Annotated in this window: 50 protein-coding genes (2 of these 50 cut by a window edge); 21 read left to right on the forward strand and 29 right to left on the reverse strand. The window is 35.0% G+C overall.

From position 1 onward, the window contains the following. Nucleotides 1-1,925, forward strand: the 3' portion of a protein-coding gene (locus RM542_RS06875) for a zinc-dependent metalloprotease (protein ID WP_311384994.1). It extends 481 nt beyond the left edge of the window; 1,925 of the gene's 2,406 nt are visible here — the last part of the coding sequence; its start codon lies off the left edge, out of view; it ends in the stop codon at nt 1,923-1,925. A 22-nt stretch (nt 1,926-1,947) separates the two neighbouring features. Next, nucleotides 1,948-2,970, forward strand: coding sequence for a GntG family PLP-dependent aldolase (locus RM542_RS06880; RefSeq protein ID WP_311384995.1), 1,023 nt, complete (start codon nt 1,948-1,950; stop codon nt 2,968-2,970). On the opposite strand, the gene RM542_RS06885 is transcribed toward RM542_RS06880, so the two are convergent. Beyond that, on the reverse strand, nt 2,963-3,271 hold the full coding sequence (locus RM542_RS06885; protein WP_311384996.1) for a YegP family protein: 309 nt from the start codon (nt 3,269-3,271) through the stop codon (nt 2,963-2,965). The two genes, RM542_RS06880 and RM542_RS06885, sit on opposite strands and share 8 nt — an antisense overlap. 86 nt (nt 3,272-3,357) lie before the next feature. On the opposite strand from RM542_RS06885, the gene RM542_RS06890 reads away from it, so the two are divergent. Next, nucleotides 3,358-4,458, forward strand: a complete 1,101-nt coding sequence (locus tag RM542_RS06890; protein ID WP_311384997.1) for an OmpA family protein — start codon at nt 3,358-3,360, stop codon at nt 4,456-4,458. Nucleotides 4,459-4,511: 53 nt separating this feature from the next. On the opposite strand, the gene RM542_RS06895 is transcribed toward RM542_RS06890, so the two are convergent. Together RM542_RS06895 and RM542_RS06900 are read right to left on the reverse strand one after the other, a co-directional pair. Beyond that, a complete protein-coding gene (locus RM542_RS06895) occupies nt 4,512-4,964 on the reverse strand; it encodes a thioredoxin family protein (protein WP_311384998.1) in 453 nt (150 codons plus the stop codon). A gap of 31 nt (nt 4,965-4,995) precedes the next feature. Next, nucleotides 4,996-5,322 (reverse strand): YbaB/EbfC family nucleoid-associated protein, encoded by a 327-nt coding sequence (locus RM542_RS06900; RefSeq protein WP_311384999.1) that lies wholly within the window; start codon nt 5,320-5,322, stop codon nt 4,996-4,998. 140 nt (nt 5,323-5,462) lie between these two features. Here RM542_RS06900 and RM542_RS06905 point away from each other — a divergent pair, with 140 nt between their 5' ends. The 3 genes from RM542_RS06905 (at nt 5,463) to RM542_RS06915 (ending at nt 10,008) form a co-directional block, all read left to right on the forward strand. Then, nucleotides 5,463-7,517, forward strand: a complete 2,055-nt coding sequence (locus RM542_RS06905) for a S9 family peptidase (protein WP_311385000.1) — start codon at nt 5,463-5,465, stop codon at nt 7,515-7,517. A 70-nt stretch (nt 7,518-7,587) separates the two neighbouring features. Then, the gene (locus RM542_RS06910) at nt 7,588-8,628 is read left to right on the forward strand and encodes a cysteine synthase family protein (protein WP_311385001.1); all 1,041 of its coding nucleotides are present in this window, start codon (nt 7,588-7,590) and stop codon (nt 8,626-8,628) included. A 120-nt stretch (nt 8,629-8,748) separates the two neighbouring features. Next, entirely contained in the window at nt 8,749-10,008 is a 1,260-nt protein-coding gene (locus RM542_RS06915) for an aminotransferase class I/II-fold pyridoxal phosphate-dependent enzyme (protein WP_311385002.1), read from the forward strand. A gap of 66 nt (nt 10,009-10,074) precedes the next feature. Here RM542_RS06915 and RM542_RS06920 read toward each other — a convergent pair whose 3' ends face one another. The 4 genes from RM542_RS06920 to RM542_RS06935 form a co-directional block, all read right to left on the reverse strand. Beyond that, nucleotides 10,075-11,352: an erythromycin esterase family protein gene (locus RM542_RS06920; protein WP_311385003.1), complete on the reverse strand. Its 1,278-nt coding sequence runs from the start codon at nt 11,350-11,352 to the stop codon at nt 10,075-10,077. A 35-nt stretch (nt 11,353-11,387) separates the two neighbouring features. Beyond that, nucleotides 11,388-11,822 carry an EthD family reductase gene (locus RM542_RS06925; RefSeq protein WP_311385004.1) on the reverse strand — a complete coding sequence of 145 codons (435 nt, stop codon included), beginning with the start codon at nt 11,820-11,822 and terminating at the stop codon, nt 11,388-11,390. A gap of 190 nt (nt 11,823-12,012) precedes the next feature. Further along, nucleotides 12,013-13,131: a GTP cyclohydrolase gene (locus tag RM542_RS06930; RefSeq protein ID WP_311385005.1), complete on the reverse strand. Its 1,119-nt coding sequence runs from the start codon at nt 13,129-13,131 to the stop codon at nt 12,013-12,015. 52 nt (nt 13,132-13,183) lie between these two features. Next, nucleotides 13,184-14,170: a transporter gene (locus RM542_RS06935; protein ID WP_311385006.1), complete on the reverse strand. Its 987-nt coding sequence runs from the start codon at nt 14,168-14,170 to the stop codon at nt 13,184-13,186. 85 nt (nt 14,171-14,255) lie between these two features. Between RM542_RS06935 and RM542_RS06940 the strand changes: the two genes are divergently transcribed. From RM542_RS06940 to RM542_RS06955, 4 genes are read left to right on the forward strand one after another with little or no spacing between them, the layout of a single operon-like run. Then, nucleotides 14,256-14,516 (forward strand): DUF4834 family protein, encoded by a 261-nt coding sequence (locus tag RM542_RS06940; protein ID WP_311385007.1) that lies wholly within the window; start codon nt 14,256-14,258, stop codon nt 14,514-14,516. A 24-nt stretch (nt 14,517-14,540) separates the two neighbouring features. After that, nucleotides 14,541-16,967, forward strand: a complete 2,427-nt coding sequence (locus RM542_RS06945; protein WP_311385008.1) for a YfhO family protein — start codon at nt 14,541-14,543, stop codon at nt 16,965-16,967. Then, nucleotides 16,967-18,253, forward strand: a complete 1,287-nt coding sequence (locus RM542_RS06950; protein ID WP_311385009.1) for a glycosyltransferase family 4 protein — start codon at nt 16,967-16,969, stop codon at nt 18,251-18,253. The genes RM542_RS06945 and RM542_RS06950 overlap by 1 nt, the downstream gene beginning before the upstream one ends. Then, on the forward strand, nt 18,238-19,695 hold the full coding sequence (locus RM542_RS06955) for an oligosaccharide flippase family protein (protein ID WP_311385010.1): 1,458 nt from the start codon (nt 18,238-18,240) through the stop codon (nt 19,693-19,695). The genes RM542_RS06950 and RM542_RS06955 overlap by 16 nt, the downstream gene beginning before the upstream one ends. A gap of 135 nt (nt 19,696-19,830) precedes the next feature. Here RM542_RS06955 and RM542_RS06960 read toward each other — a convergent pair whose 3' ends face one another. Together RM542_RS06960 and uvrA are read right to left on the reverse strand one after the other, a co-directional pair. Next, a complete protein-coding gene (locus RM542_RS06960) occupies nt 19,831-20,982 on the reverse strand; it encodes a hypothetical protein (RefSeq protein ID WP_311385011.1) in 1,152 nt (383 codons plus the stop codon). Nucleotides 20,983-21,204: 222 nt separating this feature from the next. Next, nucleotides 21,205-23,985 carry an excinuclease ABC subunit UvrA gene (uvrA, locus tag RM542_RS06965; RefSeq protein ID WP_311385012.1) on the reverse strand — a complete coding sequence of 927 codons (2,781 nt, stop codon included), beginning with the start codon at nt 23,983-23,985 and terminating at the stop codon, nt 21,205-21,207. A gap of 248 nt (nt 23,986-24,233) precedes the next feature. Between uvrA and RM542_RS06970 the strand changes: the two genes are divergently transcribed. After that, nucleotides 24,234-24,815, forward strand: coding sequence for a sigma-70 family RNA polymerase sigma factor (locus RM542_RS06970; protein ID WP_311385013.1), 582 nt, complete (start codon nt 24,234-24,236; stop codon nt 24,813-24,815). 245 nt (nt 24,816-25,060) lie between these two features. Here RM542_RS06970 and nth read toward each other — a convergent pair whose 3' ends face one another. Then, entirely contained in the window at nt 25,061-25,726 is a 666-nt protein-coding gene (gene nth / locus RM542_RS06975; protein ID WP_311385014.1) for an endonuclease III, read from the reverse strand. Nucleotides 25,727-25,772: 46 nt separating this feature from the next. Here nth and bcp point away from each other — a divergent pair, with 46 nt between their 5' ends. Then, entirely contained in the window at nt 25,773-26,225 is a 453-nt protein-coding gene (gene bcp / locus RM542_RS06980) for a thioredoxin-dependent thiol peroxidase (RefSeq protein ID WP_311385015.1), read from the forward strand. Nucleotides 26,226-26,278: 53 nt separating this feature from the next. Here the strand turns inward: bcp and RM542_RS06985 are convergent, their stop codons facing one another. Continuing rightward, nucleotides 26,279-27,742: a TonB-dependent receptor gene (locus tag RM542_RS06985; protein WP_311385016.1), complete on the reverse strand. Its 1,464-nt coding sequence runs from the start codon at nt 27,740-27,742 to the stop codon at nt 26,279-26,281. Nucleotides 27,743-27,818: 76 nt separating this feature from the next. Between RM542_RS06985 and RM542_RS06990 the strand changes: the two genes are divergently transcribed. Next, complete coding sequence (locus RM542_RS06990; protein ID WP_311385017.1) at nt 27,819-28,595, forward strand: MBL fold metallo-hydrolase; 777 nt, start codon at nt 27,819-27,821, stop codon at nt 28,593-28,595. Continuing rightward, nucleotides 28,596-29,090, forward strand: a complete 495-nt coding sequence (locus RM542_RS06995) for a hydrolase (protein WP_311385018.1) — start codon at nt 28,596-28,598, stop codon at nt 29,088-29,090. 9 nt (nt 29,091-29,099) lie between these two features. Here RM542_RS06995 and RM542_RS07000 read toward each other — a convergent pair whose 3' ends face one another. The 10 genes from RM542_RS07000 to RM542_RS07045 form a co-directional block, all read right to left on the reverse strand. Beyond that, complete coding sequence (locus RM542_RS07000) at nt 29,100-30,557, reverse strand: Gfo/Idh/MocA family oxidoreductase (RefSeq protein ID WP_311385019.1); 1,458 nt, start codon at nt 30,555-30,557, stop codon at nt 29,100-29,102. 18 nt (nt 30,558-30,575) lie between these two features. Further along, nucleotides 30,576-31,364 (reverse strand): DUF1080 domain-containing protein, encoded by a 789-nt coding sequence (locus RM542_RS07005; RefSeq protein ID WP_311385020.1) that lies wholly within the window; start codon nt 31,362-31,364, stop codon nt 30,576-30,578. A 75-nt stretch (nt 31,365-31,439) separates the two neighbouring features. Then, nucleotides 31,440-32,108, reverse strand: coding sequence for an alpha/beta hydrolase-fold protein (locus tag RM542_RS07010; protein WP_311385021.1), 669 nt, complete (start codon nt 32,106-32,108; stop codon nt 31,440-31,442). 17 nt (nt 32,109-32,125) lie between these two features. Then, nucleotides 32,126-32,455: a hypothetical protein gene (locus RM542_RS07015; protein ID WP_311385022.1), complete on the reverse strand. Its 330-nt coding sequence runs from the start codon at nt 32,453-32,455 to the stop codon at nt 32,126-32,128. Next, nucleotides 32,448-33,707: a dihydroorotase gene (locus RM542_RS07020; protein ID WP_311385023.1), complete on the reverse strand. Its 1,260-nt coding sequence runs from the start codon at nt 33,705-33,707 to the stop codon at nt 32,448-32,450. Before RM542_RS07020 ends, RM542_RS07015 begins: the two co-directional genes overlap by 8 nt. After that, entirely contained in the window at nt 33,704-35,626 is a 1,923-nt protein-coding gene (locus RM542_RS07025; RefSeq protein WP_311385024.1) for a BatA domain-containing protein, read from the reverse strand. The genes RM542_RS07020 and RM542_RS07025 overlap by 4 nt, the downstream gene beginning before the upstream one ends. 95 nt (nt 35,627-35,721) lie before the next feature. Next, the gene (locus RM542_RS07030; protein ID WP_311385025.1) at nt 35,722-36,717 is read right to left on the reverse strand and encodes a glycosyltransferase family 2 protein; all 996 of its coding nucleotides are present in this window, start codon (nt 36,715-36,717) and stop codon (nt 35,722-35,724) included. Nucleotides 36,718-36,730: 13 nt separating this feature from the next. Next, a complete protein-coding gene (locus RM542_RS07035) occupies nt 36,731-37,408 on the reverse strand; it encodes an SGNH/GDSL hydrolase family protein (protein WP_311385026.1) in 678 nt (225 codons plus the stop codon). Nucleotides 37,409-37,537: 129 nt separating this feature from the next. Continuing rightward, nucleotides 37,538-38,113, reverse strand: a complete 576-nt coding sequence (locus RM542_RS07040; RefSeq protein ID WP_311385027.1) for a hypothetical protein — start codon at nt 38,111-38,113, stop codon at nt 37,538-37,540. Nucleotides 38,114-38,124: 11 nt separating this feature from the next. After that, nucleotides 38,125-39,609 (reverse strand): S10 family serine carboxypeptidase-like protein, encoded by a 1,485-nt coding sequence (locus RM542_RS07045; RefSeq protein WP_311385028.1) that lies wholly within the window; start codon nt 39,607-39,609, stop codon nt 38,125-38,127. A gap of 117 nt (nt 39,610-39,726) precedes the next feature. Between RM542_RS07045 and RM542_RS07050 the strand changes: the two genes are divergently transcribed. Next, a complete protein-coding gene (locus tag RM542_RS07050) occupies nt 39,727-40,857 on the forward strand; it encodes a Gfo/Idh/MocA family oxidoreductase (RefSeq protein ID WP_311385029.1) in 1,131 nt (376 codons plus the stop codon). A 23-nt stretch (nt 40,858-40,880) separates the two neighbouring features. Here the strand turns inward: RM542_RS07050 and RM542_RS07055 are convergent, their stop codons facing one another. Next, the gene (locus tag RM542_RS07055) at nt 40,881-44,114 is read right to left on the reverse strand and encodes an FG-GAP-like repeat-containing protein (protein WP_311385030.1); all 3,234 of its coding nucleotides are present in this window, start codon (nt 44,112-44,114) and stop codon (nt 40,881-40,883) included. Nucleotides 44,115-44,591: 477 nt separating this feature from the next. On the opposite strand from RM542_RS07055, the gene RM542_RS07060 reads away from it, so the two are divergent. The 3 genes from RM542_RS07060 to RM542_RS07070 all read left to right on the forward strand — a co-directional run bounded on the left by RM542_RS07060 (nt 44,592) and on the right by RM542_RS07070 (nt 50,244). Further along, nucleotides 44,592-46,142 (forward strand): phosphatase, encoded by a 1,551-nt coding sequence (locus RM542_RS07060; RefSeq protein ID WP_311385031.1) that lies wholly within the window; start codon nt 44,592-44,594, stop codon nt 46,140-46,142. A 116-nt stretch (nt 46,143-46,258) separates the two neighbouring features. Continuing rightward, the gene (locus tag RM542_RS07065; RefSeq protein ID WP_311385032.1) at nt 46,259-48,064 is read left to right on the forward strand and encodes a cytochrome c peroxidase; all 1,806 of its coding nucleotides are present in this window, start codon (nt 46,259-46,261) and stop codon (nt 48,062-48,064) included. Nucleotides 48,065-48,174: 110 nt separating this feature from the next. Next, nucleotides 48,175-50,244, forward strand: a complete 2,070-nt coding sequence (locus tag RM542_RS07070; RefSeq protein WP_311385033.1) for a fasciclin domain-containing protein — start codon at nt 48,175-48,177, stop codon at nt 50,242-50,244. Here RM542_RS07070 and RM542_RS07075 read toward each other — a convergent pair whose 3' ends face one another. Genes RM542_RS07075 through RM542_RS07085 form a run of 3 tightly spaced genes read right to left on the reverse strand, consistent with a single transcriptional unit; the run spans nt 50,245 to nt 52,224 of the window. Further along, nucleotides 50,245-51,009: a TIGR02757 family protein gene (locus RM542_RS07075; RefSeq protein ID WP_311385034.1), complete on the reverse strand. Its 765-nt coding sequence runs from the start codon at nt 51,007-51,009 to the stop codon at nt 50,245-50,247. Next, nucleotides 51,006-51,560, reverse strand: a complete 555-nt coding sequence (locus RM542_RS07080) for a CPBP family intramembrane glutamic endopeptidase (RefSeq protein ID WP_311385035.1) — start codon at nt 51,558-51,560, stop codon at nt 51,006-51,008. The genes RM542_RS07075 and RM542_RS07080 overlap by 4 nt, the downstream gene beginning before the upstream one ends. A gap of 1 nt (nt 51,561) precedes the next feature. Beyond that, on the reverse strand, nt 51,562-52,224 hold the full coding sequence (locus RM542_RS07085) for an ABC transporter ATP-binding protein (RefSeq protein WP_311385036.1): 663 nt from the start codon (nt 52,222-52,224) through the stop codon (nt 51,562-51,564). A 152-nt stretch (nt 52,225-52,376) separates the two neighbouring features. Between RM542_RS07085 and msrA the strand changes: the two genes are divergently transcribed. From msrA to RM542_RS07100, 3 genes are read left to right on the forward strand one after another with little or no spacing between them, the layout of a single operon-like run. After that, a complete protein-coding gene (gene msrA / locus RM542_RS07090; protein ID WP_311385037.1) occupies nt 52,377-52,940 on the forward strand; it encodes a peptide-methionine (S)-S-oxide reductase MsrA in 564 nt (187 codons plus the stop codon). A 2-nt stretch (nt 52,941-52,942) separates the two neighbouring features. Next, entirely contained in the window at nt 52,943-53,542 is a 600-nt protein-coding gene (gene folE / locus RM542_RS07095) for a GTP cyclohydrolase I FolE (RefSeq protein ID WP_311385038.1), read from the forward strand. Nucleotides 53,543-53,596: 54 nt separating this feature from the next. Further along, nucleotides 53,597-53,896: a hypothetical protein gene (locus RM542_RS07100; protein ID WP_311385039.1), complete on the forward strand. Its 300-nt coding sequence runs from the start codon at nt 53,597-53,599 to the stop codon at nt 53,894-53,896. A 47-nt stretch (nt 53,897-53,943) separates the two neighbouring features. Here RM542_RS07100 and argE read toward each other — a convergent pair whose 3' ends face one another. From argE to RM542_RS07120, 4 genes are all read right to left on the reverse strand, one after another. After that, entirely contained in the window at nt 53,944-55,110 is a 1,167-nt protein-coding gene (gene argE / locus RM542_RS07105; protein WP_311385040.1) for an acetylornithine deacetylase, read from the reverse strand. 5 nt (nt 55,111-55,115) lie between these two features. Beyond that, nucleotides 55,116-56,519 carry an AbgT family transporter gene (locus RM542_RS07110; protein WP_311385041.1) on the reverse strand — a complete coding sequence of 468 codons (1,404 nt, stop codon included), beginning with the start codon at nt 56,517-56,519 and terminating at the stop codon, nt 55,116-55,118. A 217-nt stretch (nt 56,520-56,736) separates the two neighbouring features. Next, the gene (locus RM542_RS07115) at nt 56,737-57,291 is read right to left on the reverse strand and encodes a type 1 periplasmic binding fold superfamily protein (RefSeq protein WP_311385042.1); all 555 of its coding nucleotides are present in this window, start codon (nt 57,289-57,291) and stop codon (nt 56,737-56,739) included. Nucleotides 57,292-57,314: 23 nt separating this feature from the next. Continuing rightward, a protein-coding gene (locus tag RM542_RS07120) for a TonB-dependent receptor domain-containing protein (RefSeq protein WP_311385043.1) crosses the window boundary here: on the reverse strand, nt 57,315-57,671 show its final stretch. Its footprint extends 2,040 nt past the window's final position; only the last 357 of its 2,397 coding nucleotides appear in the window; its start codon lies off the right edge, out of view; the stop codon is at nt 57,315-57,317.

The raw sequence follows: 57,671 nt of genomic DNA on the forward strand, positions 1-57,671 counted from the left end.
CGCAACAAGGTTCATACAGTTTAGATAAATCAAAAAGCGCTTTTGCTTTTGAAAGAACAAAGGCCTTTCCTAAAAATATAGAGTTTGATGTAACGCTTACGTTTAAAGGCGAACCTAAGGGTAGCTATATTCGTTCGGTAGCTCCAAACGCTAGCTTAGTTACTGTTGCACAGCACCATTCCCTAATTGAACTGCCAGATGACAACTTTAAAAAAAGAGTCTTTGATTCGCGTAGCGGTTCTAACCCTTTTAGTTATTACGATTATTCTACCCCAGTTCAAGAGCCAATTTTAAAACGTTATGTTACTAGGCACCGTTTGGAAAAGAAGAATCCTGGGGCAGAAATTAGTGAAGCGGTAGAACCAATTGTTTATTATTTAGATAATGGTACACCGGAGCCTGTTCGTTCGGCTCTTTTAGATGGTGGAAGATGGTGGAATCAAGCTTTTGAAGCTGCTGGTTATAAAGATGCCTTTCAGTTAAAAATGTTGCCCGATGATGCGGACCCTTTAGATGCACGCTATAATGTTATTCAATGGGTGCATCGCTCTACGAGGGGTTGGAGTTATGGAAGCAGTATCAAAGATCCTCGAACAGGCGAAATTATTAAAGGTCATGTAAGTTTAGGAAGTCTCAGAATTCGCCAAGATTTTTTAATTGCACAGGCTTTAATGAACAAGCCCTTTGCAGAACGTGATGATAATTATCAGCCAATGCTTGATTTGGCTTTGGCTAGAATTCGTCAGCTATCTGCTCATGAAATAGGACATACTTTAGGATTTGCGCACAATTTTGCCGCAAGTACTAACGGTAGAGCATCAGTGATGGATTATCCCCATCCGCAATTTGAACTTAAAAATGGTGAAATTGACTTTTCGAATGCTTATGATACAGGTATAGGGGAATGGGATAATGTTACGGTGGCGTATTCCTATGCTGAATTTTCAAAAGGTGCTAATGAAAAAGAAGAACTCAATAAAATTTTGGAGGAAGCCCAGAAGAAAGGATTGCGTTATATTTCTGACAGAGATGCTAGACCCTTGGGCGGTGCACATGCTTTAGCGCATTTATGGGACAATGGTAAAAGTATTAGCCAAGAACTTGAAGACATGTTGAAAATCAGAAAAATAGCGATAGCCAATTTTTCACCTGATAATATACGTTCTGATGAAGCATATTCGGTTTTAGAGGACGTTTTTGCACCTCTTTATTTCTTTCACCGTTATCAAACCGAAGGGGTATCTAAAGTTATTGGAGGTTTGGACTATAATTATAAATTGAAGAATGACGGTCAGCTATCTGTTGTTTCAGTTTCAAAAGAGACCCAAGAACAGGCATTAAACTCACTTTTGAAAACAATTACTCCTGAGGTTTTGGCTATTCCGAAAGAAAAACTAGTGCTTTTTCCACCAAGGGCGAAAGGCTATCCAAGAACCCGTGAGTCATTTAAAGGAAAAACTGGAGTTGCTTTTGACCCATTCAGTGCTGCGGAAACAGCTAGTAAAACTAGCTTAAGTTTATTGTTACATCATCAACGTGCTAATAGATTAGTACAGCAAAAAGCATTGGATGATAATCAATTAGGACTCTCAGATGTTGTGACTACATTACTTGATAAAACAGTTAAAGCGAAACAATCAAAAGGCTATTATGGAGAAATTCAGAAAATAGTCAATTGGCAAGTACTTCAAGAATTAATGCATTTAGCGAGTCATGATGATAGTTTTCCTCAAGTAACTGAGACTATTCTATTTGAAATGATGCGACTGAAAACCCATTTAGGAATAAAAGCAACGGATCCTAATTCTATTTTAATGAAGAAAGAGGTAGAAGGCTTTATTGGCAATCCAAAAGGATATAAAAAGAAAATTGACGCCCCGAAAATTCCTGATGGTTCACCAATTGGAATGGCTTGTTTTGATTAAGTTTTGCTTATAGCTACTATACATGGAGATAAATTTAATAAGTGATACCGTTACCAGACCTTCTGCTGGAATGTTAGATGCTATGATGACCGCAAAAGTTGGTGATGACGTATTCAAAAACGACCCGACGATAAATGCTTTAGAGGCAAAAGTTGCCGAATTTTTTGGGATGGAGGCCGCATTATTCTTTCCAAGCGGAAGTATGACCAACCAAACGGCTATCAAATTACATACCCAACCAGGTGAGCAAATAATATGCGATAAGTATGCTCACGTATATAACTATGAAGGAGGTGGAGTTAGTTTTAATAGTGGTGTTTCATGTAAGCTTGTTGACGGAAATAGAGGAATGATGAAAGCTCATCAAGTAGAATCTGCTATAAACCCTCCAGATTTTTACCATAGCCCGCTCACAAGTTTAGTTTGTATAGAAAACACAACCAATAAAGGCGGTGGGGCTTGTTGGGACTTTGATGAATTAAAAAAGATAAAAACCGTTTGTTCAAATCATAACTTAAAATACCATTTAGATGGGGCCCGATTATGGAATGCACTTGTTGCTAAAAGCGAAAACCCGAAAGATTATGGTGATTTGTTTGACTCCATAAGTGTTTGCCTGAGCAAAGGATTAGGATGCCCAGTAGGTTCTGTCTTAGTTGGTGACGCCCAATTAATTCATAATGCTATTCGAGTTCGTAAAGTATTAGGAGGCGGTATGCGTCAAGCAGGTTTTTTGGCAGCTGCTGGTATTTATGCGTTAGACCATAATATTGAAAGGTTAGCACAGGATCATCAAAAAGCCAAAGAGCTCGGAGAAGTTTTAGAAAGTCTTGACTTTATAAAAAAAGTGGAACCTTTAGAAACGAACATTGTCATTTTTGAAATTGATGAATCTAAATTAAATACGGATGATTTTATGGCTAAACTCAATGCACATAAAATTTCAATAATAGGAATGGGGCAAGGCAAGCTAAGAATGGTAACACATTTAGATTATACTGATGAGATGCATGAATCAACTTTAGTAATTCTTAAATCTATTTAGAGTTGTAAATACTCTTATTTAGATTTTTAATTCCATTTTCCATTCCAGCTTCGGAAGAATAGGGTTCACTAAAACCGATGAGGTTATTAGTGCTATTTTTTAAAAGAAATTGAAACTGTCCATTATGATTAGTAGTTCTCTCAATTGCAATGTTATTATCAATGTTTTCAACCATTTGGGCTACGATGTGGTCTAGCTCATTTTCTGAGTTATACCACTTACTTCTCATTAAAATTCCACCATCAGCAGACTTCACTACAAACTGATATTCGTTGTTATTTCCTTTAGTTTTTTGAATCACTTGAATAATTTTTTGTGACTTTTTTAAGAAATGAGTTTCATAATACTGTTAACCATTAATATTCAATTAACAAACACTAACAAATTATGAAAAAAGTTTTATTTATTGTTGCTTTATTTACAACGGCATTTATGAGTGCCCAAGATCTACCTGCAAACCCTGAGCCAGGTAAGTGTTACGTGCGTTGTACGACGCCAGATGTTTATACTAATGAAACTACATCGGTAGTGGTAAAACCAGCGTATAAGGTTTTAAAAACGGTACCTGCAACTTACAAAACAGTTACAGAACGTGTATTAGTAAAAGAGGAAGGTAAAAAGCTTTCCGTAGTACCTGCAAAGTGGGGAACAGAAACTGTTACTTATGTTTCTAAAGAAGGAGCAAATTCTTTAAAAATTGTTCCAGCAAGTTTTAGACCATCATCTGAAACAATTGAAATTAAACCTGCATATGCGCAATGGGAGCTAGGTTCACCTGCACCAGATTGTGCTTCAGGTAACCCAGATGATTGTCGTTATTGGTGTTATAAAGGATACCCTGCGGAATATACTACTGTAAGTACGCAATTGGTAGCTAATGACGCTTCAACGCAAAAAACTGCTATCGCAGCTAAGAATGCTAGTTACACTAAGAGAGTAATGTTGGAGCCAGCAAGAGTTGTTGAAGAGATTATTCCTGCTGTTTACGAAACCATTACAAGAACGGTATTAGATAAAGATGCTTATACAGTTGAAGAGACTATTCCTGCAGTAACTGAAACCATCACTAAAGAAGTATTGCAAACAAAAGGTGGACTTACAACTTGGAAAGAAGTTGAGTGTTCTTTAGTAGAATACCAGGCACTACCAATAAGCTGGAACTTAGGAAGCTCTACTTTAACTTCTGAAGCTAAGCGTATTATTGATTCTAGATTAATGCCAGTATTACAACAAAACCCTGGCACTAAATTAGAAATTGCTTCGCATACCGATGCCAGAGGTGGTGCATCTCCAAACCAAGATTTATCTGAAAAAAGAGCAAAAGCAGTTGCGGATTACCTAATCTCCAAAGGCGTTAACTCTAGTCTTTTAGTAGCAAACGGTTACGGAGAAAGAAAATTAAAAAACAGATGTGCTGATGGTGTTTCTTGTACTGAAAGAGAGCATGCAGCAAACAGAAGAACAGAATTTAGACTTATCAATAACTAGACACTATTTTATTAGCTATTGCAAAGAAGGGCCTCTGTTTTTAGAGGCTTTTCTTATTTATTCCGTTTTATGAATTCAAGATGATAACCAACTTCCCCATTCATACTATAACCTGAATAATCGTCCAAAATCACGCCGTTTGGGCTCAAAGCAACGAGTAGTGGAAAGACTCCTTTTTTATTGTACTTGGGCAGTAAAGCTTTATTATGTTGAAGTTGCGCTGGGGTCAATAAATCTTTGTTTCTTGGAATATCTATATATAATAGCACATAATCTTCAGAAAGTGTCTTAAACTCATTAGTTTCAAACAAATCTTTTTTAAGCATTTTACAAGGTGGGCACCAATCGCTTCCAGTAAAATATACCAAGACATTTTTATTTTCTTTTTTGGCTATTTTCAAAGTGTTTTTGTAATCGGTTTGCCAATTAGCGCTAGTTGAAGCTATGTTACTGGCACCAAAAGGATTAAAGACTAATACTGCGAAAAAATAAAAGAGAGCTTTCATTATAATAATTTATAGCAAAATACTTGCCAAGTTATTTGAATAACGAATCCATACCAGGAATATTGGGCATGCCTTCTTTGGCAACAGCTGCCAGTTCGGTTTCGTTAACCTTTGTAGCTTTTTCAATAGCCTTGTTTATAGTTAGTATGATGTAATCTTCAAGTTGCTCTTTGTCTTCTAATAAACTATCGTCAATAGTTATAGCTTTAATTTGTCTATTGGCAGTAAGGGTTACCTTTAAAAGACCGTCTGTTGAAGCTTCGTCCACCATAACAGTATCTAAACGTTTTTTAGTCTCTCCAACCTTTGCTTGGGTTTCCTTAAGCTTACCCATCATTCCCATTAAATCTCCGAACATGATACTATTTCTTTTTGTTTGTAATAACAAAACTAGTTAATTGAAATAAAACCAGGTTTAAAATCATTTTGGATTCGAGCTTTCACTTTGTTGAATCTAGCTTATTTTTGCAAAATCTTATTATTTGATTATAACAAAGCATGGCATTAAAAGCTCCGATTGCGAAAAAAGTACCTAAAGAACTTAGTATTCATGATGACGTTCGAGTTGATAATTATTATTGGTTAAATAATAGAGAAGACCAAGAAGTAATTGATTATTTGGAGGCAGAGAATAGTTTTTATGCCGAAAACACGGCTCATACAAAAGACTTTCAAGAGGTTTTATTTCATGAAATGAAAGCTAGAATTAAAGAGGACGATTCATCTGTTCCCTATAAGTTGAATGGCTATTACTATATTACGCGCTTTGAAATTGGCAAAGAGTATCCAATTCATGCTCGTAAAAAAGAAAACCTAGATAATGTTGAAGAAGTCTTATTTAATTGTAACGATTTAGCTGAAAAGCACGATTACTTTAATTTAAGAGGGATCTCAATCAGTCCAGATAACACCAAAGTGGCGTTTGGAACGGATACTGTCTCCAGACGACAATATGTTATTCAAGTAAAAGACTTAGTAACCGGTGAAGTATTTGTTGACAAAATAGAAAATACAACTGGCAGTGCTGTTTGGGCTGCTGATAATAAGACTTTTTTTTATACCAAGAAAGACCCAGTAACCTTGCGTTCCGATAAAATTTACAAGCATCGTTTGGGTACATCATCGGATGAAGATGAACTGGTTTTTCATGAACAAGATGATACTTTTAACACCTTTGTTTACAAGACGAAATCAAGAAAGTATATCATCATTGGTTCAAGCAGCACTCTTACTTCGGAATATCAAATATTACCGGCGGACAAACCAGATGATGATTTTAAAATATTTTCACCTAGAACTAGAGGCTTAGAATATTCTATTTACCATTATAATGAGAGTTTTTATGTGCTTACCAATAAAGACGAGGCGACAAACTTTAAGTTAATGATGGTTGATGAGCAGGATACATCCCATTCCAATTGGAAAGAATTTATCCCGCATCGTGAAGAAGTATTACTAGAAGGTATTGATATTTTCAAAGATTACTATGTGCTTTCGGAACGCGAATTGGGATTAAATAAATTGAAAATTGTTCGTTGGGACCAGACGAACAGTTACTATTTACCTTTTGAAAGTGAAACTTATGTCGCTGGAGGCACCACTAATGTTGACTTTGATACAGAAACCCTCCGTTATTTTTATAATGCCATGTCTTCGCCTTATGCAGTTATTGATTTTAATATGCGAACCAAGGAAAAGCAAATTTTAAAAGAACAAGAAGTACTCGGTGGTCAGTTTGATAAAGGAAACTATGAATCTAAGCGTATTTGGGCAGTTGCAAAGGACGGAGTTGAAATTCCGGTTTCGTTAGTGTATCATAAAGAAACCAAACTTGATGGAACAAGCCCGTTATTGCAATATGCTTATGGCTCATATGGCGCTACTATAGACCCCTATTTTTCGACAGTACGATTAAGTTTATTAGATAGAGGTTTTGTTTATGCGATAGCCCATATTCGTGGAGGAGAATATCTTGGCAGGCCTTGGTATGATGACGGAAAACTTTTAACTAAAAAGAACACATTTACTGATTTTATTGATGTATCTAAACATTTAATATCCGAAAAGTTTACATCACCAGAACATCTTTATGCGATGGGCGGTTCAGCTGGTGGGCTTTTAATGGGAGCAGTAATCAATATTGCACCTGAATTATATAATGGTGTTATTGCTGCGGTTCCTTTTGTTGATGTGGTTACCACTATGTTAGACGATTCTATCCCATTAACCACTGGTGAATATGATGAATGGGGTAATCCAAATGACAAAGTTTATTATGACTATATGAAATCGTATTCTCCTTATGATAATATTGAGGCCAACAACTATCCTAACATGTTAGTTACTTCTGGTCTTCATGATTCGCAAGTACAGTATTGGGAACCTGCCAAATGGGTTGCAAAGCTTAGGGCATACAAAAAGGACAATAACCAACTGTTTTTAGATACAAATATGGAGGCAGGTCATGGTGGAGCTTCTGGTCGTTTTGAAGCTTTAAAGGAAACTGCAAAGGAATATGCCTTTATTTTAGATTTAGAAGGAAAAATCTCATAAAATAAAATTTTGCTATTTTTGCACCTGTAAATAACGGATTTAAGCCCGTTTTGCAAGACCTAACTTTACTATGGATAACAAAATAAATGCCTACAATAGTATTCTAGATTTGGTTGGTGATACACCCCTTATCAAACTAAATAGAATAGCCGATTCTCTAACAGGTAATTTTTATGCAAAAGTCGAGGCTTTTAATCCTGGACATTCAGCAAAAGACCGTATTGCAGTTCATATCATAAATCAAGCAGAAGAACAGGGGCTTTTGAACCCCGATAGCACCATTATTGAAACGACTTCGGGAAATACCGGGTTTAGTTTGGCTATGGCAAGTATGGTTAAGGGCTATAAATGTATTTTGGCAGTAAGTTCAAAATCATCTCCAGATAAAATAGATATGTTACGTTCTATGGGAGCTGAGGTGTATGTATGTCCGGCTCATGTAGCTGCAGATGACCCTCGTTCTTACTACGAAGTGGCTAAAAGAGTCCATCAAGAAACTCCAGGTTCTATATACATCAATCAATATTTTAATGAATTGAATATTGAGGCGCATTATAAAACCACAGGTCCTGAAATTTGGAAACAAACCAACGGTAATATTACCCACTTAGTGGCTTGTAGCGGTACGGGAGGAACCATTTCGGGTACTGCTAGATTTTTGAAAGAACAAAATCCTGATATCAAAGTATTAGCAGTAGATGCTTACGGTTCTGTTTTAAAAAAGTACCATGAAACTGGTGAGTTTGATCATGAAGAAATTTATCCTTACCGAATTGAAGGCTTGGGTAAAAACTTGATTCCAAAGGCAACAGATTTTAATACTATTGACAGATATATTAAGGTGACGGATGCTGAGAGTGCTCATATGGCTCGCAAAATCGCACATGCTGAAGGCATGTTCGTGGGTTATACCAGTGGTGCTGCCATGCAGGCAACTATACAGTACAATACTGAAGGTGAATTTAACGAAGACAGTAATGTTGTGGTTATTTTCCCTGATCACGGATCTCGCTATATGAGTAAAATATACAGTGATGAGTGGATGGACAACCAGGGTTTTTTCGATGCGAAAAACTCCGTGGCTCCAAAAGAGATTCAATATATAAAGTAATATTTTCAACAATATTTAAAAAGGCAACGATCTGTAGAGCGTTGCCTTTTTGTTTGTAAATATGTCATTGCATGGTTGAATAAATTACATATTTTTGCATTCAATTTAATTTTTGGTTAGATGAGAGATTTATTTGAGAGGATTATCGAGAACAAAGGCCCTTTGGGCAAGTGGGCATCACAAGCTGAAGGCTATTTTGTTTTTCCAAAATTGGAAGGACCGATATCTAATAGAATGAAGTTTCAAGGAAAAGAAGTTATCACTTGGAGTGTTAATGATTACTTGGGTTTAGCGAATCTACCAGAAGTTAAAAAAGTAGATGGTGACGCTGCTTATGAGCATGGCTCTGCATACCCAATGGGTGCACGTATGATGAGTGGTCACACTGATTTTCATGAGCAATTAGAGCAAGAATTAGCCGAATTTGTTGATAAAGAATCTGCGTATTTGTTGAACTTCGGATACCAAGGTATTATGTCAGCCGTTGATGCCTTAGTCGCAAAAGATGATATTATCGTTTATGATGTAGACTGTCATGCTTGTATTATTGACGGGGTACGATTACATGTTGGAAAACGATTTACGTTTAAACACAACGATGTTGAAAGTTTAGAGAAAAACTTAGAGCGTGCTACTAAGATGGCTAACGAAACCGGAGGTGGAATTTTAGTAATTTCTGAGGGTGTATTTGGTATGCGTGGTGAGCAAGGTATTCTTAAAGAAATCGTTGCCCTTAAGAAAAAATACAATTTTAGATTATTGGTTGACGATGCTCATGGATTTGGAACGCTAGGTAAAACTGGTGCTGGAGCAGGTGAGGAGCAAGGTATACAAGACGATATTGACGTTTATTTCGCAACTTTCGCCAAGTCAATGGCTGGTATCGGTGCATTTTTAGCTGCGGATAAAGAAATTATAGACTATTTAAAATACAATTTACGTTCACAAATGTTCGCAAAATCGTTACCCATGATTTATGTGAAAGGAGCCTTAAAACGCTTGAACATGTTACGAACTATGCCAGAGTTAAAAAACAAACTTTGGGAGAATGTAGACGCATTACAGAACGGTTTAAAAGAACGTGGATTTAATATTGGTACAACAACAAGTTGTGTTACACCAGTATATTTGAATGGTAGCATACCTGAAGCAATGGCTTTGGTAAAAGACCTTAGAGAAAATCACGGTATATTCTGTTCAATTGTGGTATACCCAGTAATACCTAAAGGCTTAATCTTGTTGAGAATGATTCCAACGGCGACGCATACCTTGCAAGATGTTGCGGAGACTTTAGAGGCCTTTTCTATCATTAGAGAGCGTTTGGAGAACGGAACATACAAAAGATTATCTGCTGCTGTTGCTGCTGCAATGGGGGAGTAATTCAGAAAGAACACCTTTTAATTTCTGGGTAGAAAGCGATAAGTGAAACGACCTTTTTGCAAGAGATTATCTATCCCATTCAATGGTAGTTGGGTAGTTAGTTTTTTCTATATAAATCAACATATCGTATGAGTTTGATAGGTTGATATTCATCGAAACATTGTTTTTATCGCTAAAAGATTCAGAGATATCTGTTCTAATAGGTAATTCTTGATTTAGAATACTGCTTTGCTGATAAGCTGAATTTCCAGTATAAGACCTTATGTCAAAAAATAAATAAGAACTCTGAAAACTATCAAAATCTTTAGTAAGTGAATTTGTCTTCATTTTCGGTAATGTCCATTTTTTGAATCCATTTGATGAAAATGCTCCAAAATCTCCTTCATTAAACGTAAAACCAATAGCATAATATTGGTCATCAAACCACTCGCTTAAATAATAACCTAGAATGTCATAGTCAAACAATACCGACTTTTTCACAACGTGACCATTATGTGCCCAAATAGCTATTTTACTATTTTCTCCAAGGTAATCCATGCACCAAAGTACATTTCTTGTTGAAAACTGATCTCTAAACTCTACCTTCAGGTAGAATTCATCTTGCGAAATATATGTGGCATATTGCCTTGTTATTTCGGCTATTCTCAAAGCTATTTCATACTTTTCTTTGCCACCAGTTTCTATCAGTAAGGCAATATTGTTTTCAAGAGTATCTTTAATTGCGTAATAGAGATTCCAGTATGAAAGAATCTCAACTTGTTCATGTTTTTCAAAGGCAACAATTTTCCTTTCATTAGTTAAGCTTTCAATGAGTTCTTCACTTGAATTCAAATAAGCCTTAAAATAGCTTGAAAGCCAAGCCAAATTGTGATTCATGGCCGTCATTTCCATTCCAAATACTTGAAAAGGTTTATTTGCTGTTAAGTTGTAGTTTCTGATATCAAGAAGTAAGTCTTTAAATTCTTGGGTTCTATAGGTGAACCATCCTGATGCTGCAATTAGTTTATCAATATCTCCAATACCATTGGTTACATAATCATTCCATAAAAGTGCTTGACCAAAGTCTACTTCTAATACTAAACCATTGAAATCTTTTTCAATTAATTTCTTAATTATTTGGTGCTTAATCTCATAACATTCTTTGGTGTAGTGGCTAACCTCGCCTAAACCAATTATTCGAGTATTGTCTGCAATTTTTTCTATATGATTTGATAAAACTTCAGAGTCTATTGTTTTGAAAGGAAAGATATGCTGATTTGAATTTTTTAAATAAGACTGCCCAAAAACCTGAGAACCAGTTAAGACTATAACCGTAGTCACTATTATTCGAAATAGACTTATCATAAGGTTTTGTTATTTATCTCTTTTAAATCGCATGTTTAATTTTCATTATTGAATCCAATTTCAGTGATTTCACTTATCTGAATAACTGGCTGAATATTGGTATAGTTCTTAAAATCACCAACTATAGTTTCTATATGTTGACCAATAGCTTGTTGATATGCTGTTATGTCTTTGATGTAAAAATACCCAACCGCTAAATAAGGAACTTGGGTATCAGGTGATCTACCTGAGATGCCTTTATCAATTTCATAAAACTTCAAATTATCACCTAAATATCTGGATACCATAGGCATATGGTTACTTTTGTAATAGTTCATGTCAAAAGTTTTACCTTCTCCATTCGCATATAAAATGCTTACTTTAAAGAGTTTGTTATCGGGTTCTGAAATGTGAATTAATTGATGGGTACTACAACTTGACAAACCAACTAATGAAAAAATAAAAATGGAATAAACTAGTTTGTATTTCATCATTCAAAATATTTATATGAGAATAGTTTTAATTGCTTCCATTCATTTTAACCATCATATTTTTGACTGCGCTACATTATATTAAATAATAGAGCTTTATGGAATCTCTTCTAAGTTATAAAAAAACTCGCAAGACATTAAAAATTAGTAGTTTAAATACTACCGAAATCAAAGTTCTTATTAGCAATAGTTACAAGTCTTTTCTATAGGTGCGTCTGCGTTTGTGGGTTACGGGGTTAAAATGTTTCCAGATTTGGGCAATAGCTGTATTTTCTTCTAGCTCAGGTGTGCGAATACAGGTTTCTATACCCTTTTCAGTAAACGTATTATGGTACTCGTTAAATATGACAGCTGTAACACCTTTATTTTGATAAGATGGGTGGACGCCTATTAAATAGAAAATAACGTCTTTACTATGTTTTTTAGCTTTTAGTAAATGAAAAATTCCAGTGGGAAAGAGCTTGCCCTTCGCTTTTTGCAATGCTTGTGAAAATGACGGCATGACAATGGCAAAAGCTACCAATGTATCTTCTTTATCTACAATAAATTTGATGTATTCTGGGTTGATAAAACTGATATACTTCTTTTTAAAATACTCTTTTTGAACATCAGTAATCTTTACAAAGGAGGCCAAGCTTGCATAACTATCATTGAACAAATCAAACATGGCATCTACCCAAGGCATAATTTCTTTGCTTGATGTAAAGTTGATAGGTCGCAACTGGTAACGTTTTTTAATGAGCATGTTGGCTTTAGCAAAGAACTTTGGATTGGCATTCTTGGCGGGAAATTTATTTTCTAAATACTCTTTTTCTTTAACAAAGCCATGCTCTTCAAAGTGCGATTGGTAATACGGATGGTTGTACCAAGTAATCATTGTGCCAATATGGTCAAAACCCTCAATCAATACTCCGACTTTATCTAAGTTTGAGAAACCGACGGGGCCTTCCAAATAACTTAGTTCGTGAGCTTTTCCAATTTCGTGCACCTTTTCAAGTAGTGCTTTTGAAACATTAAAATCATCAATAAAATCAAACCAGCCGAAACGCATTTTTTTTAGCCGTTGTTCTTTTACTTCAATCCAGTTGACTATTGCCGCCACACGACCTACAATTTGGTTATTTTGATAGGCAAGAAAAAAACGGGCCTCCGCGCTATGAAAAGCTGGGTTCTTATCTTTATTAAAGGTTTCTAATTCATCTTTTATAATAGGTGGCACCCAATACTGATTATCCTTATAAAGTTCAAAGGGAAATTTTACAAATGCTTTAAAAGCAGATTTTGAAGTTACTTCTTTAATGGTGACCATTCCAAATATTTTGAATAGTCAATATTAGCAATATTCTTGGCAGCAGAAAAACTTAAAAATCAATATCGTCTTTCTTTTTTTTACGCTTCTTTTTCTTAATCTTTTTGGGCTTATTCTTTTTCATTGCGCCCTTCTTAATTTTACCAACCGCATCTTGTTCTTCAATTGGTATAAGTTGGTCTTTATGAAAATCTAATCGGTAAGAAACACCTGTTGCAATAAACATTCTTGAAGGCGTATTTTTAAAACTACCGCCTAAACTAAAATCAGCCTGAAAGGTAGGATTGAATAAATAGGCAAAACCAGTTCGTATCAAAGCATCAGAATATCGGTCGCTATCAATGCCTTGATGTTCCGCAAAAATGCTCCATTTTGGGTTTCTAAAAGCATGAGATAGTGAAATCGTATAATTCAATTCTGGAAAATCAGTGGTGATTCTATCATAAGCCACATTTGTAATTAAAACCCATCTTGGCGTCAATCTGCTTTGGGTTGCAATCATTGCTCTATATGATAGGGTAGCATCTTCTGGGTAAAACGGATTATCACCTAAATTGAAGGTAGCGCCACCATATAAAGAAACTGCTGGTAATAGGTTTTTAAAATTGAACTTATGATTGGCTTTCCAGCTATATAAATTGGGTTTATTGGCTTCTGGGTTTTTAAAAGGGTCATAAACCAAGTACTTTAAACCAAGACGATTACGCGTAAAATTGGTTCTAATTTCTTCCAATCCAAAATTATTAAAGTTTAAACTTTGGCGTATATAAGTAGCCTCATAGTTTACTTCAAGTCTTTCCAACAAAAGCCCGTATCTTAGTGATAAATCACCCCCAAAAATATTCGAGTCCTGATTTAAAAGCCCGTGATCTCGTTGTTCATATAACAAACCAAATTCTGCCTGTACAACGTTTTTACCTATGGCGTATGCACTAACTGATAAACCTGGTCTATTTGAATTAATAACATCAGTATATTGAGCAATACCCAATAATGGAAGTAAAATGAATGCTAGTAAAAGTCGATTTAAGATTGCCATAGACTGATTTTAATACTATTTTAAGAAACGATTTTGTAGATTATAAGACTTACAGTGTAATTTTGAATCAATAGCAAACAGTAATATGGTTTTATTACAAACGATTTTAATACTCATATTCGTATACTACGGTATTAAATTACTTCTGAAATGGCTTGCGCCTCGTATATTTAACTATGCAGTAAAGAAAACCGAAGAACGATTTGGGCAACAATTTGGTAACTACCAAGATTTTGGCAGTAATGCTAGAACGGAAGGTGAGACTTCTGTTAATAAACACGGCAAGCCAAAATCAAATCCTTCAAAAAAAGTTGGAGAATATATAGATTTTGAGGAAATTGACTGATCTTTGAGTCCTCAATAACATTCTATGAAGCTTTCGGCTAAGACAATTATTACTCATCTTTTAGTTTTAGGATTTTTTATGATTGCTTCACTGGCATACTTTTATCCAGTGCTTCAAGGCAAGGCCATTTATCAATCTGATATCGCTTTGTATAAGGGTATGGCCAAAGAACGTAATGATTACAAAGAAACCACTGGTGTTGAGTCATACTGGACAAACAGTGCTTTTGGAGGTATGCCTACCTATCAATTAGGAGCTAACTATCCTCATGACTATGTTAAGAAACTAGATCGTTTAATCCGATTTTTACCTCGCCCTTCCGATTACCTTTTTCTCTATTTTATAGGGTTTTATATTCTAATGCTTTGTATGAAAGTTGAATACCGACTTGCAATTTTAGGAGCATTGGGTTTTGGTTTTTCTACCTATCTCATTATTATTTTGGGTGTAGGGCATAATGCAAAGGCACATGCCCTTGCTTATTTGCCTATGGTTTTGGGTGGTATTATTTTAGTTTTCCGAAAAAAATATATTGTAGGTTTTCTGCTTACAGCAATTGCTATGGCGCTAGAGATAAGTGCTAATCATTATCAAATGACTTATTACTTTATGTTATTGGTTTTGATTTTGGGTATTGTCTATCTTATTTACGCAATTAAAAGAAAAGAACTAAAAAACTTCTTAAGTTCAGTAGGTATTTTAGTAGTAGCAGTAATACTGGGTATTGCCACAAATGCAACGAGTTTGCTTGCCACAAAACAATATGCCGATTGGAGTACTCGCGGAAAATCTGAACTCACCATTAATCCAGATGGCTCTTCAAAGGTGGCTGCCAGTGGTTTGGACAGAGAATACATTACTCAATATAGTTACGGTATTACAGAATCACTAGACTTATTTGTACCACGTTTTTTTGGAGGTTCAGGCAAAGAAAACTTAGGAAAAGATTCTAAAGTCTATAACTACTTTATTGAACAAGGCGTTCCACCTTCACAGGCTATTGATATCTCAGGGCTTTATTTGTATTGGGGAGAACAGCCAATAGTTGCGGGACCAGCGTATTTAGGCGCAGCTATTTTCTTTTTATTTATACTCTCTCTCTTTTTAGTTAAAGGCAAGAAAAAATGGTGGTTACTTTCAGGAGTGTTACTTTCTTTATTGCTCTCATGGGGAAAGAACTTTCCGGTGCTAACCAATTTTATGATTGATTACTTCCCGCTTTATAATAAGTTTAGAGCGGTATCGTCTATACAAGTTATTTTAGAGCTTTGTGTGCCTATACTTGCCATTTTAGGTTTAAAAGAAATCTTTAAGAAGACAGTAGACCAAAGAGTAAAACTAAACGCTCTAAAATTAAGTGTTTTCGTAACTACAGGTTTGGCGATAGCTATTTTTCTTATGAAAGGACTGTTTGACTTTGAAGGTGCGACTGACGAGAGATTTAGAAGCTATTTTGGCGATGCAGCCTTAGAAATATTGAGAAGTGACCGCGAAGCTGTTTACATCAGCGATACCTTTAGATCTCTAATCTATGTACTGCTTTGTGCGGGAGCCATATTCTTATTTCTTAAAGAGAAAGTAAAGAAGAACTTTGCCGTCATTTTAATCGGATTATTCTTAGTTGTTGACTTAGTTGGCGTTAATCTTAGATATGTTAATACAGAAGATTTTGTGCGTCAACGTGCTGTAGAACAACCTTTTCAAGCATCTGAGGTTGATCAAGAAATTTTAAAGGACCAAGGTGTTTTTAGAGTCTTTGATCCACAAGAAGGTTTAAACGGCTCTAGAACCTCATATTTTCACAAGTCTTTAGGAGGTTACCATGCTGCTAAGCCCAGAAAAATGGAGGAATTGGTGGAATATCATCTCTATAAAAATAATCTTCAGGTACTAAATATGTTGAACGTGAAGTATATCGTGCAGCAAGATGAAGAGGGGCGAAGTTTTCCAGGAGTAAATCCAGATACCAACGGTAATGCATGGTTTGTTCAAAATATAGTAGGGGTGAATAATGCCGATGAAGAAATCAAAGCTTTAGATACCTTGAACACAAAAGAATACGCCGTATTCAATAAAGCGACTTATGCGGACCTTAACGAATTAACTTATCAAAAAGATTCTTTGGCTAGTATTAATTTGATTGATTTTAGACCAAACCTCATTAAATATAAATCTTCTAGTGCTAATGATGGTTTCGCTGTTTTTTCAGAAATGCATTACCCGCACGGTTGGGTAGCTACTATTGATGATAAAAAGGTTGCACATTTTAGAGTTAATTATGCCTTACGTGGATTACAAGTGCCAGCAGGGGAACATGAAATTGAATTTTCTTTTGAACCTAAAGTGGTTCAAACCGGTAGTACAATTGCATTGGTAAGCAATATTCTACTTGGTCTTTTACTAGTGGGTGGAATTGTAATTGGGTATAGAAAACCGAAGAAAGAGGATTGATGAAAAAAGTTCTCATCGTTTGCTATTATTGGCCACCAGCAGGAGGTCCCGGTGTACAGCGGTGGTTGAAATTTGTAAAGTATTTACCTGAATTTGACATAGAGCCAATTGTATTCGTACCAAAAAATGCAAACTATCCCATTATTGATGATTCTTTACTAAAAGAAATTCCTAAGAACATAAGAGTCATCAAGCAGAATATATTTGAACCCTACGGTTTAGCAGCTATATTCTCAAAGAAAAAAACTAATAGAATAAGTTCTGGTATTATTCCAAAACATGAAAAACAATCAGTGATAGAACGTTTGTTTTTATGGATACGTGGTAATTTTTTCATTCCTGACGCCCGTAAGTATTGGGTAAAGCCTTCGGTTAAAACCCTAAGTAAACTAATTAAAGAAGAAAATATTCAAACAGTAGTTACCACTGGGCCACCACACAGTGTACATCTTATTGGGTTAAAACTTAAGTCTAAATTTAATTTGAATTGGATTGCTGACTTTAGAGACCCATGGACTAGTATTGGGTATCACAAAAAACTGAAACTTACTGAGTATTCTCAACAAAAACATAAGATTTTAGAAAAACAAGTGTTAAATTTTGCTGATAAGGTTTTGGTTACCAGTAAGGCCACAAAGCAAGAATTTGAGCAGATTACTTCAAAGCCAATTGAAGTTATCACAAATGGATATGACGGATTAAAAATAGAAACAACACTAGACAAAAGTTTTACAATTTCCCATATAGGTTCTTTACTTACGGATAGGAATCCTGTACTGCTATGGGAAGTTTTAAAAGAATTATGTGATAGTCATCAAGCTTTTAAAAAGGTGCTTCAAATACAATTGATTGGCGTTATTGGTGATGGCGTAAAACAATCTTTAGCCCAGTATGGATTATGTGATGTTGTTTTTGATAGGGGTTATGTTTCTCATTCAGAAGTTCTCACATTACAGGCCAAATCTCAGGTTTTGTTGCTTTTAGAAATTGATGCTGCAGAAACGCAGGGTATTATTCCGGGTAAGCTTTTTGAGTATTTGAATGCACGTAGACCAATATTAGCATTAGGCCCTATAAATTGGGAAGCAGGTGCAATGGTCGAAGAAACTAAATCGGGTGCTAGTTTTACCCCTAAAGATAAATTAGGCTTAAAAAATGTACTTTTAAAGTGGTTTAATGCGTATCAAAAAGGTGAATTAATTTTAAATTCAGAAGGAATTGAAAATTATAGTCGCCGCGAATTGACCAGAAAACTTGCCAAAAGTATCTCATGGGAATCGTCTTAAAGCAGTCTTTTAGAAATACTGTACTTACTTTTATAGGGTTCGCTTTTGGCGCCGTCAACACACTATTTCTTTATACGAATATCTTAGAACCTGATTATTATGGCCTGGTCACCTTTATTTTAGCAACTGGAGCTATTTTAATGCCTTTATTTGCTTTTGGATCTCATAATACTCTTGTAAAATTTTATAGCGCTCAAAACGAAAGTGCTAAAAACGCATTCTTAACCTTAGTATTGATTTCACCATTACTAGTTTTAATACCCGCTGCAGGTTTAACCTGGTTTTTCTACGATATTATAGCCGATTTTTTATCACGAAAAAATGAAATTGTCATTAACTATGTCTGGCATTTGTTTTTGGTAGGTTTTGCCTTGGCTTATTTCGAAGTATTTTATGCTTACAGTAAAGTTCATTTGAAATCGGTTTTTGGTAATTTCATGAAAGAAGTATTTGGAAGAATATGCATCACTATACTCCTTGTACTACTATATTATGAGATTATTTCACTGAACGTTTTTCTTAAAGCAATTGTTGGAGTTTACTTGCTAAGAACGCTGATTATGAAACTATATGCTTATAGTATTCGTAGGCTGAATTTAGATTTCAATTTCCCTAAAGAGACAAAAGTCATTTTGCAATACGGTATGCTTATGGTTTTAGGTGGCTCTGTGGCTCTTGTTTTAATAGAAATAGATAAGTTCATGATCAATCAGTTAGTATCAATTGATAATGTGGCTTATTATGGCGTAGCCGTCTATATTGCCACTGTAATTAGTGTACCTAACCGTGCAATGAATCAAATTACTTACCCTATGACAGCGTCATATTTGAATACGGGTAATCATTTTGAATTAGAACATTTGTACAAAAAAACCTCGTTGACTTCATTTATTGCATCAGGGCTACTCTTAGTTTTGATTGTTGTGAATATTGAAGATTTATACACCCTTATTCCTAAGGCCTACACCAATGGTTTTGTTATAGTTTTTATTATCGGAATGGCAAAAGTTTTTGATTCCTTTTTAGGGAACATCAATGCCATCTTATACTATTCAAAATATTACAAAACAGTTTTATGGTTTGGGGTTTGTTTGGCTCTATTAACTATTCTATTGAATTTATGGTTGATACCAATTTATGGTATAGAGGGTGCGGCTTTAGCTAGCTTTATCTCTATTCTTGTTTTTAATTTAATAAAAATGGTTTTCGTGAAATTGAAGTTTGGAATAGTGCCTTATTCAGCTGCCACACTTAAGGTTTTTCTTCTTCTATTTTTCTTGGGTTTTCTTTTTTGGCAATTGACTTTTAATTTTCACCCGATTATTGCGATCGGCGCTAAATCCATTTTAATAATTACGACGTATTTAGGTATTCTGTATCGTTTTAAAATTTCTGAAGACGTTTCTGCTCTTTTAAATAAAATTTTAAAACGTAAAGTTTAAAAGCTGAAATCTAATTAACAATCGGATTATTGTTCGAATAGAAAACCCCGTAGCGAATAAATTCAACTACGGGGTAACAACTAACCAACCTAAAAACTTTCTTTGGTACCCTGAATCTATTTCAGGGTTTGTTTACTATTGTCTTCTAGAACTTCTTGATGTTCTTGAAGTCGCGGAACTACTTCTTTTAGTTGAAGTACTTCTGCTTACCGTTCTCTTTTGAGGTGTACTACGTTGTACACTTTTAGCTCTGTTTTGAGAACTTCTATTACTTGAAACGCTTCGGCTCTGTGGCTTTTTATACGTTTTAGTAGTTCTATTCACTATACGCTTTTGAGGCGTTCGTGTTACTTCTCTTTTAGTGACCGTCGTACTTCTTGGAGTACGTGTTACCGACCTTTGCGTCGTAGTATTACTTTTGTTTGATCGAGTGGCAACCGTATTTCCTCTGCGGACATCACTATTTCTAATCGTTTTACTTCTATCACTAGAGGTTCTACCAGAGTTTCTTCTTAATCCATCATTAGACCTGGTGTTGTTCCTTGACGTAACAGCTCTGTCATTTCTAAGACTCGTATTTCGTCTACCTCTGTTTTCACGTACCGATACACGGTTGTCGTTTCTATACACATTAGCTCTTCGAGATTTGTTATAACGATATTCTCTACCTCTATTAACATAAGCTCGACGTACATTGTTTCTATAAGGTCTGTACCAAGAGTAACGAATTGGATTGTACCATCTTCTATAAGGTGTTGTCCATACGTTACAAAATCCTATACCTGGTCTTGCAAACCATCTATTATATTGTCTGAACCTAAAATTTCTATTATATACGTTTACAAATCCGGTGTAATGACTAAATGTTCTTCCGTTGTAAAAGACGTTTAGCCCACCAACTCGTCTCACTAATCCGTTTCTATACCAAACATCTACACCACCAATTTGTGATACGCGTCCGTAATAATCGTAGAAAACTGGAACATTTTCAACTTGAATAATTGCACCGTAATCATCATATTGTACAAACGGATTGTAATTGTATCCAGAATTAAATGTTAATCCAATATTACCAACTCTTGTTCCAACTCCAACATTAACTTGATTGTTAATAAAGAAATCAAATTCTCCATCAGGATAAACCGAGAAGGTCACTCCGTTTTCTACGAAGATGAAGGAGTTACTGTCGCGAAATGCATTAACAACAACCTTATCTTCTAGCGTTTCAGCTTTAGTCATGGCAGTGCCAAAAAAGACTGCTGCAATTATAAGTACTAACTTTTTCATACTATAAGGTTTTAAATTCTGGAAGTAACTATTTACTTTCCGATTAGTATATACCAAACAGCGTGCCAAAAAAGTCAACTATTTAAAAATCAATTATTTAAATTATGAATAAGAGATATTTAGCTACAATAATGAAGGAAACAAAGTGTAAATATCTGTTCAAGTCCAAGAACTTTATAGAAAGCCCAATTGACGTATTGATGAGGAAACTTCTAGTTATCTTTATCTAATCTTCTCTGCCAAATACTTGGCAGTATGTGATGCCTTATTTTGAATGAGTTCTTCTGGAGTGCCTTCGGCCAACAGATACCCACCATTAGCACCGCCTTCAGGGCCTAAGTCAATGATATAGTCAGCACACTTGATAAGTTCAATATTATGTTCAATAACGACTATAGAATGTCCTTTATCTAATAGCTCATCAAAAGACTTTAATAGCTTTTTTATGTCATGAAAATGCAATCCGGTTGTTGGTTCATCAAAAATAAAGAGTGCTTTTTCTTTGGTATTGCCTTTAACTAAAAAAGAAGCTAGTTTAATTCGTTGTGCTTCACCACCAGATAGGGTAGAGGAGCTTTGTCCTAAAGTAACATACCCTAGACCAACATCTTGCAGCGGTTGTAATTTTTTAATGATCTTATCTTGCTTATGAGTTTTAAAATGTGAAATGGCATTGTCAATGGTTAACATTAAAATATCATTAATACTCTTACCTTCAAATTTAACTTCAAGCACTTCTTTTTTAAAGCGCTTACCTTCACAGACATCACACTCTAAGTGCACGTCAGCCATAAACTGCATTTCTACTGTAATTTCACCTTCGCCCTTACATTTTTCACAGCGACCACCATCTACATTAAAAGAGAAGTGTTTTGCTTGGTAGCCTCGTAATTTACTTAACTTCTGTAAGGCAAATAAAGCTCGGATATCATCATATGCCTTTATATAAGTAACGGGGTTAGAACGCGATGACCGACCAATTGGGTTTTGATCCACAAATTCTACATGCTTTATTTGAGAATATTTACCTTCAATTTTAGTAAACTGTCCTGCTTTTTCTCCATATCCTCCTGATTCTTTTAATATAGCCGGATACAAGATTTTTTTGACCAAGGTGCTTTTACCACTACCAGAAACACCTGTCACAACAGTTAACATATTTAATGGAAAGGTAGCATTGATATTTTTTAAGTTGTTTTCCCGAGCCCCTGTAATTTGAATATAGTTTTTAGAATTACGTCGTTCCTTAGGTACTTCAATTTGCATGGCACCATTTAAATAGGACGCCGTTAACGAATCTGACTTAAGAATACTCGTCATAGGTCCGGCAGCTACAACTTCACCCCCTAATGTTCCGGCTTTTGGACCAATATCAATCACTTCATCCGCCGCAATCATTATATCTTCATCATGTTCTACAACAATAACTGTGTTGCCTAAATCTCGAAGGGACTTTAAAACGTCAATTAAATTCTCGGTATCCTTGGGGTGCAAACCAATACTGGGTTCATCTAAAATGTACATAGAACCAACTAAGCTACTACCTAAAGATGTGGCTAGATTAATCCGCTGACTTTCTCCACCTGATAATGAGTTTGACTTTCGATTAAGGGTTAAATAACTCAAACCTACTTTAGTAAGATAGTCTAAACGCGTGCTAACCTCTTTCAATAACCTTTTTGCAATAGTGGAATCGTGTTCTGATAATTCAAGCTCTTCAAAGAAAGAAACTAAATCTTCAATTGGTAATTCTATAATATCAGAAATAGATTTTCCATTTATCTTAACATAGTCCGCTTCTTTGCGCAATCGTTTACCTTTACAAACAGAACATTTAGTTTTTCCCCTGTAACGAGAAAGCATTACCCGATTCTGAATTTTGTAACTCTTTTCTTCAAGCTGTTCAAAGAACTTATGTATACCTATAAAGTGTTCATTTCCATCCCAGACCAATTGCCTTTGTTCATCAGAAAGTTCAAACCACGGTTTATGAATTGGAAAATCAAATTTATAAGACGAGTTAATTAACTGGTCTCTATACCAACTCATACTTTCACCGCGCCAGGGAAAAACGGCTTCTTCATAAATAGATAAGGCGGTATTAGGTATAACTAAGTCATCATCTATACCTATTACGTCACCGTAGCCTTCACATCTTGGGCAGGCCCCATAAGGATTATTAAAACTAAACAGATGTACATTAGGCTCTAGAAACTTCATACCGTCTAGCTCAAACTGATTACTAAAAACATGTTGATCTTCAGTTTCTACAATTTCAATAGCACATCGTCCTTTACCTTCAAAAAAAGCATTGTCAATGGCATTACCAAGTCTATTTAAAAAGTCTTCGTCATCTTTTACGACAATTCGGTCTACCACTAAATCAAAAGACTTACCTATATCGTTTGGAACTTGATCTATTCGTAATACTTGACCATTATATTTAATACGGGCATATCCTTGTTTTGAAAAGAGCTCTAATGATTTTAAAGAATCTCTATCTTCTTTTATAGTAATTGGAGCTAATAATAAAAGTTTTGTGCCTTCATCAAAGGTCTTGACATGATTAACTACATCAGTTACAGTATCCTTCTTAACTTCTTCTCCTGATACCGGGGATATGGTTTTGCCAATACGGGCAAATAACAATTTGAGATAGTCATAAACCTCCGTCGTTGTACCTACTGTAGAACGCGGATTGGTTGAATTCACTTTTTGCTCAATGGCTATTGCAGGGGCAATACCTTTTATATAGTCCACCTTGGGTTTGTCTAATTTTCCTAAAAACTGACGAGCATAGGAAGAAAGGCTTTCGACATAACGACGTTGACCCTCTGCATACAAGGTGTCAAAAGCTAGGCTAGACTTGCCTGAGCCTGATAAACCAGTGATGACAACAAGCTTATTTCTTGGAATAACAACATCAATATTCTTAAGATTGTGCAGTTTGGCACCTTTTATGATAATATTCTCCTTAGGATTTACATCTTTAATAGCTGTCATTCGTCGAAAAAATTTGGTCAAAGATACGATTCAAGTGAGTTAATGTCTATTTTTGTAGTAGTTGACATCGTTAAATCCGCATCTCACAACATAGTTTTTTCAACAATATTGCATTGGACTATATTTGAGCTGTAATTAAAACCCTGATAGGCCTATACAGAAATAATTACTTTTTTAAAATTATACTAATAACTCAAAGTCACATCCCCTGGTGGATTGGCTCTAATTTTAACCAAAAAGTAATTTGTATGGAACTACAAATCGAAGACTCGATATTGGTAAGGAATTATATTGACGGAGACGAAAAATCCCTTGAAGTCCTAATCAACCGCCACAATCAAAGAATTTCTAGCTTTATCTACTCTAAAGTATTGGATAGAGATATTACCGAAGATATTTTTCAAGACACCTTTATTAAAGTAATTAAGACCCTTAAGCGTGGTTCGTACAGCGAAGAAGGTAAATTTTTACCATGGGTGATGCGAATAGCACACAATTTAATTATTGACCACTTTCGCAAGAATAAAAGAATGCCAAAGTTCGAAGGTAGTGATGACTTTAATATCTTTTCAGTTATTAAAGATGATAAGTTAAACGCTGAAAAACAGTTAATTAAGAATCAAATAGATAGTGATTTGACTTTGTTAATTGATGAGTTGCCTGATGATCAACGTGAGGTTTTAATGATGCGTATCTATAAGGATATGAGTTTCAAAGAGATTTCTGAAAATACAGGTGTGAGTATTAATACGGCTTTAGGACGAATGAGATATGCTTTAATTAATCTTAGAAAGATTGTAGATAAGCATAATATCGTTTTAACGAATTAATCTGCATTAGGTCGAACGGAGCAATATTTCCATTTTAGTGGCGTTATTCTATCATAACATTAATGCCCGAATATGGAAGAAATTTACTCTGAAGAACAACAAATTTGTAGAATCGCAAAGGCTAAACCTGAGACAGTTTCGTTTTTGTTAGCATTCTCTAAGTCAATGAGAGTCATTGATTACAACAACATGAAGTTTGAAACGGTTTTAAATTAACCACAAACTTTTAAGGATTAAAAAAACCGCTATTTAGCGGTTTTTTTAGTTTTATAATAATCGTTTAAGACCGTTTTTCGTCCAATTTTCTTCGTAATAATGTCTTTTTCAAGATCCCAACCTCTAGCAGGAGAGTATTCTCTACCGTACCAAATTATTTGAAGGTGAAGATCGTTCCAAATTTCTTTAGGAAACAATCGTTTTGCGTCTTTTTCAGTCTGAACAACATTTTTGCCGTTAGTAAATCCCCAGCGATACATCAAACGATGTATATGAGTGTCTACCGGAAATGCTGGAATACCATAAGCTTGAGAAACTACCACACTGGCTGTTTTATGACCAACGGCAGGAAGTTGTTCTAATAATTCAATTTCTTGAGGCACTTCTCCGTCATATTTGTCTATTAGAATATGAGATAAACCATGAATTCCTTTTGATTTCATTGGCGAAAGCCCCACTGGGCGTATGATATCTCTAATTTCATCAACCGTCATTTTAACCATGTCGTAAGGGTTATCGGCCTTTTCAAATAATAAAGGTGTAATCTGATTTACACGCACATCTGTACTTTGAGCTGACATCAAAACAGCAATTAACAAAGTATAAGGGTCTTTATGCTCAAGCGGAATTGGAATAGTAGGATAAAGCTCTTTTAATGTTTTAATTGTGAAGTCAACTTTATCTTGTTTGGTCATTTTTGTTTAATTTTATCAAAAATACTCTAAACAAAATATTTTTAATATGAATACATTGAAAGCAGGCGATAAAGTACCTGAATTTTCATCAAAAGACCAAGACGGAAACACAATAAATCTCTCAGACTACAAGGGTAAAAAGCTTATAATATTCTTTTACCCAAGAGCAAATACTCCTGGTTGTACGGCTGAGGCTTGTAATCTAAGAGACAATTATACAGAACTTCAAAGTCGAGGCTATCATTTGCTAGGTGTTAGTGAAGACACTGAGAAAAAGCAAGCAAAATTTAGAGATAAGTACGAATTTCAATACCCTTTATTGGCAGATGAAGACCATACAGTAATTGATGCTTTTGGTGTTTGGGGTCCGAAAAAGTTTATGGGAAAAGAATATGATGGCTTGCACAGAACTACCTTTATAATTAATAATGGAGTAGTGGAACGTGTTATTTCAAAGGTCAAAACCAAAGATCATGCTGCACAAATTTTAGAAGCATAAATTGATTACAACTTATGTCATAAAGGAGTAGCGTCAAGCCTTGTTACTCCTTTTTATTCTTCTTCAACTTCTTCAGCCTCAAGCTCTTTTCGGACAAAAAGTTTTTTTTCTTTGATAATTTCAGAAATACCCTCAGGTAACATTTGTTCCCATCCTTCTTCTCCCTTAGTAATGCGTTTAAGAACTTCCCTTGAGAAAATATCCATAATATCAGGGTCGTAATCAATTATATCCATCACCTTATTATTATACTTGAAGAATTTATATAATTCTTTCATTCTTGGATGAACTTTGACATTATTACTTGTCATTATTTGTCCGGTATTAGCATCTTTCATTGGGTACAAGTATACCTTCAAATCTTTGAAAAATAATTTACCGAACGCCTCTAATATACCTCCACTCAAATGGCGATAGTACTTCTCATCGAATACATCAACTAAATTATTTACCCCCATAGTCAGACCAATACGCGCTTTGGTATAATTATTAAGGTATTCAACTAGTTTGTAATATTCTTGAAATTTAGAAATCATTACCGTATGACCTAGAGAACATAAGAGTTCTGCACGATCCATAAAATCTTGCTCATCTATTTCGCCAGAGGCCCTTAAATTTGACAGTGTTATTTCAAAAATGACTATAGTATTATCATAATCTACAGTTTGCTCACGGACAAAAATGTCATGTGATTTTTGAAACATATCCATATTCACTTTGGTAACCGGTCTAAAACTACCTCTAAGTGCCAATATGTTCTTTTTATATAAGATGGAGGCAGGCAGAAGATTGTTACCATCAGGACCAAACATAACCGCATCGGTCATATCATTCTTAATCAATTGAAGGCTCATTAATCTATTATCAACATCTTTAAAACTAGGTCCTGTGAAGTTGATCATATCAATTTCTAATGTGTCTTTGTCAATATGATCGTACAGATATTTAAGTAATTTACGGGGTTTATGGTATTTAAAAAACGCCCCATAAATAAGGTTTACACCAAGAATGCCTAATGTTTCTTGTTGTAACCGAGCTTCATTTTGTTTAAAGCGAACATGTAAAATTATTTCATCATGTTCTTTCTGGTTAGGATCTAATTGAAAACGGAGTCCAATCCAGCCATGACCTTTAAAACGTTTAGAGAAATCAATGGTTGCAACAGTATTGGCGTAAGAAAAGAAAAGATAATCTGGATTGTTTTTTCTGTCAATTCGCTCTTCGACTAATCGCATCTCATGCTTCAACATGGTCTTAAGTCTAGCTTGTGTTACATAGCGACCATCTTCTTCTACACCGTAAATAGCGTCACTAAAAGACTTGTCATAAGCGCTCATTGCTTTTGCAATAGTACCTGAAGAAGCACCAGCTCTAAAAAAATGCCTTGCCGTTTCTTGTCCGGCACCAATTTCAGCAAAAGTACCATAGATGTCAGGATGTAAATTAATCCGTAAAGTTTTGGCTTTTATAGAGGGTATATTTTCGAACTCTTTAATCTTATTAGTTAGCGTACTCATGTGACGTCTTTTGTTGTTAACAAAGTTAAGAAGTTAGCAAATTCTTTTAGACAAATAAGTTATAATTTTGATTAAAATGAAAGAAGGCTTAAAAGTTACTTTTCTAGGTACTGGAACATCGCAGGGCATACCTATTTTAGGAAGTCAACATCCTGTTTGTTTAAGCAGCGATTCAAGAGATAAACGACTTCGAGTTTCTGTTTTAGTCCAATGGGATGAATTTAATTATGTAATAGATTGTGGGCCTGATTTTAGACAACAACTTTTAAAGAACCCCATTGATTCATTGGACGGTGTTCTTTTTACACATGAACATGCTGATCACACGGCTGGTATTGATGATATTAGACCGTTTTTCTTTCGTCAAGGTGATATTCCTATATATGCTCACGAACGAGTAGTAACTGCTCTAAAACGACGATTTGACTATATTTTTGCCAACGAGAATCGTTATCCTGGTGCGCCAGCAGTAGCTATTAATTTAGTGGACAAAAACAACTCTTTTGAGTTGGAAGGACTTAGAGTAACACCAATTGAAGTATTGCATAATCGTTTACCTGTTTTGGGCTATCGCATTCAAGATTTTGTTTATTTGACTGATGTAAAGCGTGTAGAAGATGCTGAAATTGAAAAGCTAAGGGGTTGTAAGGTGCTTGTGGTTAATGCCTTAAGAATTGAACCGCACCATTCTCATTTTAATTTGGAAGAAGCATTAGAATTTGCCGAGTTAATAGGAGCGGAGCGGACATATTTTACTCATATTAGTCATTTACTGGGCTTTCATGAAGAAGTAGAAAAAAAATTACCTGAGAATGTTTTTTTAGCCTATGATAATTTAAAAATCTCAATTTAGATGAAAAAGAATATCTTTTTATACCTGTTTGTGTTTGTTGCGCTCATTCTATTGTACAGTTTGGTTAATGGTAATAAAATTCAGAATGAAAATGAGTCTGATATTTTAAAACTGCAGAATAAAATTGAAGCTTTAGAAGATTCTGTACAACAAGAAAAATTGCATATTCTTGATATACAGTATTTTTCTTTAGAGAATAATGATGATGCTTTAGCTTATTATGAGCACCTGAATTTGGAAAATCCTACGCGTTATATTGAAGACAAATTATTGGAAACCAATGAAAACAAAGGAGATAACCCTTTAATTCCGTATGAAGGAATGGATAGTGATTTTAAAATAAATAAAATCAAAGTAATGAACCATCGATGGATTGTCGCCGATTTCTCAGATGGGCAATATTGGGGTGATTTAGTGATTAAATACGAACTTAAAGATGATATGAGCGTAGATTTTACACTTTTAGACCATTTGCTTTATACAAGGAGTAATTGAAAAAAGTATTTAAAACGCTCTATAATCACCGCTTAAATATTGATTAGCCTCATCTTCTGCGAATTCAGCATTTTCACTATCCCAATGCAAGGTCTGATTAGGAAAACGCCCAGCAATTACCCCTAACAAGATAGTTTCCGTTAGTTTTGAAGCATACGAAAAAGGAGCTGTACACTCATCTTTACCTAGGCAAGCATCAACGAATTGATGGTAATGTTTTGGCCCTTCCGAAGCGTAATCTCTAATTGGTTTACCCATATTATTAGCTTGTTCTACAGCAGCAATTTCAGCTGATATGTCAACAAATTGCCCATCAACAATTTTCTTAGGTAGCTGCATAAAGTGTGGTAGCAGTAAGCGCCCATTTTCGCCAATGAACATTGCTCCTTGGTCTGGAAGTTGGCCTTCACTTGCAATTTTTGAATCTAAAGACATTTTATCTTCCAATGAATCTTCTTCATTTTCAGTAGTTGTTGCAATTTCAGCATTGGGCAACTTTAGATCTTCATGTGAAGAAGGAGCACCCGGTCCATCAGACCAAATCCATTTTAAGGTTTCTGTGGTGTACGCTGTACCAGGAAATTCATAGGTTACTGAGTTGTTTTCAGGATACCCAAATCCATTAGGTTCACGGCATTCATTCTTGATTGTTCTCGGAACATCCAACTCCAAAGCGTTATAGGGTGTATCGAAAATATGTACCCCCATATCACCTAAGGTTCCACATCCATAGTCCATAAGTTTACGCCAATTCCCTGGGTGATAAATGCCTTCTTTGTATGGTCTCTGAGCAGAAGTCCCTAGCCATAGATTCCAATCCAAAGTTTCTGGAATGGTATCTTCTCCTTCTGGTGTTGGTCCATCGTATCCCCAATTCTTAGGTGACCACGCTCTCACTGTGTGCACCTTTCCTATGATTCCTGATTGAATAAGTAAAGTTGCCAATTTATAGTCATAGAAAGAATGTACTTGAATACCCATTTGGGTAATCAAGCCTTTTTCAGTCGCAATTTTATTCATTTCTCTAGCTTCCGAAACATAATGTGTCAATGGTTTTTGGCAATAGACAGACTTATTAAAATTCATAGCCATTAGCGAAGCAGGTGCATGAGTATGATCTGGAGTAGAAACAATGACAGCGTCAATCTCATCTTTGATTTCTTCAAGCATGAGCCTATAATCAGTAAAAGTCATGGCATTTGGGTGTAATACTTTTGCCGCAGCCAGATTATTCGCGTCAACATCACATAAGGCAACAACATCTACTTTAGCATGCGAAGAGATATCTCTCAAATCTTCGCCACCCATATTACCAACACCAATATGTGCTGTTCTTAATCTTTCTAATTTGGGAAGCTTTTTTGATTCACTTTTTTCTTCTTCTTTACAAGCAAGAAAAATGGATGGCATTACAGCCGTAGAAGAAGCTAGAATAGCTGATTTTTTAAGGAAGTCTCTTTTTTTCATGACTTTGAAAAGATAAAGTTATAATTCTTTAATTTTTATGTTCCGAAACCAAATAGGGCTCGAATGATCTTGTAGACCAATGTAACCGGTTTTAAATTTACCATAATCCGGACTGTTTTTCCACTTATCAGAATTTTTCTTCTCATACCAGTCATCAGACCATGGTACAAACGATAAAATTTGTTTACCATTGAGCCAGTGCTCAACCTTTTCAGGAGTAAAAATTATTTTACTAGAATTCCATGTTCCAGCAGGGTGTAAGACTTTATTTTTTGAATCAGCAGGATGCATGGCATAATCGGAACCCGTTCGTTGCAATGGCTTTAGCTCACTTGGGTTTTCAGTGTACCCTAAACTAAGATTGTAAGCTGTTATATCGTGTATTTGAGCATAATTTTCGTCATCAATTAATTGATATTCAGGAGAAACAACCGGTGGCCCTTCATACCCTTCTTGCACATGATAAAATATACCACTATTTCCACCCTTAGGTAGTTTCCATTCTAAGTAGAGCTCGAAATTATCGAATTTTTTTCCTGCAAAGATGATGTCTTCACCTCCTTTATAATTTTGTTCTAAGCCCAATTGAGTATCAAAAGTCAATGTACTGTCTTTTATAATCCAACCAGGAGGTAGGCTTGTTGAATTATATCCACGCCAACCTTCTAATGAACTACCATCAAATAAATAAAACCAACTCTCGTTAGTTTCAACCTGAACAAGTTCAGAATTTTTTTCAGTTTTATTCTTTGTTTTGCATGATACCATTAAACTAAATGAAAAAATCACTAGGATAATTTTCTGCATCAATTTCTAATTTTAAAGGAGTTTAATTCCTTTAAATCTAAAAACAAAATTCTATTTTGGCCTCTTTTTAGCCTATTATTTTGATTTTAAGGCTTCTTCAAGCCAAGAACGGAAAGCATAAAAGTTTTGTGGAGCTACGCCATGTCCGACGGGAAATTCTTCAAATTTGTGAGTAATTCCTAATTTTTTTAAAAATTCAGGAGCCCTTTGAGCCCAATCAATCGGAATTACTTGGTCTACTTGTCCATGAGAAGCATAAATACTAAGATTGCTATGGTCTTTATGCTGATACCCATCAGCTAAAATACCTTCATTAATGTAACCGCTTAGGGCAATTACATTCTTTATTTTTTCAGGGTAGGAGAGTGCTATGGCATAACTTAATATTGTTCCTTGACTAAAACCTAATAAACTTATATTGTCTTCATTTAAACTATATGCTTCGCAAGCTTCTTTTATGAAAGTCAACATTTTTTGACATGAAAGAATAGCTTCTCCATCATCACTCCATTTACCATTTTGAGCATCAAAATTAATAGCATACCAGGCGTGACCGAAGGGTTCAAGTTTATAGGGCGCTCTTACGGAAATAATGAATATTTCTTTAGGAAGTTCACTAGCAAAAGAAAACAAATCTTCTTCATTACTTCCATAACCATGAAGCATGAAAAGCACTGGTGTATTATTAGTAATTTCTAATGATGGACGTGTAAGGTATTCGAGAGAGAGAGCTTGTTGGGACATTTGATAGTTTTCAGTAATCAACTAATAAAAGTAAACCATTTTTGAAAATAGCTACCCAACATTGGTATTTCCTTTTTGTTACCATTTAGAGCTTGCAGAAAACCAAAGCCCCAAAGCATTAGGTAAAGTAAAAATAAGACCAAAGATGCATAAGCAATGCCGGTAAAAGACAAGCCAATGGCCAAGGCATGAAATAATAAGTGAATACCAAATGCTTGTCGAATATGAAAGCGTGCAAAGGCATTTTTTGGCTCAAGGTTCATTGTGATAGCTATTAAACTTCCAACAATTGTGAAATAAGCAACAATAGCAGTTGTTTTACCTGCTACAAATTCTTCATTAGACATTTAAAACCATTTTGTCATTATTAATTGAACCATAAACTTTGCCTTTAAGCTTTCTATTTAAGAATATGGCATTCTTTGATTTTGAAAGTATGTTATCATAATTAAAAGTATGCTCTCCATCAGGATTAAATAGTGTAAGATTTGCTAAAACTCCTTCTTCTATTTGAGGCAAAGGAATATTAAAACGAGCTCTACCTTTTGTAAGACAGTTAACTGTGTCTTCTAATCCAATAAGATTATTCAAAGTTCCAAAGGCGCTCTCTAATCCAATAGTGCCATATGCTGCGTTATCAAATTCGACTCTTTTTTCTTCAATATCGATAGGTCTATGGTCCGCAGTGATATAATCAATGGTTCCATTCAATAAGCCTTTTAATAAGGCTTTATTATTTTTAGTGGTTCGTAATGGTGGATTTACTTTAAAGCTGGTATCAAAACTTTCAAGTTCAGAATCCGTTAAACAAATATTATGAAGTGCAACACTGGTAGTTACATCAAGTCCTTTTTTCTTGGCTTCAGTAATTAGTTTGACTGCACCTGCTGTTGATATTGTCGGTATATGCAGCTTGCCCCCAGTATATTCTAAAACATATAGGTCACGTGCAATTTGAAGTTCTTCTGACAGGGCTGGAATACCTTTTAATCCAAGTCTAGTGGAAACCTCTCCTTCGTTAACAGTACCTTTTCCTTTGATAGCTACATCTTCAGGATATGAAAATACTAGTCCATTAAAGTTTTGTGCATATAGCAATGCAATTTTCAAAAGATTACTATTGGAAATTGGTTTTTTAAAGTCATAAAAGCCAACAGCACCCATTGTTTGCATATCAAATAACTCGGCTAGTGCTTCTGATTTACTTTTTACGGTAAGGGCACCTAAGGGATGTAAATTGGTAATAGTTGCTTTAGCACTATTTTTTAAGAAGACGATATCTGAACCTGTATCCGGTATTGGATTTGTGTTTGGATTTAAAAGAATATCTGTAAAACCACTTTTAGAAGCAACCTTGAGCCCATTTTCTAAGGTTTCTCGCTCCTCAAAACCTGGTTCACCAAAACTTACACTGGTATCAAACCACCCAATTGAAACATGAAGGTTATCTAATTTGATTTCTTTTGTACCATTAGCAGGAGTAATTCTTGAAGCGATTTTTTCAATCTTACCATTTTTAATGTGGATATCCCTTTTTTTATTGTGAATACTTGTATTAGAAGGGGCACTAATTGTGGCAGACTTTAAAAGGATGTTCATGCAATCAATTTTTGAATAAGCAATTCCAATAGAGCGAAAACTAGTGCAAAAATAACAAACCATTTCCAATAGTCCGTAATAGTATTATCTTCAGCCAGTTCACTAAAAAGCTCTGATATGTTATTTTGAAAAGATGTAATATCTAAATTACTCATATCTTGATAAGATAAATTGCTTTCTGCTCTTGAATAATTAAAACTCAAATGTTGTAACGTATCTGAATCATTTAGAACAGCATAAATGCCATCCTCGTTGGGATTATCAATAAACAATAGTTTTATTTTATTAGCAAAAGACTGCTGTCTTGGTATAAATTCTTTAGTGTCTTTGTGTAGGGTAATGATATTATCTTTTTTTAAGTTGGTCACAATATCTATGTCGTGTTCAACACCCATTTTCAAATAAAGAGAACTCCTTTTTAAACTAAAAGCTGCAATATTATATAGTGTTGGCACAATTAACGGGGAAGCTTGAAAATTGGAATTTTCTATATTAATTGGAGCCGTGAAAATATAAGTGTTGTCGAAATTTTGTAAAAATGGTTGATCATTAGAAAATGAAATTATGGTAGCCCCACTCTTGCTTGTTTTAAAAAAGGATTTAACCGTTGGATAATCAAAATTGGTAACTCGTTTTTCAAAAACATTTTGAAATAAGGGATGGTCAAAATTGATTTTTGAAACTGGTATTTCTAGACTTATCTTCTCTTGTAATCTTGCAGTGCCTAATTTAGATAGTAGCATATTATAAGACACCATATCTGATTTGGTTGATGGGATAATCATTAAACTGCCACCCTCTTTTTTAAAAGAATTTAAGACCGTTTGCAAATTATCCGGTATTTGTTCTAGACCATTTAAAATAATAAGATTTTGTGCTTCAATGGCACCATAGTTTAATTGATTGAGATTATACCCAACAAATTCAAATTCTTTTGAGCCAAATATTTTTTCTATATAGTTTGATTCTGTCTGATTGATACTTAAAATTTTGATTGGCTTTTGTTCATCAATATTAAAATAGAACACATTGTCATAAGAAAGACCGTTGTCATTGATGAGTATTTTTCCTTTAATTTTTTCCTTTTCTGGTATAGAAAAAACAACTTCGTTTTTTACTCTATTCTCACCAACGATTGCGGTCTTTGCAATAAGCTGAGCATCGTTAAAGAGAGAAATAGGAATACTCTCATCTGTTTGTAAGCCTGATATAACAGTGTGCAATTCTACTTGATTATTCAGCCTTTTACCTAAGTAAATAGAATCTATCGCAATATTTGATTGTTGATTAGCTTCTAATTGAACTAAATGAATATTTGTTCTTTCTGATAATCGATCTGATAAAGACCCTAGTCTATTTTGAAAATCGGAAATCACAATTAAATTTTGAACACTAGAGTTGTCTGTTTTAAAGAATTTTTTGGCCTTAAAGAAAATCTCGTCTAGTGATAATTGTTTACTTGTATACTCAAGGGATAAAAGTGAGTTTTGAATTGCTTTTAAAGTAGTTGACTTAAAGGTATTGTCATTAGTAAAAAGGGTAAATTCAGTTTCTTCGGGAATAAACTTTAAAATATCTTGAATTGATTTTTCAAGTAAACTAAGTCCCTCTTGTTTGCTTTGCATGCTGAACGAATTATCTAGATAGATAACAGTTTCTTTTTCTTTAAGGGCATTTTCTTTTGCCAAAAATGGTTGGGCAAAAGATATGACCAGACAGGATATTAAAAACAAACGTGTTAAAAGTAACAACCATTTTTTTATATTACTACTTTTGCGTGATTCCGCAACGACTTTTTGAAGCATTGCCACATTGGTAAATGGTGTCTTTTTAAAACGTCTGAGCTGAAAAAGATGAATAATGATAGGGATTAACAGTAGTAGAAGGGCCCAAAGTAATTCTGGATGTTTAAACTGCATTCCTCTTTTTGATTATGTAAATATACAGCTTTGTTAATTTCGGTAAGAGTTCTTGACCTGTTAAGAGTTTGATAATTTTACTTTAATAAACCCAGTTAACAGAAAAAAAAATAATCCTGCATCGTTTTTTGGTCCAAACTATGTAGGTAATTGGTGATTTCTAATTGTGCATTTTCATTAGCCACCGTGATTATACTTTGTGGGCTTTTAAGTTTTCGAAGTATTGAAAAATGTCGCATTTGTTGTCCGTATATCTCTTTGTTTATTTTTTTTGGGTTGTCACATAACCAATTAAAAGCAATATTTTTCTCTAACAAGGTTTTAGCAATCTTCTTCCCTTTAAACCCTGCTCCCCAAATCACTAATGGTCTTTTCGGGTTATAATCAAGCTTTAAAAAATAATGTAGTTTAATATCTAAAAAATAATTTTGAGCGTAGTGCACATGTGTGCGCGAAGTTCGAGTGTCATAATCTCGCCATAAATGTAATACTTCATCACACGGAATGACCTTTATTTTTTTTTCATAGAAACGAAAAGTAAGGTCATAATCTTCAGGATATCGGTTAGGTTCAAATCCACCACATGCCTCAAAATCTTCGCGATGAACAAGCCAGCAGGGCGAAGGAATTACACATTCTTTATAAATTTCATTGTAGTTTTCTCCTGTACTGGTCAGTTGATTCAGCCATTTTTCATAACGTGAATATCCGTCACTTATACCTCTATCAGAAAAATAGCGAACTTGCCCAACCGCGACGTGCCCTTTTCCTTTTTCTTCTAATGAATGTAACATGTTTTGTAACCTATTGGGCTTCATAATGTCATCTGAATCCATTCTGGTAATATATGCACCTTTTGCTATGGTATACGCGTAGCGCAATGCAGGAATAATACCTGTTCCTTCATTATCTAAAAGTTTTATTCTTGAATCTTTTAAAGCAAATGAATTGACTAGTGCTCTACTAGAATCTGTTGAGTGGTCGTTTACAGCAAGAACTTCCCAATTTTCAAATGTCTGTTCTACTATAGATTTCAGACATTCCGTTAAAAATTGCTCCGTATTCTTAAATGGAATGAGAATGCTTATCAAAGAATTTGATGGCTTATTCAAGGGCTTTTGCGATAGCTTTTTCTGCTAATTCACCCAAAATTTCATAACCTTTACTGGTCAAATGAACTTCATCTGTTGTTAGTTCTTTTGGTAACCCATTTCTTTCATCAGTCATCGCAGAAAAATAATCTAAATAAGGAACGTCTTTCTCTTCGGCCATTTGTGATAACATTGTGTTGAGTTCAGGAATTTTAATATTAGGTTGCAGACCAGGTTGCCATGGGTAATCATATGCTGGAAGAACGGAACAAACAACAGGTATAATGTTATTGCTTTTAGCCAGTTCTACCATAGATAAGATGTTATCTCTTATCTCTTCTAATGTCATTGGGCCTGTATTACCTGCAATATCATTAGTGCCTGCCAGAATCAAAACAAGACTTGGTTCTAAATCAATAACATCTTGTCGAAAACGAAGTAGCATTTGAGGGGTTGTTTGTCCACCGATACCTCTATTTATAAAGGGCTTTCCCTTAAAAAAGGCCTTTGGCATCCCTTCCGTGATAGAATTGCCCATGAATACTACGCGCTGTTCATTTGGTTGGAGCACTGTAATTTTTTTATTTGCCTCTTGATATTTACCTAAGTTGGCCCAATCTTGGGACATTGCCTTTTTTGTAAATAGTAATGAAGATAGTACCGCCAATATTGCTATTTTAAATTTGAACATAAATAAATCTTACTTATTAAATATATAAAAGATCGCTAAAACCTTAGTTTAAACAAAGGTTTTAGTCGCATCATGGATGAGCTTTTTGAGAATTTGAAAATTGAATTTTCTTCATTACAAATATTCTAATTATCCTTTTGGTGGGGTAATCATAATATGAGCTCTATGGGTGCCAGGGTTCATTAACCAAGCGTGACCAGGAGGAGTAGGAGTTGTAGGTAAACCTGTACTTTCTCCAGTTGCAAACGGTACATAGAATACATAACGCACATAACCATTCTCTATTTCTTTAGTTTCGGCATTTACATCACCTGTAAAAACACATAAAGTGGTTTTGTCAGGTAAATTCAATTTACCTGACTTGACCTCCGCTTCACGAATGTCAAAAATCTCTTGAAATTCTTTACCTGCTGTTTTAAGTTCTCTTCCTCTAGCCATGAATTCATCCAATTCTTTATGATAGGCGGCCGTGGAAAACTGACTTTTATTGGGGTCTGATGCTAAAGCAATATAATCGTTAGTACCTTCTCTTAGTATTACAAATTCTCCTGAAGCATTGTAACCATAAACTTTTGCTCCTTCTTTATAATCTTCTGGAACGGCCATTAAGGCAGTTTTAATTTGCCATTCGGCTGGAGGAATGTCTTGAGCGTTTACTGAATAATTTATTAAGATAAAAACGGCTAAAAAAACAATATTTTTCATAATAAGATATTTTAATACTTGGCACTCTCGCCAGTGTTGGTAGTTCTTTTGATAAAAGCTCGAATGTCATCATTAGCCCTTTGTAGATCTTCACGTCTTAAATACATCATATGCCCAGATCGGTATCCTTTAAATTCAAAACGGTCTTTCATACGTCCACTAGGGTCAACCTGCCACATGGTATATTTAGCTTGAAAATAGGTCGTTGCACCATCATAGTAACCAGATTGAATTAATACATTTAAATATGGATTTTGTGCCATGGCTTGTCTTAAGTTATCTCTTGTGTTATCATCATCATTGTTCCAAGGACGAACAGGTCCAAACATATTATATTTTATATCTGTCTTAAATTTTAATTCTTCTTGTAAATAATAATTGATTGCCGGGGTAAAACTGTGTAACCAAGAGGTCAATTCGGCGCTATAATCTGGTCGCATACCAGCTAACTGACGATCAATTCCTAAATATCTTGAATCCAGTCTTCCAATGGTATTACCGCGGTCTTTCAATAAATTTTTCCAAAAATATTGAACAGGTACGGCTAAGTTCTGATCCAATATTTCTTTTTTGGAAAGGCCAGAATAATAAGCCATTTTTTCTGCGACTGCATTCTTTTCTGTTTCACCAATAAAACCTCCTTTTGCTAAGGCAGGTATTAATGTATTCACGGCGTAACTTTCTGATTCAGGTAAAATATCTAACAAATCTTTTTGCTGCAATTCAGCTGGTAGTGCTTTATGATGCCATGCAGCTGCAGTATAATATGGCAAACTAATTGCATTTTCAACAGCCCCACCGGTATTATAAAGTTTGTAATCTGCCGGAGAAACCATAATAACCCCATTTAAATACATCCATTGCTGATTTTGTAAAGCTAAGGACAGCCCCATTACTCGAGTACCACCGTAGCTTTCTCCAACAATATATTTTGGAGATCTCCATCTATTGTTTCTTGTGACGAAGGTATTCAACCATTCCGCTAAATATTTTATATCCGCATTAATTCCAAAAAACTTTTCGCGATCAACTTCTTTTCCTTTTTCAGGTATTGTTCTCGAATAACCAGTATTTGCTGGGTTAACATAGACAATGTCAGTAACATCTAAAACCGAAAAAGGATTCTCTTTAACACCATAAGGTTGAATAGGATAACCCTCATCATCAATCTTAAGTACTCTTGGTCCTGTATAGGCCAAGTGCATCCATACTGAACCTGATCCTGGACCACCATTGAAAGAAATTAACAAAGGTCTAGCAGCTCTGTTTTTTACATTATTTCTCGTGTAGTAGGTGTAATGTAAAGCCGCAATTGGATCACCCATATCGTCCCATACAGGTTGCGTTCCAGTAGTGGCAGTATAATTTATTGGCGTTCCATTGATAGTTACACTGTGCTGTGTAGTTACGGTAGTATCAACAGGTATTTTTCTTGATTGTGCAAAAACAAAAGTGCATGACAAAATTAAAACGAAGGCAATTAGTGATTTTCTCATTTTTGGTTGAATTAGTCTGACTTTAAAAGTAAGAATTTTGGTTAAGAAATTATATCATCACAAATTTTAAAAAGGAATGTTTTTTATCTTTAAGCAACTTCAATTTAAACAAGCACAATGAAAAGGAGAAAATTTAATTCAACATTAGCCTTAGGTGTTAGCGGCGTAGCTTTAACTGCAAATATGCCATTAGCTTGCGCAATGAATTCAAATCAGAATAAGAAAAAATTAGGTGTTGCTTTGGTTGGTTTAGGAAGTTATAGCACGTATCAATTGGCGCCCGCTTTATTTGATACAGCACATTGTTATTTGGCTGGTATCGTTACAGGAACTAAGGAAAAAGAAGAAGTATGGGCTAATAAATACAATATCTCGCAAGACAGTATATATAATTATGATGATTTCGATAGCATAAAGGACAATCCTGATATAGATATTGTTTATGTAGTATTACCTAATAGTATGCATGCCGATTTTTCAATAAGAGCCGCAAGAGCTGGAAAGCATGTAATTTGTGAGAAGCCAATGGCTATGAATGTAGAGGAATGTGATGCTATTATCACGGCTTGTAAAAAAGCTAATGTAAAATTAGGAATTGGATACCGACTTCACTCTGAGCCTTATACTCAAAAGGTGAAGCGTTTTGCTAAAGAGAAAACTTTTGGTAATATCCGTTATATCTCTGCTGACGCTGGGTATTATTCTGGTAGTAATCCTAACCAATGGCGATTAGATAAAAGTCTATCTGGCGGTGGTGCTTTAGTGAATATGGGTGTTTACGCCATTCAAAGTCTTATTTATGGAACAGGAGAGAATCCAATTTCTGTCAAAGCTCAGGAGTTTAGTACAAGACCCAAATATTTTAAGGAAACAGATGAAACCATTACCGCTCAATTTGAATTTAAGAGTGGGGTAGTAGGCAACATAATGACATCTCATAATGCCAATGCAAATAGATTATATGCTTCTTGTGAAAAAGGGTGGTTTGAGCTTAATCCTGCAAATAATTACGGGCCATTACAAGGAACAACCTCAAAAGGGGAGAAAATTAGTTTCCCTCATGAAAGTCAACAGAAATTGCAAATGGATGATTTTGCGAAACATATTCTTTTTGATGCACCTAATTTGGTCCCAGGCGAAATGGGTAAAAGGGATATGATCATTGTTGAAGCCATTTATAAGTCTATAGCTGAAGAGGGCAAAAAACAGGTTTTAGATTTTGAACCTCGTTACGGATTTGGAGAGTAAATTAATAAACATATTATCAAACATTAAAATTTAAAGAATAGAACGGTATCATCGTTTCGACCAACTATTACAAGGCTATCTTTGGTTACAATGTCCCGTATTTCACCTGTGGCTTTAAACCCCCCATCTTCTGCTTGAAACTGTAATCCTCCTTCATTTCTAAGATAGATACCATCTGTAGCGTCGTATCTACCGGCTTGTGGCTTCACTCCAAAAAGATTGCCACCCAGTAATAGATCTTTATCACCGTCATGGTCGTAATCACCTGAAGAGATGGCAAATATAGGAGTCAATTGCGCAGCGGCTGGTAAGGTTTTTATTGCAAAAGTTGCATCTCCTTGATTTATAAAGAGCATTGATTCTAGATGTGTTGCTTTAGCTACAACAGAATTATCCAATTGGTCTTTTGAAAACATTTTTTGAACAGTTGCACCTTCATAAGACTTAAAATCAGGAAAAACTTTTTTGATAGACGCTATCTGGTCAATTAAATCATTTCTAATGGCATAAGGCACGGCTTCCCCTAATTTGTTATACTTGGTCAAAATGGGGTCTATAAAATCATTTTTATCGTAATCATTGACGAATAGTGCAATGGGTTGGGTTATGGAGGCCTTAAAAACGCTGTTTAAACCATGATTACCGGCAACAATATCCAAATCGCCATCAGCATCTAAATCTGTTATGTGAAGTGTATTCCACCAACCTTTCAATTTATCAAGTCCATTCTTCTTTGGTTCAAATGCTTGTCCCGAATGCAGAAAACAATGGATACCCATAAATTCTCCCGTTACAATCAAATCTTGGCGCCCATCTCCATCAATATCAGCGAAAATAGCATCTGAAATCATCCCAATTCCTTTTAGACTTGGAAGCCAAGTTTTGGTTACATCCTCAAAAGCACCATCTCCTTTATTTTCAAACAAATAACCATCCGAGGGCAATCCATATTGCGTTGGACTTGAACCCTCTCCTACAAAAACATCTAAATCTCCATCTCCATCAAAGTCAGAAGTGGCCATACAAGAGGTGTTGATTGATAACCCAAACGGATTTTCTATACTTTTTATAAGAGATTCATTTTCATTGATGTAGAGTTTGTCCTTTAAGACATTTGAACCCTTTTCGGTTTCCACTCCGCCACTACCTATTATAAAATCCAGGTCTTTGTCACCATCAACGTCAAGGAATATTCCTTCGGTAGCTTCAAAATCACCATCAATTTTTATGTTTTCATACTTACTTTCCATAGAGAAGAATTGAGAGGATACTTCTTTATATCCTGAAACAAATAAATCGTTAATGCCATCTTGATTCCAATCTGTAAGTGTAAGCTTTGGTCCTTTGGTGCTGACCATATGGTACAGAAATCGGTCTCTATCAAAATCTACAAAATGACTTTTTTTGTGTTGAATATCCAATAAGCTAATTGGTTGAAAAAACGTTTCACTATTTGATACTACATCTTTCAAATTCGGAACCTTTGCCTCTAATTCTTTTATTTGAATGGTTTGGTTGACATCTATGTTATTTAAAACGGATACTTTCCCTTCAGGCCATAGAATCTTAATATTAATTGGTGCAGTTGTACTAAGGCCTACTACAAGTTTTGTGTCCATGCTCGATTGAAATCCTCTAATAGGTTGCTGCTCATAATAATACTGATTAGTATCTGATTGGATAAATATTTTACTTCCGATACCGTATGTATTGGTCTCTCCTTTCAAAATGAGGCTAATGCTGTTTCCTGATGTATTGTTACGATATATTGATGCCACTCCATTTACATTATTGATAACAAGATCCAAATCACCGTCATTATCGAGATCCCCATAAGCTGAACCGTTCGAAAAACCTTTAAGGTCTAACCCAAAATCATTTGAGGCTTCTTTAAATGCTAAACCATCCATATTTTTAAAAAAGTTATTTGGAATTGGACTGGACGGAATTTGTTTGGAAAGTTTATCATAATCAAATCCGTCCTGAGAAATTAATCCTTTCATCAACTTTTCATTTGATATATAGTTGATATAATCTAAATCGGTCAAATCTTGATAAATACCATTCGCTACAAAAATGTCCTTTAAGCCATCATTGTCCAAGTCAAAAATCAAAGCTCCCCAACTCCAATCCGTAGCTTCCAGATTAGAAAACCGACCAACTTCTTTATATCCTTCAGGCGAACTTAGCTGGAATACGTTTCGAGAAAATTGGTTATGGTAGCCATATCTTTTATTGAATTCTGACTTGTTCCAATCCATAAAGGTGGTTTTTGACTTTATTCTTGCATCGTCTCTTGGTAACATGTCCGTGACAAACAAATCATTTTTGCCATCATTGTTAACATCTGCCATGTCAGCACCCATAGAATTGAGACTGATGGATTGAAAATAATCGGTAAGCTCCTCACTAAATGTACCATCCTGTTGATTGATGTATAGATAGTCCCTTTCGAAAAAATCGTTTGACACAAAAATATCATCCCAACCATCTTCATTCATGTCACCAACAGCTACACCTAATCCAAAACCAATTTCACTACCAAAAATACCTGCTTGCTCACTAACGTCAATGAATATATTGCCATCATTTCTCATAAGCTTATCTCCCCCGAGTAAATTACGTTTTACCCGTTCATTCTGTCTTTGATCAAAAGCCGCTAAAGGTTTATAAGAATTGTTTAATATGTATGCATCCAAATCACCGTCCTTGTCATAATCAAAAAATGAAGCATGTGTTCCAAATCCCGCATCAGCTAAATTGTACTCCAGTGCACGTTCTGTAAATGTGAGATCTCCATTATTTATGAATAATTCATTTCTTTTATTAGTCATTCGAATATCACCAGAATTACTGACATAAATGTCTAATAAACCATCACCGTTAATGTCGACCATACTCACACCGGTTGACCAGGCGCTATGACCACCTGTTCCGGACTTAACAGTAATATTTTCAAAAGTGAAGTTTCCTTTATTTAAATAGAGTTCATTTTTCTTAAGATTAGCGGTGAAATAAATATCCGGAAGCCCATCATTATTAATATCTCCAATGGCTACACCACCTCCGTTGAAATAATTACGATAATTGAATCCATTAAACTCTTTATCAAAATTAAGTTGATTTATGAATTCAATTCCAGTTTCATTTGGATTCATAAGCTGCATAATATTTTCATTAGTCTTCCGATTACACGATTGTAAAAAGAAGTTTATTATTAAAATCCATGTAAATATTGAAGAGAACTTACTTTCCATTCCAAAATTGGTTTGGAGCTAATTTAATTTTAAGATTTCAACCCGTCAATCATAACTTAATTCCTTAACATTCATTTAATGCTATTTGAGTCTGAAATTATGAATTTAAGCTTCAACAACTTTTTTCAAAAAACATCCCAATTTATCTTTTAGTATTCTCTTTTCTTTTCTCTAAATCTTCTAAATAGTTTTGTTTAAACCTTAGATAAGTTCTCTTACAATAGTAATAGTATCGTAAACATTCATCTTTTCATCTGAGAATAATTGAATTTAGTCTAGATTTTATTTAAGTATTCTTAAACAGAATCATTTTTTATCAAGAATCTTTCTAAGTAATAACATTTATTTAACTATTTAACATTAAAATGAAGTTTAGTTCATTTTATGACCATTTTTAGTTAACAGCACTAAGCCCAATTGATAGGTACATTTGGTTCAGAATCCTATAATAATTTCTTTCTAAACCTAAAATTGAAAATGAAAACACTTAAAAATTTACTATTACTTGGTGGCTTAGTTATGGCTACCTCCTGTGACCAAATCGATGATTTTATTGGCGACGGCGGCGGCGATGACGACGAGCCAACAATGGAAATGCAACCACTTACAAGTTCAGTAGTACCAGACGGCGTTTTTACGCTTAAAGGTGAATTTAATAGTAGTGCAGAATTAAACATGATTTTATCTTCAGCTGATATTTTGCCTTCTGATTCTACTTTTGTTTACGGGTCTTTTATGGATGGTGCAGCACTTTACCCAAACGGAGATGGTACTTATGCTTTCATCAACAACTTGGAATCTGATTTTTCTATTGCACGAATCATGATGAATTCTGATTTGCAACCTTATGAAGGTGATTACATTGTAAGCGCAACAGCAACTGCTTTTACTGCTCAATGTTCAGGTTCTTCTATTACCCCTGAAGAGCATGGTTTTGGTCCACTGTATCTCTCTGGTGGTGAATGGGGTGGAAACGCCAAAGGGGTTTACTCGGTAAATCCGTTCCGTGATACTGAAGACAGAGTTCAGGCAGATAGGCTTCCTGCATTAGGTGAGTGGTCAACTGAGAATGCAGTTGCTATTGGTAAAGACGCTTTCCCAGGTCAAACTGTAGTTTTCATGGGAGATGATGATAGCAATAATGAATATCCTGAAGGACACTTCGCAATGTACGTGGGTGGCTTAGGTGATTTAAGTGGTGGTGACCTTTATGTACTACGTGGTAAAAATCCGGTTGAAACATTACCTAATGAAGGTGGTCAATTATTTGAAATGGGTATGGCTGAAGATGTTTCCTATGATGTGGAATGGGTTAAGGTAACTGAAAGAACTATATCGGAGCTTAATCAAGAAGCAATCGATTCATTGGCCATCGGTTTCCAAAGAATTGAGGATATTGACTGGAGAAGAGGTTCTGCTGAAGCTAACAGAGAAGTTTACTTCAATGCTACCGGAAGATACCGCTCAGATAACCCTGACTTAGCTAACAGAGGTACTACTTTTGGACGTGTTTATAAGTTAATCATGAATCCTGATGACCCAACCGGTGATGCTAAATTAGTAGTAGTTATGGATGGTGACTTAGAAGGTGGTAAGGCCGATGGTATGCACTCACCTGATAACATTTTGGTTACCGAGAACTACGCGTACGTTCAAGAGGATCCAAATGGTTATGCTGATTTAAATCCAGAAATTCAAGGTTTTGCTAAATTATGGCAATACAACTTAAACACTGGAGAAGTTAAAGAAGTAATGGAATGTAATCAGGAAGGTGCTGCAGCTTTGGGTTATGGAGTTACATCCAGCAATTGGGAAATTACTGGTCTAATTGACGTTACGGATATCATCGGAGCTTCTGAACCAACTTTTGTTGGTGGCGCTCAAGTTCATGGATGGAATTTCGGAACTACCCCAGAAACTGCTGTAAGAGCTGATGGTATGAAGTTCTTCGATTCAACAGCTATTACTGAGGATGCCGCAAGACTAGAGGGTTCTTTCTTGTTTAAGATAACTGGACTAGAAAGATAGTCTTTGCTTTTAAAAGTTAAACAATTTGGGTTCCCGCGTAGCGGGAACCTTTTTGTTCTAAAAGATTTATATATTTTGTGATGAGGTTGATTAGATTCCTATTTCCAATTATTTTTTTGTTAGTTCTCTTTGCCTGTGTAGAAGAAAAAAAGGCAACTAAAACCGTTTCTGCTGATAAGCAGTCCATGTTCAATCAAGATATTCGAACACATTATTTTAAAACTTTGGATAGTGCTGCCTACTACATTCAAAAAGTAGACACATTGAAAGCATTGGATGAAAATAAAGCTAATTTTTTAAAGAGTAGGGAGTGGTATAAAAGAGCGGAGCCTATGCTAATTGCATATGATTACGAGAATTACCTATCCATGAATGCTCCCAATTTATTAAAAGTTGAAATTGATGACTATACTGACATAAAGGTTATGAAACCCAAGAGTTATCAAGTATTAGAAGAACTCTTGTACGCCGAAGACGGATTTGAAAATAAAAATGTTGAATATGTTATTCAATATTTAAAAGTACGAATACCCTACATTCGCAAAAATCATATTCTGATAAGACAAATGGATAGACATCATCTAAAGATGCTGCGTGATGCCATTGTAAATGTTGCTACCAAAGGTATTACAGGTTTTGACTCTCCTATGTTGGCCAACTCTTTGAACGAGGCTATTTTTAATTATGAGACCATAAAAGAAATTGTTGACATTTATGAGCAGGCTTTTACGTCCAAAGAATTATATCAATCTTGGGTAAAGGAAATAGATAATACAATATCAGACTTAAAAGCAGGGGATTTTGATACATTTAATAGGTATCATTTCATAAAAAACCATACTAACATACAACTAGCGCTTATCAATGACACTGCTGAAGATTGGAATATAAAATTGAATACCTCACGTAACTTGAATTCAACCGCTGACAATCTTTTCAATAAAGATTTTTTTAATATCAAAAAATTTGCACCTCCTCGTTCACCGGAAATTTCTGAAGAACGTGTTGCGCTTGGGCGTATGCTATTTAATGACAAGTCTCTTTCAAGTACTGGAAATATAAGTTGTGCTAGCTGTCATAACAAAGACAAAGCATTTACAGATGGCCTTAAAAAGGCGCAAGGAGAGGGAAATGTGGAACTACAGCGTAATACCCCTACATTAACTTATGCGGTTTATCAAAAAGCCATGTTCTATGATGGTCGTGCCACAGGGCTAGAAGATCAAATCGTGAACGTTGTGAATAATGAAAATGAGTTTCATATGGATTTGGATAAGATGGAGCAACGCATTCAATCAGATCCAAAATATACTGTTCAATTTGACTCGCTTTACAACGGAAAAATTAATAATAGAAATGCGCGTCATGCCATTGCCACTTATATCAGAAGTCTCGCACCATTTGATTCTAAATTTGATAGAAACATGCAAGGACATGAGGAGACGCTCACAGATGAAGAAATTTCTGGATTTAATCTCTTTATGGGTAAAGCGGCTTGCGCTACCTGTCATTTTCCACCGGCGTTCAATGGTACGGTACCGCCTAAATACATGGAATCAGAGTTTGAGAACCTAGGTGTACCACAAAATGCAAGTTTTGAACATCCTATATTAGATGAAGACCCAGGACAATACTTCCCTTATAAAGTTGAGGAAAAACGAAACTTCTTTAAGACGTCAACAGTGAGAAATGTAGCATTAACAGCTCCATACATGCATAATGGTGTTTATAATAGCTTGGAAGAAGTTATACAATTTTATAATGTTGGTGGTGGACAAGGTATGGGTCTTGATGTACCTTATCAAACCTTACCTGCTGATTCATTAAACCTTAGCGAAAATGAAATAAATGATGTCATTTCATTTATGAAAACTCTTACAGATAACCAATTTATTGAAATTGGTGAGGATATTAATGATTAATAATATGGCTTTCATAAAAATTTAAACTAGACCTAACAGATTGTTAAGATTTGATTGACTTAATTAGAAAATCAAAAACTTAACTTTTCATAAAATTTAAGAACACCAAAATGACTAAGAATCGAATCCTTTCAATCCCAATTACTAAAATTGTCCTTTTTCTTTTTCTTTTACTTGTTTTTTCTTGTAGTAAAAATGATGATAACCCCAACCCGACGGGAGAAGAAAATACCGAAAACACCGAAAATTCCGAAGGAACAGATGATACTGAAGATGACCTTGATAATACGGTTAATTCGTTGCCTAATCTTGCTGAACTGGCTGGATCTTTAGAGAGTCTAAGCACATTGGTTGAGGTTATAGGAATTGTGGATGATACTGAGTTGTTAGGTTTGCTTTCTGAGGAAGGGTCAACTACCATATTTGCTCCAACAAACGATGCTTTTATTTCTTTATTGGCTCAATTAGAAGGATTTGAAACTCTAGAGGATTTTGATGAAGACGAAGAAAAACAACTTCTAGAAGCAATATTAAAATACCATGTTATCGCAACTACGGCCGCTTTTTCCACTGACCTTTCTAATGGCCAGGTATTAGAAACTTTGCTATCAGAAGAATTACAAATAGAGATTGACGCCGGCGTATTTGTTATAGATAAAACGGATGAAAAATCAGAGGTCGTTGATGCCGATAATGAAGCATCTAATGGTGTTGTTCATATTATTGATAAAATTTTATTGCCCCAATCAGTTTTAGACCAACTTTTTCCGAAGCCAAGTATTGTTGAACTAGTTACCGAAACAGAAGAACTTTCCCTATTGGAAGAAGCGTTGATTAAGGCCGGTTTAGTTGATGAATTAAGTGCTGAAGGCCCATTCACGGTATTTGCACCGACTGATGCCGCTGCAGATGAGTTGTTCGACGCATTGGGTGATAGTTTCAATAGCTTTGACGATTTTGATAACTTCCTTGAAATTGAAATATTAAAGCAAATTTTATTGTACCATGTCGTTGATGGCCATATCATGTCTACAGATTTGACCGTCGGTAGTGTTCCAACATTACTTACCAACGAATCCATAGAAATTATTGCTTCTGGAGGCACCTTCGTTGTTGGTGACGCATCTGACGTTGATGCAAACATTCTTTCTGCTGATAACGAAGCTTCAAATGGAGTAGTACATATTATTGATAAGATTTTAATCCCCGCAGAGGTACAAGAGTTTTTAGATTCTTTAAATCAAGTTCAAGGTAAAACTATTGCTGAATTAGTTGAAGAAACAGAAGGTTTTACATTTTTAAAAGAAGCCTTAGAGCTTACAGGCCTATTAGAAACTTTGGATAGTGAAGGTCCATTTACAGTTTTTGCACCTACAGATGATGCGCTTTCAGGTTTGTTAGCTGTTTTTGGTAGTCAATTTACAAGCCTACAAGATTTCACTTCAGAAGAGGAGATAGCATTATTGCGTCAGGTATTACTATATCATGTGCTACCTGGTACTACTACCTCTTCAGATTTGTCCGTCTCTACTATAAATACATTGTCAGGAGACAACACTTTAGATGTTGTCACTACGGAAAGCGGATTTGGTCTTGTCGATGTATTTCAAGTTCCTGCGGCGATTGAGCTAACTGATATAACAGCAAAGAATGGTGTAATACATACTATTGACAGAGTTTTGTTGCCAGCATCTGTTGTTGAAAGTATAGCCAATGATATTAATGATACTATAATAGACGCCATTGACTCTTTGGAAGAATCGGCGTTTATTCAAGATTTAATCATATTACTTGGAAACGAGTTTGAAGATGTTTTAGAACAAGAGTTTACTTTTTTCTTACCCACTAATAATGCTTTTTTAGATTTGTTTGCCTCACTAGAAGGATATGATTCCTTGGCAGATTTTAATACCGCAGAAGAGCTAGAATTATTAACGACCATACTGTCATATCATTTAATAGACGGTACTAAAGTAACTTCTCAAATGTTAGTGGATGGTCAGACCGCGGGTACTTTACAAGGTGAAGAATTGACGATTAGTTTAAGCTCAGGTGCGGCCGTTGTCGATAAAACGGGTATACCTGCAAATGTTACTAAGGCTGATATCGAAGTATTGAGCGGGGTAATCCACTTTATAGATAAAGTACTATTGCCACAAGAAGTTTTAGATGCCCTTTAACTAAAACTTTTCAAATACCCCCAAACCAAATAGGGCAAAGTCATATTTTACGGGGTCATTTGGGTCTAAATTACGCAGACTCTTATCAAGTTCTAACAGGGCTTTAGCATCATTTTGTTTTCGCTTTACAAGCTTAAGCTTTCTAGCTATATTACCAGAATGTACATCAAGAGGGCACGATAATATGGAAGGTGGAATAGTTTTCCATAATCCAAAATCAACGCCTCTACTAGCTGGTCTAACCATCCACCTTAAAAACATATTGATGCGTTTAGCGGCCGAACCTTTTAATGGGTCTGAAACATGTTTTTGAGTTCGTGTTAAGTGTTCTAACTCAAAGAAAATTGATTTATATACACTTATGGTTGTTTGCAATGATCGGTTTTCTTGGTGTTTGGTAAATACAGTTTCTAAGCCTCCATGGTTTTTATAAATATTTTGCAGTGCTGTGATAAAGTATTTTAAATCATCGCCGTTAAAAGTACGGTGGACAAAACTTGATAAACTGTCTAAATCAGAACTTTGATGATTTATAACAAAATCATACGGAGCATTATCCATTAGTTGCATTAGCCGCGATGCATTGTTAATGATACTCTTTCGATTACCCCAGGCAATTGTGGCTGTTAAAAATCCGCTTATTTCAATTGCTTCTTTTTTATTAAAATTGTGCGGGATTTGAATAGGGTCAGCCTCTAAAAATTTTGGATTTTCATAGTGTTCTGCCTTTTCATCTAAAAATGATTTTAACTCAGTTTTATTCATTCAAAAGGAATATCCAAAGTTTTCATAACAATAAAGGGTCCGATTAAAATTAGATTATGTGCAGCATGTAAAAGCATTGACCAAACTAGTCCTAATTTGGTTCTGATAAATCCAAGAAATATACCGGCAGAAACTTGTGGAGCTACTAAGACTGGTATTAACCAGTAATAACCATCTATTTCCCCAAAATTACCAATATGGACTAATCCAAAAAGAAATACTGAAATATAAAATGTATATTTAAAAAACTTAAATTCTTTAAATAGGGCTAATGGCGCTCGAAAAAGTAATTCTTCTAATACAGGTGCAACTATTACTGCTAAGAATAAAATCATTAAAGCAGAGTATTTTTCAAACATTTCTACTACCGCATGACTTTCGTTTTCAAACCCTACAAGCATGCTAATACTTTGCATCAATAAGCCTAGCATTAAACTAAAGGCTACGGTCAAAAGAACGAGTTTAAAAAAAATTGTAGTTTTTTCTTTTAATTGGTAATCTTCATTAAGATAGGTAGGATTTTTAAAAAAACTCCAAACTTCCTTTAGCATATTAATTCTTTATTAGGCCGTCTACCATGACTAATTTTCTATCGGTCATATTTGCTAATTCATCATTGTGAGTAACTATGACAAAAGTTTGACCAAACTCCTTCCTCAATTTAAAGAACAGCCTGTGCAAATTTTCTGCACTTTCAGAATCTAAATTTCCACTTGGTTCATCCGCAAAAATTACTGATGGGTTATTGATTAAGGCCCTTGCAACTGCAACACGTTGTTGTTCGCCACCTGAGAGTTCTTTTGGTCTATGATGATATCGGTCAGAAAGACCTAAAAAATCTAAAAGTTCTTTTCCTCTTTTTTCTGCTTCAGCTCTATTGGTTTTTTTAATAAAGGCAGGAATACAGACATTCTCTAGCGCACTGAATTCTGGTAGTAATTGATGAAATTGAAAGATAAACCCGACATGCTCATTTCTAAATTTAGCCAGATTTTTTGCACTTAACCCAGTAACCTTAATTCCGTTGATTTCAACAGTGCTGTCCCTGCCGTTTGTGGGACTATCTAAAGTTCCTAAAATTTGTAATAACGTAGTTTTGCCAGCACCTGAAGCTCCAACAATGGCAACAATTTCACTTTTCTTTATTTCTAAATTTACTCCTTTTAATACTTGTAAATCCCCGTAGTATTTTTGAACATTACTAGCTTTAATCATCTACCAATTCTATTAGATATGAAAGTACATATAACTACCTTTAGAACAAAAATACAGTTTTAAGGTTTTACACAATTTAACGACTATTAAGCAAAAGTTAAAAGCAAGGGCCAACTTGCAAAATCAATTAAAATGTTTAACATTTACGAAAAATGAGTGAACAAAATAACAAAAATACGGAAATAGCTATTTTTGCCAATGGTTGTTTTTGGTGCACTGAGGCGGTGTTTCAGCGGCTAAAAGGTGTTGAAGCGGTAGTATCTGGTTACACTGGTGGTGCCATTAAAAATCCGGCATATAGAGAAATTTGTTCAGGGCGAACTGGCCATGCGGAGGGTATTAAAATTACTTTTAATCCAACCGAGATTTCGTTTGAAGAATTGTTGGAGGTATTTTTTGCTACTCACGACCCAACTACCTTAAATCGACAAGGTAATGACGTAGGGACGCAATATCGAAGTGAAATTTTTTACACCACAGCGATACAAGCACAACAGGCTAAAGATTTTATAGAGTTTTTAGAGAAAGAGCGAGTTTTTAAGAACCCTATTGTAACAGCAATTTCAGAAGAAAAACCTTTTTATAAGGCGGAAGAAGATCATCAAGATTTTTATAATTCCAATCCACGACAGCCTTATTGTCAATTTATCATTGACCCAAAAATTAATAAGATTAAAAAATATTACGCCAACAAATTAAAAAAGAGTACTGCATAACTATGGCACCTTACAAAAACTTAGAAGAATACAATATTGAAGTTACCAACGAAGTCAAAGAGAGATTTTCTAAAATCATTGATGAAATCGGCGAAGATGTTAATCGTGAAGGACTCGTGAAAACACCGGAGAGAGCTGCTAAGGCCATGTTGTTTTTAACTCAAGGTTATCAACAAGATCCTGCTGAAATACTTAAAGGAGCCATGTTTAAGGAAGAGTATGATGATATGGTCATCATCAAGGATATAGAGGTCTATTCTCTTTGTGAGCATCATATGCTTCCATTCTTTGGTAAAGCACACATTGCTTATATACCAAATGGTCATATTGTAGGTTTGAGTAAAATCCCTAGAATTGTTGATGTTTTCGCCAGACGACTTCAAGTTCAAGAACGCCTAACACATGATATATTAGAATGTATTAATGGCACCTTAAAGCCTAAGGGAGTTGCTGTTGTCATTGAGGCATCTCATATGTGTATGATGATGCGAGGTGTTCAAAAGCAAAATTCAGTAACAACCACATCTGGATTTAGAGGTCAGTTTGAAAAAATTGAAACCCGTAATGAATTTTTAAAGTTAATTAGCTCAAAATTGTCTTAGTAATTTTTGGCATTCCTTTTGTTTGTATATTATTTGGAATTACTATTTTTCGATATGTCAAAAATTAAGGATAAAAGAATTAGAAACCTTTTTCTAGGTTTATTGTTTGATGCTATAGGTATGGCCTCTTATCTAGCACCAGGTATTGGTGATATGTTAGATGTTTTTTGGGCACCTGCCGCTGGTTGGCTAATGACAAGAATGTACAAAGGTAAAATAGGTCAAGCCGCTGGTATAGTTACATTTATAGAGGAAATTATACCTGGTCTTGATGTCATACCCACGTTTACGATTATGTGGATATACACTTACCTATTGAGCGGAAAAAAAGCAAAGAAAATAATTGATATCTAAAGCAAAGTTTTATAGTATTTTACTTTTAAAACTTCAATTTTCGTATCCTAGGAAAACTGTGCGGTTGATAATTCTTCAATTAATTTATTCATCATTACCATACCTTTTTGTAGTTGATCTTTAGCGATAAATTCATCTGCTCTATGGGCTTGCTCAATTGATCCAGGTCCACAAATAGCTGCTTGAAAACCTTCGTTAGCAAATTGACCTGCTTCCGCCGCATAAGAGACTGTATCTAGTTTTGAATTTCCTGAAATTCTTTTTATTAAATCTACGATGTCATCATCTGCTTTAGTATCTAAATGTGGTACTGACGGATGGTGTTCCACATTTTTAATGGCAAATCCAGGAAATATTTTTCTTAGTTCCTTTTCTCGTTGTCGACAATAAGTCTCAAAATCAGATACAATCCCTTGTATGTCATCCATAGGAATAGTCCGTAAGTCCCAATAAAAATAAGCTTTGTCAGCAATTACATTTGGAGCAATTCCGCCATTAACCAATCCAATATGAATAGAGGAGTGTGGAGGGTGAAACCTATCATCTATACGATTGTCTTTTATTAATTCATCCATTTTGTTTTCCAACCATAAAATCAAGCGCATGGTTTCATGTATTGCGCTAACTTCTTGTTTTATACGACTGCTATGACCAGCAGAACCGTTAACATAGGTTTCCATGATATAAATACCTTTTTGACCAACAATGGGTTCCATCATGGAAGGTTCTCCGATTAGTGCATACTTTGGAGTTTCTGAATAATGCGTTCTAATAGCTCTAGCCAGTTCAGGAGCGGCTAAACATCCTATTTCTTCATCGTATGAAAATGCAAAATAAATGGGTTTCTTTAAATCTGCTTCAAGCATTTGTGGTAATGCAGCGATGCAACAAGCTAAAAATCCTTTCATGTCACATGAACCTCTTCCGTATAATTTTCCATCACCTTTATCTGTTAGAACAAAAGGATCCGTAGTCCATTCTTGACCTTCTACTGGCACAACATCCATATGTCCTGATAGAATAACACCACCATCAACTTCAGGCCCAATTCTACAATGGAGCGATGCCTTATTCCCCTCTTTGTTTGGCACTAAATAAGCAGTAACACCACGAGATTCCAATACTTCTTTAATCCAGTTAAGTATACTCAAATTACTTTGTCCGCCTAATACCGGGAATGAAACCAATTTCTGTAAAACTTCTTCTACGTTCATAAGCATTATCTATAATTTATGGTAACGGCTATAATCAAAGCCAAAAAGGCTAGGAATAGCACACTGATTAAAACAGGTAAAATAAAACGAATCCAACGGTCAATAGGCACTCGGCACATGCTTAACATGGCAATTAGACCGCCGAGAGTGGGATTGATAAGGTTTGATAATCCATCACCAATTTGAAAGGCTAGTATTGTAATCTGTCTTGATAAGCCTAAAGTTTCTCCAAGCGGTAACATAACAGGTAGGGTTGCCAAGGCTTGTCCGCTACCTGACGGAATAAAAAAGTTGATGACTGATTGAGAAATTGACATACAAATAGCCGAGGCATACAAAGGTAACCCCTCTAACAAAGTGGAGAGCTGATATGATATGGTGTCACCAATATTTCCCATCTCCATAAGTACTTTGATTGATGTTGCAAAACCTACCATAAAAGCTCCTGGAGAGGCAAGTGCTACGGCCTTTAAAACCGTTTCACTCATAGTAGTAGTATTCATTTTTGAAACTAGTCCACAAAGTAGTGCAATAATCAAGAATACCGCTGAAAGTTCATTAATGTACCAATGCAGATTGAAAACTCCATATAAAATAGCCATGAGTCCTCCAATGAATATACCAATGACCATCCAATTGTTTTTACTAATGGAGTAGTCTTGAATAGGTTTTGATAGGGTTAAGTTGCTTGTATCCAGACCTTTTCCTAAACTTTTTGATGAGTCTTTAGTAACCTTTTTAAAATAGCGAACATTATAATAGGCCATTACACTTAAAGCAGAAAAGCAAAGAAAACTACGCAATAATGCACCAGAAAACATAGGGAGTTCTGCTAATTTGTGTCCAGTGCCAACTGTGTATGCGTTAATAGGCGAAAGTCCGAAACCAATTGTCATAGCTCCGACAGAAATACCTGCCGCTAAAATTAAATCACCACCTAGGGCTAAACTTAAAACAGCAGCTATTGGCACCATAGCAATATTATTTTCATAACCTACGGCAACACCTAATAAACCATATATAAAGGTCATAATTACAATAATCAAGTGTTTATTCCTAAGCCCTAGTTTTTTAACTAGCGTTCCAACAGCATTCTCAACAGCTTTCGATTTTTCCATAAAACTGAACATAATACCGCCTGCTAAAACAATAAAAATAATTTCGACCGCTGCTTTAAAGCCTAAAGGAATTGCCTTGAACATATCCAATAATCCAATTGGAGTTGAATCGATAACGGAGTAGGAGTTAGGAACAACTGTACTACGCCCATTAACTAATACTCGTTCATAAGTCCCAGCAGGTAGCACATAAGTTAATATAGTAACCAGAATTATAATGCCAAACAACATGGTAATGGCATGTGGAATACGACTAAAAAGCAATGTTATTTTGAAGTTAGTTTTACTCACTAAAGTGGTGTCAACATATCATACGTTAATCTTTACGAATATAACCTGAGCAAATCAATTTTGATGAATTAATATTAAATAAATGTGAAGTAAAAATCGAAGTTAGAAAATCTGCTGGGATTGTTGATTTAATTTAAAAATCCGAAATTAAATAAATGAAGAAAAATAAAAAAGGGAGTGGAGTAAATCCACTCCCATAAATAAGTAAATTAAAAAATTACATAATTGTTAAGCTAAAAGTCTGAGCAATATCAGTCTCTCCACCGGCATCTGCTAAAGTACCGTCATTTGGTTTTTTAGGCTCATGACGCAATGTGATTGTGATGGAGGCTGCTCCAGCGGTATTCGTTTCTAAGCTAAAAACAATTCCAACTGGATTACCGTCACCGTCAGTATCACCATAAGTAACGCCAGCAATAGACCCTGTGGTTTCAAAAAAGAATTGGTGTTCGTCATCTTCTTCAGCAACTTCTTCAGTAATATCTTCCGCAGGTGTTTCGGTCTCATTTAAAAGAACTATTCCACCAGTATACGTCGTACTTCCGGCCAATGAACCAGAAACTGTAACTTCTGGTGCACCAGGTCCGTCACCATCGATGTCTCGTGATTGCAACGTAATAGTGTCGCCGCCACCTTGAGGGACTAACACAACAGTCATTGTTGTAATTACTTCTTCTTCGTTTACTTCTTCTGGTGTATCGTCATCATCAGAACATGAGCTAAACAAAACTCCGCTTAAGGCTAAAATTGATAAAAATTTGATGGTCTTCATAACAAATAATAAATGATTAAAAATTAATAATTGAGTTTTAATTGTAAAATAATGTTCCTACCTAAATCGTCAGCGAAATAGCGCTGACGATTTAAATATTCTCTATAATTGGTGTTTAATAAATTATTGATTGTGAGTGAGGTTGTTAAAAGGTTTTTACCAAGACTAAAATTCATTTTTGAATTAAAATTCAAAATATGATAGGCTCCTGGAGCAGTGTTAATTGCTAAAATTACCTCCTCTTGTTGTTCAGGCGAAAAAACTGAAATATTATCTGGAACTTCATTTTGTCTCAAAACATATTGACTTTGAAGTGAGAGTTTTAACCCTTTCCATTCTTCTTTTGAGAAAAGTAAAGTATTTGTAAAATTTGCAGATGG

The organism is Croceitalea sp. P059 (genome assembly GCF_031846365.1).
GTDB lineage: Bacteria > Bacteroidota > Bacteroidia > Flavobacteriales > Flavobacteriaceae > Croceitalea > Croceitalea vernalis.

Coding starts and splice junctions, on each gene's coding strand:
- RM542_RS06890 (WP_311384997.1), top strand. CDS start 3,358: ATGAAAAAAGTTTTATTTATTGTTGCTTTATTTACAACGGCATTTATG.
- RM542_RS06925 (WP_311385004.1), bottom strand. CDS start 11,822: ATGAAATACAAACTAGTTTATTCCATTTTTATTTTTTCATTAGTTGGT.
- RM542_RS06990 (WP_311385017.1), top strand. CDS start 27,819: ATGAAAGAAGGCTTAAAAGTTACTTTTCTAGGTACTGGAACATCGCAG.
- RM542_RS07000 (WP_311385019.1), bottom strand. CDS start 30,557: ATGAAAAAAAGAGACTTCCTTAAAAAATCAGCTATTCTAGCTTCTTCT.
- RM542_RS07100 (WP_311385039.1), top strand. CDS start 53,597: ATGTCAAAAATTAAGGATAAAAGAATTAGAAACCTTTTTCTAGGTTTA.
- RM542_RS07115 (WP_311385042.1), bottom strand. CDS start 57,291: ATGAAGACCATCAAATTTTTATCAATTTTAGCCTTAAGCGGAGTTTTG.
- RM542_RS06940 (WP_311385007.1), top strand. CDS start 14,256: ATGGTTTTATTACAAACGATTTTAATACTCATATTCGTATACTACGGT.
- RM542_RS06970 (WP_311385013.1), top strand. CDS start 24,234: ATGGAACTACAAATCGAAGACTCGATATTGGTAAGGAATTATATTGAC.
- RM542_RS06910 (WP_311385001.1), top strand. CDS start 7,588: ATGGATAACAAAATAAATGCCTACAATAGTATTCTAGATTTGGTTGGT.
- RM542_RS07055 (WP_311385030.1), bottom strand. CDS start 44,114: ATGGAAAGTAAGTTCTCTTCAATATTTACATGGATTTTAATAATAAAC.
- RM542_RS06945 (WP_311385008.1), top strand. CDS start 14,541: ATGAAGCTTTCGGCTAAGACAATTATTACTCATCTTTTAGTTTTAGGA.
- folE (WP_311385038.1), top strand. CDS start 52,943: ATGGCACCTTACAAAAACTTAGAAGAATACAATATTGAAGTTACCAAC.
- RM542_RS06905 (WP_311385000.1), top strand. CDS start 5,463: ATGGCATTAAAAGCTCCGATTGCGAAAAAAGTACCTAAAGAACTTAGT.
- RM542_RS07045 (WP_311385028.1), bottom strand. CDS start 39,609: ATGAGAAAATCACTAATTGCCTTCGTTTTAATTTTGTCATGCACTTTT.
- RM542_RS06930 (WP_311385005.1), bottom strand. CDS start 13,131: ATGGTCACCATTAAAGAAGTAACTTCAAAATCTGCTTTTAAAGCATTT.
- RM542_RS06915 (WP_311385002.1), top strand. CDS start 8,749: ATGAGAGATTTATTTGAGAGGATTATCGAGAACAAAGGCCCTTTGGGC.
- RM542_RS06920 (WP_311385003.1), bottom strand. CDS start 11,352: ATGATAAGTCTATTTCGAATAATAGTGACTACGGTTATAGTCTTAACT.
- RM542_RS06995 (WP_311385018.1), top strand. CDS start 28,596: ATGAAAAAGAATATCTTTTTATACCTGTTTGTGTTTGTTGCGCTCATT.
- RM542_RS06895 (WP_311384998.1), bottom strand. CDS start 4,964: ATGAAAGCTCTCTTTTATTTTTTCGCAGTATTAGTCTTTAATCCTTTT.
- RM542_RS07085 (WP_311385036.1), bottom strand. CDS start 52,224: ATGATTAAAGCTAGTAATGTTCAAAAATACTACGGGGATTTACAAGTA.
- RM542_RS07035 (WP_311385026.1), bottom strand. CDS start 37,408: ATGTTCAAATTTAAAATAGCAATATTGGCGGTACTATCTTCATTACTA.
- RM542_RS06950 (WP_311385009.1), top strand. CDS start 16,967: ATGAAAAAAGTTCTCATCGTTTGCTATTATTGGCCACCAGCAGGAGGT.
- RM542_RS07080 (WP_311385035.1), bottom strand. CDS start 51,560: ATGCTAAAGGAAGTTTGGAGTTTTTTTAAAAATCCTACCTATCTTAAT.
- RM542_RS07060 (WP_311385031.1), top strand. CDS start 44,592: ATGAAAACACTTAAAAATTTACTATTACTTGGTGGCTTAGTTATGGCT.
- RM542_RS07010 (WP_311385021.1), bottom strand. CDS start 32,108: ATGTCCCAACAAGCTCTCTCTCTCGAATACCTTACACGTCCATCATTA.
- bcp (WP_311385015.1), top strand. CDS start 25,773: ATGAATACATTGAAAGCAGGCGATAAAGTACCTGAATTTTCATCAAAA.
- RM542_RS06935 (WP_311385006.1), bottom strand. CDS start 14,170: ATGGCAATCTTAAATCGACTTTTACTAGCATTCATTTTACTTCCATTA.
- RM542_RS07025 (WP_311385024.1), bottom strand. CDS start 35,626: ATGCAGTTTAAACATCCAGAATTACTTTGGGCCCTTCTACTACTGTTA.
- RM542_RS06955 (WP_311385010.1), top strand. CDS start 18,238: ATGGGAATCGTCTTAAAGCAGTCTTTTAGAAATACTGTACTTACTTTT.
- RM542_RS07050 (WP_311385029.1), top strand. CDS start 39,727: ATGAAAAGGAGAAAATTTAATTCAACATTAGCCTTAGGTGTTAGCGGC.
- RM542_RS06880 (WP_311384995.1), top strand. CDS start 1,948: ATGGAGATAAATTTAATAAGTGATACCGTTACCAGACCTTCTGCTGGA.
- uvrA (WP_311385012.1), bottom strand. CDS start 23,985: ATGACAGCTATTAAAGATGTAAATCCTAAGGAGAATATTATCATAAAA.
- RM542_RS07020 (WP_311385023.1), bottom strand. CDS start 33,707: ATGAACATCCTTTTAAAGTCTGCCACAATTAGTGCCCCTTCTAATACA.
- msrA (WP_311385037.1), top strand. CDS start 52,377: ATGAGTGAACAAAATAACAAAAATACGGAAATAGCTATTTTTGCCAAT.
- RM542_RS07015 (WP_311385022.1), bottom strand. CDS start 32,455: ATGTCTAATGAAGAATTTGTAGCAGGTAAAACAACTGCTATTGTTGCT.
- argE (WP_311385040.1), bottom strand. CDS start 55,110: ATGAACGTAGAAGAAGTTTTACAGAAATTGGTTTCATTCCCGGTATTA.
- RM542_RS07075 (WP_311385034.1), bottom strand. CDS start 51,009: ATGAATAAAACTGAGTTAAAATCATTTTTAGATGAAAAGGCAGAACAC.
- RM542_RS07005 (WP_311385020.1), bottom strand. CDS start 31,364: ATGCAGAAAATTATCCTAGTGATTTTTTCATTTAGTTTAATGGTATCA.
- RM542_RS06900 (WP_311384999.1), bottom strand. CDS start 5,322: ATGTTCGGAGATTTAATGGGAATGATGGGTAAGCTTAAGGAAACCCAA.
- nth (WP_311385014.1), bottom strand. CDS start 25,726: ATGACCAAACAAGATAAAGTTGACTTCACAATTAAAACATTAAAAGAG.
- RM542_RS07040 (WP_311385027.1), bottom strand. CDS start 38,113: ATGAAAAATATTGTTTTTTTAGCCGTTTTTATCTTAATAAATTATTCA.
- RM542_RS06960 (WP_311385011.1), bottom strand. CDS start 20,982: ATGAAAAAGTTAGTACTTATAATTGCAGCAGTCTTTTTTGGCACTGCC.
- RM542_RS07070 (WP_311385033.1), top strand. CDS start 48,175: ATGACTAAGAATCGAATCCTTTCAATCCCAATTACTAAAATTGTCCTT.
- RM542_RS06985 (WP_311385016.1), bottom strand. CDS start 27,742: ATGAGTACGCTAACTAATAAGATTAAAGAGTTCGAAAATATACCCTCT.